The 57,671-nt window shown below is 42.6% G+C and carries 46 protein-coding genes, 2 tRNA genes, 1 pseudogene and 1 riboswitch (1 of these 50 running past the window's edge); of the genes and pseudogenes, 38 read left to right on the top strand and 11 right to left on the bottom strand.

Features of this window, described 5'->3' with window-relative positions:
- A protein-coding gene (locus tag K5677_RS06160) for a bifunctional diguanylate cyclase/phosphodiesterase (RefSeq protein ID WP_296725875.1) crosses the window boundary here: on the bottom strand, positions 1–90 show its 5' end (the start). 1,623 nt of this gene lie to the left of the window's left edge; only the first 90 of its 1,713 coding nucleotides appear in the window; it begins with the start codon at positions 88–90; the stop codon falls past the left edge of the window.
- A gap of 493 nt (positions 91–583) precedes the next feature.
- Between K5677_RS06160 and K5677_RS06155 the strand changes: the two genes are divergently transcribed.
- The 5 genes from K5677_RS06155 (at position 584) to K5677_RS06135 (ending at position 8,968) form a co-directional block, all read left to right on the top strand.
- A complete protein-coding gene (locus K5677_RS06155) occupies positions 584–931 on the top strand; it encodes a hypothetical protein (RefSeq protein ID WP_296725872.1) in 348 nt (115 codons plus the stop codon).
- A gap of 24 nt (positions 932–955) precedes the next feature.
- Positions 956–1,549: a signal peptidase I gene (gene lepB, locus K5677_RS06150; protein ID WP_296725869.1), complete on the top strand. Its 594-nt coding sequence runs from the start codon at positions 956–958 to the stop codon at positions 1,547–1,549.
- A 5-nt stretch (positions 1,550–1,554) separates the two neighbouring features.
- Positions 1,555–6,162 carry a carbohydrate binding domain-containing protein gene (locus K5677_RS06145; protein WP_296725866.1) on the top strand — a complete coding sequence of 1,536 codons (4,608 nt, stop codon included), beginning with the start codon at positions 1,555–1,557 and terminating at the stop codon, positions 6,160–6,162.
- A 61-nt stretch (positions 6,163–6,223) separates the two neighbouring features.
- Positions 6,224–8,065 carry an isopeptide-forming domain-containing fimbrial protein gene (locus K5677_RS06140; RefSeq protein ID WP_296725863.1) on the top strand — a complete coding sequence of 614 codons (1,842 nt, stop codon included), beginning with the start codon at positions 6,224–6,226 and terminating at the stop codon, positions 8,063–8,065.
- 90 nt (positions 8,066–8,155) lie between these two features.
- On the top strand, positions 8,156–8,968 hold the full coding sequence (locus K5677_RS06135; RefSeq protein WP_296725861.1) for a class C sortase: 813 nt from the start codon (positions 8,156–8,158) through the stop codon (positions 8,966–8,968).
- Positions 8,969–9,020: 52 nt separating this feature from the next.
- Here the strand turns inward: K5677_RS06135 and K5677_RS06130 are convergent, their stop codons facing one another.
- On the bottom strand, positions 9,021–9,983 hold the full coding sequence (locus tag K5677_RS06130; protein ID WP_296725859.1) for a hypothetical protein: 963 nt from the start codon (positions 9,981–9,983) through the stop codon (positions 9,021–9,023).
- Complete coding sequence (locus K5677_RS06125; protein WP_296725857.1) at positions 9,970–10,524, bottom strand: RNA polymerase sigma factor; 555 nt, start codon at positions 10,522–10,524, stop codon at positions 9,970–9,972. Before K5677_RS06125 ends, K5677_RS06130 begins: the two co-directional genes overlap by 14 nt.
- A gap of 237 nt (positions 10,525–10,761) precedes the next feature.
- Here K5677_RS06125 and K5677_RS06120 point away from each other — a divergent pair, with 237 nt between their 5' ends.
- From K5677_RS06120 to K5677_RS06085, 8 genes are all read left to right on the top strand, one after another.
- Positions 10,762–13,770, top strand: coding sequence for a dockerin type I repeat-containing protein (locus tag K5677_RS06120; RefSeq protein ID WP_296725855.1), 3,009 nt, complete (start codon positions 10,762–10,764; stop codon positions 13,768–13,770).
- A 237-nt stretch (positions 13,771–14,007) separates the two neighbouring features.
- Positions 14,008–14,559, top strand: a complete 552-nt coding sequence (locus tag K5677_RS06115; protein WP_296725853.1) for an RNA polymerase sigma factor — start codon at positions 14,008–14,010, stop codon at positions 14,557–14,559.
- On the top strand, positions 14,549–16,192 hold the full coding sequence (locus K5677_RS06110) for a dockerin type I domain-containing protein (RefSeq protein ID WP_296725852.1): 1,644 nt from the start codon (positions 14,549–14,551) through the stop codon (positions 16,190–16,192). The genes K5677_RS06115 and K5677_RS06110 overlap by 11 nt, the downstream gene beginning before the upstream one ends.
- A gap of 203 nt (positions 16,193–16,395) precedes the next feature.
- The gene (locus K5677_RS06105; RefSeq protein ID WP_296725850.1) at positions 16,396–16,950 is read left to right on the top strand and encodes an RNA polymerase sigma factor; all 555 of its coding nucleotides are present in this window, start codon (positions 16,396–16,398) and stop codon (positions 16,948–16,950) included.
- On the top strand, positions 16,937–17,851 hold the full coding sequence (locus K5677_RS06100) for a hypothetical protein (RefSeq protein ID WP_296725849.1): 915 nt from the start codon (positions 16,937–16,939) through the stop codon (positions 17,849–17,851). The genes K5677_RS06105 and K5677_RS06100 overlap by 14 nt, the downstream gene beginning before the upstream one ends.
- A gap of 24 nt (positions 17,852–17,875) precedes the next feature.
- The gene (locus K5677_RS06095; RefSeq protein ID WP_296725847.1) at positions 17,876–19,930 is read left to right on the top strand and encodes a dockerin type I repeat-containing protein; all 2,055 of its coding nucleotides are present in this window, start codon (positions 17,876–17,878) and stop codon (positions 19,928–19,930) included.
- A 194-nt stretch (positions 19,931–20,124) separates the two neighbouring features.
- On the top strand, positions 20,125–20,835 hold the full coding sequence (locus K5677_RS06090; protein WP_296725845.1) for a response regulator transcription factor: 711 nt from the start codon (positions 20,125–20,127) through the stop codon (positions 20,833–20,835).
- Between the two features lie 11 nt (positions 20,836–20,846).
- The gene (locus tag K5677_RS06085) at positions 20,847–23,339 is read left to right on the top strand and encodes a HAMP domain-containing sensor histidine kinase (RefSeq protein ID WP_296725844.1); all 2,493 of its coding nucleotides are present in this window, start codon (positions 20,847–20,849) and stop codon (positions 23,337–23,339) included.
- 74 nt (positions 23,340–23,413) lie between these two features.
- Here the strand turns inward: K5677_RS06085 and K5677_RS06080 are convergent, their stop codons facing one another.
- Together K5677_RS06080 and K5677_RS06075 are read right to left on the bottom strand one after the other, a co-directional pair.
- The gene (locus K5677_RS06080) at positions 23,414–24,238 is read right to left on the bottom strand and encodes a hypothetical protein (RefSeq protein ID WP_296725841.1); all 825 of its coding nucleotides are present in this window, start codon (positions 24,236–24,238) and stop codon (positions 23,414–23,416) included.
- Complete coding sequence (locus K5677_RS06075) at positions 24,231–24,785, bottom strand: sigma-70 family RNA polymerase sigma factor (RefSeq protein WP_296725838.1); 555 nt, start codon at positions 24,783–24,785, stop codon at positions 24,231–24,233. The genes K5677_RS06080 and K5677_RS06075 overlap by 8 nt, the downstream gene beginning before the upstream one ends.
- Before the next feature lie 228 nt (positions 24,786–25,013).
- Between K5677_RS06075 and K5677_RS06070 the strand changes: the two genes are divergently transcribed.
- The 7 genes from K5677_RS06070 (at position 25,014) to thiE (ending at position 30,235) form a co-directional block, all read left to right on the top strand.
- A complete protein-coding gene (locus K5677_RS06070; protein WP_296725836.1) occupies positions 25,014–25,874 on the top strand; it encodes a radical SAM protein in 861 nt (286 codons plus the stop codon).
- A 65-nt stretch (positions 25,875–25,939) separates the two neighbouring features.
- Positions 25,940–26,046: riboswitch (TPP riboswitch) on the top strand.
- 51 nt (positions 26,047–26,097) lie between these two features.
- Positions 26,098–26,292, top strand: a complete 195-nt coding sequence (gene thiS / locus K5677_RS06065; RefSeq protein WP_296725833.1) for a sulfur carrier protein ThiS — start codon at positions 26,098–26,100, stop codon at positions 26,290–26,292.
- 4 nt (positions 26,293–26,296) lie between these two features.
- Complete coding sequence (thiF, locus tag K5677_RS06060) at positions 26,297–26,932, top strand: sulfur carrier protein ThiS adenylyltransferase ThiF (protein WP_296725831.1); 636 nt, start codon at positions 26,297–26,299, stop codon at positions 26,930–26,932.
- Between the two features lie 13 nt (positions 26,933–26,945).
- Positions 26,946–27,716, top strand: a complete 771-nt coding sequence (locus tag K5677_RS06055; protein ID WP_296725829.1) for a thiazole synthase — start codon at positions 26,946–26,948, stop codon at positions 27,714–27,716.
- A 36-nt stretch (positions 27,717–27,752) separates the two neighbouring features.
- Positions 27,753–29,006 (top strand): 2-iminoacetate synthase ThiH, encoded by a 1,254-nt coding sequence (gene thiH / locus K5677_RS06050; protein WP_296725828.1) that lies wholly within the window; start codon positions 27,753–27,755, stop codon positions 29,004–29,006.
- Positions 28,999–29,595, top strand: coding sequence for a thiamine phosphate synthase (locus K5677_RS06045; protein WP_296725826.1), 597 nt, complete (start codon positions 28,999–29,001; stop codon positions 29,593–29,595). Before thiH ends, K5677_RS06045 begins: the two co-directional genes overlap by 8 nt.
- Positions 29,596–29,599: 4 nt before the next feature.
- Positions 29,600–30,235 carry a thiamine phosphate synthase gene (gene thiE / locus K5677_RS06040; protein WP_296725824.1) on the top strand — a complete coding sequence of 212 codons (636 nt, stop codon included), beginning with the start codon at positions 29,600–29,602 and terminating at the stop codon, positions 30,233–30,235.
- Positions 30,236–30,449: 214 nt separating this feature from the next.
- Here thiE and K5677_RS06035 read toward each other — a convergent pair whose 3' ends face one another.
- Positions 30,450–30,923 (bottom strand): TspO/MBR family protein, encoded by a 474-nt coding sequence (locus K5677_RS06035; RefSeq protein WP_296725820.1) that lies wholly within the window; start codon positions 30,921–30,923, stop codon positions 30,450–30,452.
- A 57-nt stretch (positions 30,924–30,980) separates the two neighbouring features.
- Positions 30,981–31,643 carry a metallophosphoesterase gene (locus K5677_RS06030; RefSeq protein ID WP_296725818.1) on the bottom strand — a complete coding sequence of 221 codons (663 nt, stop codon included), beginning with the start codon at positions 31,641–31,643 and terminating at the stop codon, positions 30,981–30,983.
- A 240-nt stretch (positions 31,644–31,883) separates the two neighbouring features.
- Between K5677_RS06030 and K5677_RS06025 the strand changes: the two genes are divergently transcribed.
- Positions 31,884–33,302, top strand: coding sequence for a D-alanyl-D-alanine carboxypeptidase (locus tag K5677_RS06025; RefSeq protein ID WP_296725816.1), 1,419 nt, complete (start codon positions 31,884–31,886; stop codon positions 33,300–33,302).
- Positions 33,303–33,339: 37 nt separating this feature from the next.
- On the opposite strand, the gene K5677_RS06020 is transcribed toward K5677_RS06025, so the two are convergent.
- Positions 33,340–34,077 (bottom strand): SH3 domain-containing protein, encoded by a 738-nt coding sequence (locus tag K5677_RS06020; RefSeq protein WP_296725814.1) that lies wholly within the window; start codon positions 34,075–34,077, stop codon positions 33,340–33,342.
- Between the two features lie 138 nt (positions 34,078–34,215).
- Here K5677_RS06020 and K5677_RS06015 point away from each other — a divergent pair, with 138 nt between their 5' ends.
- Positions 34,216–35,067, top strand: coding sequence for a prephenate dehydrogenase (locus tag K5677_RS06015; RefSeq protein WP_296725813.1), 852 nt, complete (start codon positions 34,216–34,218; stop codon positions 35,065–35,067).
- Here the strand turns inward: K5677_RS06015 and K5677_RS06010 are convergent.
- Positions 35,060–36,010, bottom strand: coding sequence for an RluA family pseudouridine synthase (locus tag K5677_RS06010; RefSeq protein ID WP_296725811.1), 951 nt, complete (start codon positions 36,008–36,010; stop codon positions 35,060–35,062). The genes K5677_RS06015 and K5677_RS06010 overlap by 8 nt on opposite strands.
- A 207-nt stretch (positions 36,011–36,217) precedes the next feature.
- Between K5677_RS06010 and K5677_RS06005 the strand changes: the two genes are divergently transcribed.
- The 14 genes from K5677_RS06005 (at position 36,218) to K5677_RS05940 (ending at position 55,934) form a co-directional block, all read left to right on the top strand.
- Positions 36,218–37,810: a glycoside hydrolase family 25 protein gene (locus K5677_RS06005; RefSeq protein WP_296725809.1), complete on the top strand. Its 1,593-nt coding sequence runs from the start codon at positions 36,218–36,220 to the stop codon at positions 37,808–37,810.
- A 98-nt stretch (positions 37,811–37,908) separates the two neighbouring features.
- A complete protein-coding gene (locus K5677_RS06000; RefSeq protein ID WP_296725806.1) occupies positions 37,909–41,244 on the top strand; it encodes a PD-(D/E)XK nuclease family protein in 3,336 nt (1,111 codons plus the stop codon).
- A gap of 1 nt (position 41,245) precedes the next feature.
- Positions 41,246–44,887 (top strand): helicase-exonuclease AddAB subunit AddA, encoded by a 3,642-nt coding sequence (gene addA / locus K5677_RS05995; protein ID WP_296725803.1) that lies wholly within the window; start codon positions 41,246–41,248, stop codon positions 44,885–44,887.
- A 554-nt stretch (positions 44,888–45,441) separates the two neighbouring features.
- Positions 45,442–46,422 carry a M15 family metallopeptidase gene (locus tag K5677_RS05990; protein WP_296725800.1) on the top strand — a complete coding sequence of 327 codons (981 nt, stop codon included), beginning with the start codon at positions 45,442–45,444 and terminating at the stop codon, positions 46,420–46,422.
- Positions 46,423–46,503: 81 nt separating this feature from the next.
- Positions 46,504–47,643, top strand: a complete 1,140-nt coding sequence (locus K5677_RS05985) for a serine hydrolase (protein WP_296725799.1) — start codon at positions 46,504–46,506, stop codon at positions 47,641–47,643.
- Positions 47,644–47,777: 134 nt separating this feature from the next.
- Positions 47,778–49,112 carry a glucose-6-phosphate isomerase gene (locus tag K5677_RS05980; RefSeq protein ID WP_296725797.1) on the top strand — a complete coding sequence of 445 codons (1,335 nt, stop codon included), beginning with the start codon at positions 47,778–47,780 and terminating at the stop codon, positions 49,110–49,112.
- Between the two features lie 70 nt (positions 49,113–49,182).
- Positions 49,183–49,590 (top strand): hypothetical protein, encoded by a 408-nt coding sequence (locus K5677_RS05975; RefSeq protein ID WP_296725795.1) that lies wholly within the window; start codon positions 49,183–49,185, stop codon positions 49,588–49,590.
- A gap of 95 nt (positions 49,591–49,685) precedes the next feature.
- Entirely contained in the window at positions 49,686–50,135 is a 450-nt protein-coding gene (locus K5677_RS05970) for a DUF177 domain-containing protein (protein WP_296725793.1), read from the top strand.
- A gap of 34 nt (positions 50,136–50,169) precedes the next feature.
- Positions 50,170–50,355 carry a 50S ribosomal protein L32 gene (gene rpmF / locus K5677_RS05965; RefSeq protein ID WP_019678749.1) on the top strand — a complete coding sequence of 62 codons (186 nt, stop codon included), beginning with the start codon at positions 50,170–50,172 and terminating at the stop codon, positions 50,353–50,355.
- Between the two features lie 383 nt (positions 50,356–50,738).
- A complete protein-coding gene (locus K5677_RS05960; RefSeq protein WP_296726091.1) occupies positions 50,739–51,323 on the top strand; it encodes a TraX family protein in 585 nt (194 codons plus the stop codon).
- Positions 51,324–51,345: 22 nt separating this feature from the next.
- Positions 51,346–52,674 (top strand): ribosome biogenesis GTPase Der, encoded by a 1,329-nt coding sequence (gene der / locus K5677_RS05955; RefSeq protein WP_296725792.1) that lies wholly within the window; start codon positions 51,346–51,348, stop codon positions 52,672–52,674.
- Positions 52,674–53,354, top strand: a complete 681-nt coding sequence (gene plsY / locus K5677_RS05950; RefSeq protein WP_296725790.1) for a glycerol-3-phosphate 1-O-acyltransferase PlsY — start codon at positions 52,674–52,676, stop codon at positions 53,352–53,354. Before der ends, plsY begins: the two co-directional genes overlap by 1 nt.
- Positions 53,355–53,376: 22 nt before the next feature.
- Positions 53,377–54,369: an NAD(P)H-dependent glycerol-3-phosphate dehydrogenase gene (locus tag K5677_RS05945; protein WP_296725789.1), complete on the top strand. Its 993-nt coding sequence runs from the start codon at positions 53,377–53,379 to the stop codon at positions 54,367–54,369.
- A 26-nt stretch (positions 54,370–54,395) separates the two neighbouring features.
- Positions 54,396–55,934 carry an asparagine synthase-related protein gene (locus K5677_RS05940; protein WP_296725787.1) on the top strand — a complete coding sequence of 513 codons (1,539 nt, stop codon included), beginning with the start codon at positions 54,396–54,398 and terminating at the stop codon, positions 55,932–55,934.
- 85 nt (positions 55,935–56,019) lie between these two features.
- Here the strand turns inward: K5677_RS05940 and spo0A are convergent, their stop codons facing one another.
- Positions 56,020–56,766 carry a sporulation transcription factor Spo0A gene (gene spo0A, locus K5677_RS05935; protein WP_296725784.1) on the bottom strand — a complete coding sequence of 249 codons (747 nt, stop codon included), beginning with the start codon at positions 56,764–56,766 and terminating at the stop codon, positions 56,020–56,022.
- 252 nt (positions 56,767–57,018) lie between these two features.
- On the opposite strand from spo0A, the gene K5677_RS05930 reads away from it, so the two are divergent.
- Together K5677_RS05930 and K5677_RS05925 are read left to right on the top strand one after the other, a co-directional pair.
- Positions 57,019–57,103 (top strand) — tRNA-Leu (locus tag K5677_RS05930).
- Positions 57,104–57,109: 6 nt separating this feature from the next.
- Positions 57,110–57,198, top strand: a tRNA-Ser gene (locus tag K5677_RS05925).
- A gap of 347 nt (positions 57,199–57,545) precedes the next feature.
- Here the strand turns inward: K5677_RS05925 and K5677_RS05920 are convergent.
- Positions 57,546–57,671, bottom strand: a pseudogene (locus K5677_RS05920) (IS30 family transposase); the annotation flags it as partial.

Here is a 57,671-nt window from a genome sequence, read left to right as displayed (position 1 = left end):
TTTTCCGAGTATCTCTCTTGCGATATAGTCATCATCAACGATCAATATGCTTCTGCGAAGTCCTTTTTTACGTTCAAGCAATTCCTTCATATGTGCCCTCCTTAAATAATCCAACAAATAATAAGGTGGATTCTATTCAGATTAACATTAAATGTGCAATACAGACAGAATATATAATTATTTATATAAATTTTACCACAAAGCCTAAACAAAGTTCAGTATATTATGTAAACTTTTTTTGTTATGTGTTATAGTGCTGCAATGGATATTGGACAAAAGTGAAAAAAGAATAGAGATACAGACTTGAATCTATAAGAAAAAGCAGCTCGATATGGCAGATTTAGTATTTATTATAAATATATTTGTACTAATTGTATATTGTGACAGAGATTTTGTAAATGGTATACTTTACTTAAAGTCTCGAATTTGTAGGATACAACAAATATACAGCTGCTATATTGTTTGTGCTGTATAAAAATATTTGAATTTGTGTTAATAATGTGTTAAGGTTGTTGACTGCTATTAAAACAAATGGTATAATATGCATAATAAGTAAGAAATATTAAAGTTTATGGAGAATATTATGACTGATAAAGAATTTAAACACCTTAAAAGAAGTGATTTGATTTATATTATATATGAATATCAGAAAAAGCAGGAGGAGCTTATCAAGGAAAATGAGGAGCTTCGTGAAAAGCTTAAAGAAAAGGAGCTTAAAATCAGTAATTCAGGTTCTCTTGCCGAAATATCGGCAAAGTTGAATGGACTGTTTGAAGCTGCTCAGCAGACTGCTGATGATTATATCAGAGGTGTTGAGAATTCAGCTGTGGAAACAGCTGAAAAAAAGGCTCAGAAACTGATCAGAGATGCACAGGAAAAAGCGCAAATGATCATTTCAGAGGCAGAATACAATGTCAAAAGTAAAGAATAGCTATGATAAAAAGGAAAGTTGATCATGACAGAAAAGAAAAAGACGCCTGAGTCTATGCCGTCGGTTGAACAGGTTGAGACTGAGCTAAAAAACATTAAATACAGAAAAAAATTCAGAAGTACACTTTTCAGCACTGTGTCCATTCTTATTGTTGTAGCAGCTGCTGCGGTCCTTGTGTCAACTCTGTTTTTCCCTGTTGTACAGGTCGTCGGAAACAGCATGGAGCCTACTCTGAATTCAGGTGATGTTCTGGTTCTTGTAAAGACGGACAACATTAATAAAGGCGGGCTTTGCTGTTTTTCTTGGCAGAATAAAACATTACTGAAGCGAGTTATAGGCCATTCAGGGGATATGATCGATATGGATTCTGATGGAAATGTCTATGTGAACGGAGAACTTCTTGATGAGCCGTATGTTGAAAAAAAGGAGCTTGGAAAATGTGAGATCGAATTCCCATATCAGGTTCCTGATAATAAGGTCTTTATTCTTGGCGATCAGCGTGAGACTTCTGTGGACAGCAGAAGCTCTGCTATCGGCTGTATAGGAAAGGATCAGATCATTGGCAAGGTTCTGTTTAAAGTATGGTCTGATGATAAATCTCAGAAAGGAGAACGTTGAAATAGATGAAAAAATATTTTGACAGTTTTTATGAGATCATTCATAAAAACAGTGTTAAGCGGCGGCGCATGGTATCACTGCTGCTTGTATTATCTGTATTTGTTTCATCGGGAGTCCTTTGGGAGCTGAGGGATACAGTTATTACAATGGTCAATGAACCTCTATGTGGATTTGAAGAGCATAATCATACCGATGAATGCTATGAAAAGGTGCTCATATGCGGTGCTGAAGAAAGTGAAGAACATACTCACACAGACGAGTGCTATGAGAAGGTTCTGATATGCGGCCATGAAGAACATAACCACATTCCGCTGTGCTATACAGATGACGTTGAAGAAGCTTCTGAGGCTTTCAAGCTTTCTGAAGAAGCGGAAAGTGATTTATTATCTATAGAAGTTCCTGAGGAAGAATTACAGTCAGCTGAGTTTGATGCAGAAGCCATGACAAGCTTTCAGTTCGGCGATCAGAGCATGACTTCTTTAGCAGGCGAAACACTTGATCCGAGTAAGCCTGAACTATTACCTGATACAATTGATAATATTTCTAAAGGTATCAAGTTTACGCTGTTTGACTTCAATGACGAAGATAGAATTCTTGAAGGTGAGCCAAATAATTATGGTATCAGATGGAAAGAAGACAGTAATAGTCCTGATCATGGATATTGGGAGCATCCTTATGTAAAAGAAATTGGAATAAACTCCGAAAAAAATCCTGCCCAGGATATCATGTTCTTTGCTTATGGTACACCTGCCTTTACAGGAACCTTAAGAGATGATGATGATCCTAATAATCCACAGAATGTATATACAAGAGTTGATCCTGATAAGAATAACTATTCTGGTGATTACAATACTTTTGGAACGACGTACCCTTCTCCTATGTCCGGAAACAGACCTGTTCAGGGCATAGTAAATAGAAAACTTGAAAATGGTTTCCCTGTAGTGAGTGGTTCGGGTCATAGTCTTGATTATCTGTTTAAAACAGATGTTTCTGAAAGTGAAAAGGCATATAAGACGGTCTATCCCGATGTAAATCATCTGCTCAGAGAAAATGATGTAAAACATCTTTATTTCAACAGCGATGATAATTATGCATACTTTGATCAAGATACATCTGATTTTAAAGTGTATGACAGGACTTTTGAGATCGTAAACGATAATCATCATTATGGTACAGATATTGATCCTAAGACAGGAGAAACGTATAATAGCGCGATCACTACAGATACTGATAATGAAAAACGCGGCGATGTCGATCCTGGCTTTAAGATAGGATTCTTCCCGTTTGATGATTATAATTATAGCAAAAAAGATCCTAACTACAATACTGTAAATGCTACTTATAATCATCACTTCGGTATGACTATGGAAGCACAGTTTAAAAATGTTTTAGTTGGTAATGATCCTGTTGTTTTCAAGTATAGCGGCGACGATGATATGTGGATCTTTGTTGATGATGTTCTTGTACTTGATATTGGTGGTATCCATGAACCTGCCGGCGGTATGATCGACTTTACCAATGGTATCGTATGGGTTCAGGATAATGCTTACGGTTATGAACTGGAGACAGGCAATAATAGTATAAAAAGCCAGCTGGAAACAAAAGGTTTTACCTGGACTAAAATTCCAAAGCCAACTAAGATAGGTGCTAATACTGCAACCTCTACTGTCGGAGAAGGCACTAAATGGAAAGTATCTTATCTGGAAGATTATTATAAAGATGGGGAAAAAACGTGCACTGCCAACGATAATCAAGAACATACTATAAAAATGTTTTATCTTGAGCGAGGCGGCTGTTATTCAAACCTTGCAATGGAAATAAATCTTCCTACGGTCAAGCCTTTGTCTGTTATCAAGAATGTGGATAAGGGAAAATACCCTGAGAATTATTATGACAACAAATATTATAATTTCTGCCTTTATGTACTTGATGAAGGAACCGGTCAATATGTGCCTGCAACTGACAGAACAGACTATGAATTTACATTAAAGGCAGGAGATAGAAAAGATTTTGACGGACTTGATGCTACAAAAAAGTATAAAGTAGTTGAGCAAGGCGTTGATCCTAATATCTTTTCTGAAGTTATTATTAACGGTACGAGACATACACTAAATTCTTCACAAAATGTCGATATCTCAACCGGTGAAATAGACTTGAATGTTGTTAACTCCTATACGTTTACCAATAAGATGCACTCAGAAGATATCCCTCTAAAAATTAACAAAAAGTGGATAAATTCAGAAGGTGTTGATGTAACAAGTTCACATAGTGATTATAACGTCAAGTTCAAGATATATCGAAAAGATACGACTAACGGTGAAGTAACCCCAGTAGCTATCAATGGAAAGCGAACATTTGCACTTTCTAAAAACACAAACTGGAATTGGGATTCCGAAACAATTATCCCGGATTCTCCTGTAAAATTCCCGACAAGGATCGGTGACCGTATCTATACATATAATATAGTGGAGCAGAATATTCCTACTGGATACAAGGCTTCTTATACATATGCCGGAGGCGGTAATGTTACTATCACTAACACTGATACAAGCAAAACCGATATATTTGTAAAAAAAGTATGGGAGAATAAACCTGATGATACACCTGTTAAGCTGACGTTGAAGCGAAGAAAAGTCGGCTATGACGAAAGCAAGCAGACTGATCTTCTTATAAAGCTTCTCGATGAAAAAGGATATCTCATAAGAGATGTTTATAGAAACGATGTATATGCAGGCGGAAGTGTTGAGTTTACGCTTGATCTTCCTGACGGAGTTGCGATCTTCAGAGATCAGAATAATGAATACCCTAAAGTTGAAACAGGCGATGCAAAAGTTGATTTTTCAGGAAATTTCTTTGAAGTATCAAATCTTTCTGCTAAACCTGACGGATCATCGGGAAATGCGAATGTAGTTGAAATAAAGCTCACAAGCGGAAACGTCAGAGATGGACTTTTGCTTCTGCATCATTCGTTTACAAATGATACAAGCGGTTGGATATCAAACGCTGGTCACATTGTAACACTAAGTGGAACAAATCCATACGCCAAAGGTAATGATCTTTTGATAAAAGACAGGACAGCTGCTTGGCAAGGTGCAAAGCTTGTTCTTGATCCTGATGTATTCAAGCCTAATAAAACATATACGTTCAGCACATATGTCTATTATGATGACAGATGGCTTGGTGAAGGAAAAGATCCTGAGCGTAATCCCGATAGTATTACATTTGCCATGACGTATAATGATGGACTTGAAAACGGTAATGACAGTTTCCATCAGATTTCAGCGGTTTCTGTTGATAGAGGGTCAAATAATAATGGCTGGATTCAGCTGCAGGGTTCGGTAACATTCCCTGCAAATGTCAATCCTTATGGAATGTTTATTATTGTTGAGACAAGAAATCCGGCTGGCTGGCAAGAAGGAGATGCATTTGGTGGACCATTTTCATTCCGCATGGACGAATTTGTTGCGGTTGAAGGAATTAATCCGATATCTGTTTCTCAAGGAGATGGTAAAGTTACTGTTGGTGCGGATAATTCACAAAATGGGCAAGTTTATGAAATTAATTTTACAAATGGGTATAACGGTTTAGCATCTGATCCATTATATGGTGAATTAAATGGAAGTGGTTGGTCGCTCAGGAAAGGAAACGATAATAGTACTGTTACTGCTGGTCCAACTAATGACAGTGGAGCTATTCTTATATCCAATAGACAGAATTCTGGTGATGGAATTCAACTTGATACTACAAACTATCTTGTAGCTGGACGAAAATACAAGTTTGATATCTATACACAGCGTCATGGTGCTGATGGAGCTGATAGTGTTATTCTGACTTTACATGAAAGAGTAAACAATAAAGCTCAATATAGATGGATCAAAAATATTAGTCTTGTTGGAGGAGATCATGATTGGCATCATGATTCCGCTGATATCACTATTTCATTAAATGCAGATGGCAAAACTATATACTTCGAAACCCAAAGCGGTTCAAAACCTTTCAGAGTCAGAGGTGTCAGAATCACTGATATAACCGGTGCAACGGAAAGTAAACCAGGTTATAATATAGTTAATGGTCAATACGTAATGGATTACACTAACTATAACGTTAATATTGATGTTGACTCTATTACAAATCCGCTTCATATGCAAGGTACATACACCGATGATACAGACTGGAATAACCTAAATCATTCTATCACTCTTCCAAGAGATTCAAATGTCGAAGGTGAGTCAATGATGTATCATTGGGGCAAAAGTATGCTTGAGGAAGAAAACGGATTCCTTTATCAGTATTATGTAGAGGAAACTGAGATCTATCCTGATGGTTTGGGCAATCCGATAGAAATCATTCAGAACATGGATGCTTCATCTCAACCGACTTATGACGGTGGTCATGATTCTGATGATAGCTACATTGCAACATACAGTAATTATGATGTAGCAACGAATACTCAAGAAACTCCTATACTTGTCACAAATGAGTATATCTGGTACAAGCTTCCTGCTACAGGCGGAAGCGGTACAGGACGAATATACTTCTTAGGATGTATGTTCACAGCAATAGGAATAATAAGCGGTTCCGCCTTGTACAGGCGTAAAAGGAGGCGAGTGTGAAATGTCTTCCTGATGATATACGTAGGCGGAAATAATATTTATGAAAACGGAGGTTAATTATATGAAAAACAGTAAAAGATTATTAGCGATGATGACAGCAGGCTTTTTAGCTATCACACCTATGGCAGCAACAGGCCTGACAGTATTCGCAGCGCCGACATCAGGCACTTCAACCCTTTCAATTACAGATTCTGATACAACCGCACATACATATAAAGCTTATCAGATCATAACTGGTGAAAAAGAAGGAGATGTGCTTAAAAATTTAGCGTGGGGTTCTGCAATACCAGAGGCAAATCGAGCAGCTCTTATAACTGGTCTTAATACATTAATGGGGTTAACTGGCTCTTCTGCTATCTCGACTTCTGCTTCTGTGCAAACTGTTGCAGAGGCATTATCAAAAATAACTGATGCTGATCAAAAAGTTGCGCTTGCAAAATTAATTGCGCAGTATGTAGATAAGACGAATGAAAATATTCCAATGACTCAGTCGGGTAGTACTTATTCAGCAGGTTCATTAGCCGACGGTTGGTATCTCATACTTGATGAAAGTACACCTCTTGTAAGTGGAGATACTGCAGGTGTAAAGGTCAGAAGTGCAAATATCCTTAAAGTAATAGGAGACACTAATGTAAATTCAAAGCACTCACTTCCAACACTGCAAAAGAAGATAGTTGAAAACAATACTGAGAAAGATGCTAATACAGCAGCTATCGGTGATACTATTACATATCGCATCAAAACTAAAGTACCTGATACAACAGGATATAACAAATATTTCTTTATAGTAGAGGATACATTATCTGCTGGTCTGACCTATAATGAAAGCAGCATATCTGTCAAAGTATATGATAAGGATGATGATAGTTTAAGAGCCACATTATCTAAGGATGAAGATACTGATTATACTAATTATGCGTCAGACCATGCAGCTTATTATGTAAAGACATCAGGTACAACATCCATAACTGTGGTATTTGAAGATGTTATCAATACTTTTGCTTCATATGATGCAGGTGATGATATTTTTATAGAATATACTGCAACACTTAATGAGAATGCAGTAATTGACCCAAATGAAGGAAACCCGAATACAGCTAAGCTGAAATACTCCAACGATCCAAACGTAACCAATAATGGAACACCAGCAACAACTCCTGATGAGCCTAAGCCGCCTGAGGGAGGAAATCCGGGTGATGTAGTCGGCGAAACACCATGGGATAAGGTAAATACTTATACAACTGCTATCAAGATCAAGAAGGTAGATCAGGACGGCAATCCTCTTAAGGGAGCTTCATTTACCCTTTATGGTGACAATTTAAATAAAGTTAAGGTTGCAACAGGAGCAACATTTACGGAGAGTGCTTCCGGAACATATTGGAAATTAAAGAATGGTTCTTATACAACAACTGATCCAACAGGATTGACTGACGAGCAAAAGGCAAAATATGATAATCTTTCAACGAAATATGCCAAAACACCTGCAACTGCTAATTCATCAGCGACTGCAACAACAGTTGGAATAACAGAAAAGTATCAGGTTACAGCAACTGTTGATGATGACGGATATCTCACATTCACAGGTCTAAATGCAGGTAACTACAGGCTTTCTGAAACAGGTGTTCCTGAGAGTTATAACAAGGCTGAAGATATTAGCTTTACAATAAATGCATCATCTATAGATGAGAATTCAGTAACATGGGGAATTTCAAACACAACTGATTTTTCTTCTTTGGATTCTGATAATATGTTCCCGACAACTATAATAAACAGAAAGGGTGCAATCCTCCCGTCAACAGGTGGCATGGGTACAAGAATGTTCTACATTATCGGCGGACTGCTCGTAGCCGGTTCACTTGTTCTTCTCGTAACAAAGAAGAGAATGTCTTCAAAGGAAAACTGAGCTGCTGCAAATACACAGCAATAATATGAGATTTTCGTGCAGCGGAGGAAAAAACTCCGCTGCACACATTATTAATGCAAGGAGCTTTTGATGAAGCGTATCATTATTAGGGCATTGCCGTTCGCTGCGCTGTTTACCGGAATATTTCTTCTTTTATATCCTACTGTCAGCGAGCACATCAATGCTCTGCACCAATCCAGAGCGATACAGGTCTACAACGACATTGCAGACTCTATGAGTACTGAACAGCGTGACAGGCTGATAGAAGCGGCAAACGATTACAATAGGGAACTCGCCAAAGCTGAAAAACCGATACTTCACCCTGAAAGTGTTTCGGGCTATGACAGTACCCTTAATATTACAAAGACGGGTATAATGGGCTATCTTACTATTGATAAGATAAAGGTTGAGCTTCCCATATATCACAGTGTTGATGACGATGTTCTTCAAATTGCCGTTGGACATCTTCCCGGAACAAGCCTTCCTGTTGGCGGCAAAGGAACTCACTCTGTTATGTCCGGACACAGGGGACTTCCCAGTGCAAGGCTTTTTACTGATCTTGACAGGCTTGAAGAGGGAGATATATTCCGTATTACGATCATGTCAGAGGTTCTGACTTATCAGGTAGATCAGATAAAAACTGTCAAGCCTTATGAGATAGACGATCTTGCTGTCAATCCAAATCAGGACTACTGTACATTGTTTACCTGTACTCCATATGGTATAAATTCCCATAGACTGCTTGTCAGGGGAGTAAGAGTAGAAACTAAAGAAGAATACAAGGTATATGTTTCAAATGATGCGCTGTTTGTCTCGCCATATATTGTTGCGACAATAATCGCAGCTCCGATATTGCTTGTGCTTTTGATATTGCTTATGGTTAAAGGAAGAAAAAAGAAATAATGAAAAAACGGTCTCACATATTCGTGAGACCGGATTTTTTAGATAGATGCTCTCAGGAAGGCGCATCTTTTTTATAGCTTGGATTTCTGAACAAATAGTACTCGTCTGTATCATTGAGCCTAACAGCGACAGCTTCTTCTGTATCAACGTCCTTTATCATGTAGGATTTCATAACAGCCTTGATATTTTTATGCATATACACGATATGCAGATCAACTCTGCGGAAATACTCGCCTACACTTTCCTCGGCGACCATAGCCTGCTTTTCATAGTACGCGCCGTCCATGTTAAAATAGGACGGATTTGCGCGGAAAGAGTCCTGCAAGCTTGTTGTGGTAACAGGCATATAGCCGCCGTTCCCCATTGACGGGCTTTCCTGCACTGTCGTGGTAATATCATGAGCTGTTTCACTAATGATAGTAGTTGTTATTCCGCTATATGGATCTGTATGTGAGATTTGAGCAGATTCCCCGCTGTTGGCGGTGTTCCCTTCTTCGCCTATGCCTGTGGTTGTTACAGGGAGCGGAGAATATGTTGTGGCAGTAGTTTCGGGAGGTTCGGGAACAGACGGAATGACCGAAGTTTCCATAACAGGACTTTCCGAATCGGTTGCGGATAGGGTAGTTGTTTTGACAGAAGCTGTCTGGATGGGTGAGGTGCTTATTGCAGCTTTAGTTTCAGAAGTCACAGCTGCCGCAGCTGTAGTAGTGCTTATCCTATCTTCAGCAGCCTTTTCTGTTGTTATGGCAGCAGCCGTTGTAATCAAGGCAGAGTCTGTAGTGCTTTCAGAAGAAGCCTCGGTAGCTGTTACTATTCCCGGGCTTTTGAAGTCCTCATCAGGCTTTTTCATATTCGAGGCTATATGCCATACGCCTATGCCTGCTATAGCAGCAGCACACATACCCGAAACTGCATATGAGGTATGTTTTATCCTTGCGGCTCTGACTTTTCTCTCCTCTATGAGCTTGTCGCCGCGCTCCATTATTCTTTTTGAAATATCTTCATAGCTCCTCATACTCAAAGCCCTCCTTCTCAAGAATTTTCTTCAGCGCCGCTTTTGCACGGTAAAGAAGATTATATATCTGCCGTTGATTTTTATGCATTATCTCAGCCGTTTCGGCAACTCCGAAATTCTCAAAGTATACAAGATACAAGACCTGTCTGTAATCGCTGCTGAGTCCGTCCATAGCGTCATACAGGAGCTTCTTGTTCTCATCAAGTATATGATTTTGTTCTATATCCTGCCTGTCCGAGACCTCATAAAAGCCGTCAAGGGACGTTTCATGGTGCTTTCGCCGTTTTCTGAGCATATTCAGCACAGTATTCCGTCCTATAGCGAAAAGCCAAGTTTTGAACGTACTGTTTCCAGAAAAAGTCGGTTTGTCCGCATAAAGCTTCAGAAAGACCTCCTCGGCAGCTTCCTCGGCTTCGGTAATGCTGTCGGTAAAGCCTGTAAGATATAGTGTAAGACCGTCCCAGTAATCCGTGACCAGTTCGGTAAAAGAATTTCTGTCACCGTCAAGGAAACGGCAGTAGCTGCTTGCACCGTTATCCATAGACAGCTCCTTTCGTGGTAAAAAATATCCTTCTATAATATTAGTACCATTTTTTCTTGATTTTTCTCACCTTGATTATAAAGTGTTTTCAGAAATTTGTCAATTCTGGATTTTCAGTATAATATTGATTAACATAAAAAATTTTTGAACCCGGTGAGAAATATCCCGGAAAAATGTGTCTAATATAGTGAAAGGTAAAAATTATCCGTCCTTATTATTACAAAAGGAGCTGATATTATGAAAAAACTCATAAGTATATTACTTACCGTTTCTATGCTGTCAGGCAGTGCTGCAATGCCGTTTACAGCTATAGCTGCCGGTACCTCGGCTGAGACGGTCATAAGCGGCGATACCAAAGAGCTGCACGTAAAGAAAATGGAGCTCTCTGAGCTCTATAATATTGCTGATAAACCGTATTCTGTGCCTGTTGAATGCTTTGAGGTCATGTCTGCTGACGAGGTATTCACAAAGCTCTGCGGCGGCGAATACGCGGGAGCAGGCAGCTACGATACAGGCTATTTCATGCATACAGGCTCAAATACGAGAATTCTCATGGATAAAAACGGCAGGCTGCACAAATTTGAAGTTATATATCCCGAGGTCGTGGTTCGTATGAAAGAGGGCGTGAAGCTGCCTATAGACAAGATAAGCAATACTCTTGCCGACAAGGGATATAAAGCGCCAAAACTGGCAAACGAGGGGGATATCTACCGTTTATTCGGCAGCATGACCTATGAGCAGTTCAATACTCTGCTGGAAATGCTGCAAAAGCTTCCCGACGCTGTCTCAGTTGCAGGACATCTGGCTGTATACGAGGATACCGCAAATTCTATATCAGGCGGCTACAGTATACGCATCGGTCTTCCTTATGAAATGGACAAAAACAACGAAAACTACAAGGAGCTCATGAAAGTTGCTTCTTCGGTGGGATATAAGGAAAGTGATTATGAAAGCAGCGCATTAATAGGCGATTTTCAGCTTTTTCTCTGTCAAGATGATGCTGAAAACAGAACAAATCCCTACAAGCTTTTCAAATACCTTGAGGACAACGGCTATTTATACTCAACAAGTATTACTTCGACCGAGCTTGCGCTTATAAATCCTACAGTTTACTTCTGCAATATCCCTTATCCAATGAATAACGAGCCCCCTGCTGACTTAGGCGATGAAACGTTTAATAAGCTGAGAGATCTTAACGCTGATACATTCAAGAATGTTTTCAGGCTGTATAATACGCCTGTTCGCTTTGTATTCTCGGAATACAGCAATATCGACAAAGCTTTTGACAGCAAATATATGAACATATGCTACTACGTAGTGGAGCATACCGACGGCTGGTTCTCATTCTATAATGAGGAGCTTAAGGAATATAAGTCAGCAAGGTATACTATCAGGGACGGCAAGGAAGTAAAGCTGCCTTACGGAGAAGTGGAGCAGAGATCCTATGAAGTATATCTGGACAGTGATATCGTCAAAGAACGTATCTCTCCCGATGTTGTTATCAAGGAAAAATATTTCCTCTCGGGCGAGTCGAATCATATGGGAACTGCCGTATATTTCAAGACCAGCGCAGGAGACTATGTATACTACAGAAATTACGATGTTGGCGAGGTTTTTATGCCTGTTGCTGAGTTCTGTAAGCTGCAAAAGGCTATCAGGGAAGAACTTTCCAAGTATCCCGACGATAACGGCGGCGGTGCTGTAGATATTACAGACGTTTACGATATAGCGCCCTACAAGCTGAATTCTGACAGACAGCCGGATGATGATATTGACTTTACACATGGCACAAAGACCATGACTCTTGATGACGTCAAGGCTATTGCCAAGAAAAAGATGAGCATAACATGGGCGGATCTTGCTGATTTTAAATGTGAATGGGTAGGTATCGGTATGTATACCCATTATGGAAGATTTGATCTTGAGGACGGTTATTATCTTATTGTCGAGGGGAATCCTCCTCAAAAGCCAGATGTTATCAGACTTTACCACAAAGATGACGTCGATTTCATTGACCTGCGCTATCATGATGCAGATAAGTTCATCAGCGGCAATTTCTTTAAGGACTTCTGCAATATGACCGAAGCCGAAACAAAGGCTTACTTCGCTGAAAGAGGCATGACCGAGGAAAAGGGTTACAGGGTATGGACTAAGGAATCAGCAGCAAGGACTGCTGAGAATTACTTTGTTTCATTCCTTGTGAAGCTGCCTGCAAGCTTCACAGATAAAAATGGCAACAATATAATCAACGAGACTGCTGACGTCACCGATCTTCCCAAGATGATGACCGACAACAGCTATATACAGCAATTTAACAGCTTCCTCAGCAGCTTTGACGTGAATCTGACTGAAGTCTGCAACATAGGCAGCAGTCATTTAGCTTATCGCACTGAGGGAACTGGCGAAGAAAAGCTCCACAGAAGATACCTGCAAATAGATGCCTACGCTATGAGCAGTTATCTTTACACTAAAGATGAAGCAGATGAGATGTACGCAGACGCTCTCAATTATATCCAGCTGAATCCTCAGTTTGCAGGCTTTGTTCTGGAAAGCAGGATACCTCTCTACGGCTCAGAGGATAATGGAAAACTGAAAGGTGACGCAAACAACGACGATCAGGTGGATATGGCAGATGTTGTTCTCATAATGCAGTGCCTTGCAAATCCTGATAATTACAGTCTCTCAGAGACTGGCAGGGCAAATGCAGATATAGACGGCGACGGTGTAACAGTCGGCGACGCACAGACGATACAGAAACGCCTTCTTGGTATCATCGACTATATCTCAAATGCGGATATAGTAAGGAAAATGACTTTGGATTACTGTGCAGAACAGAATGTAAATTATACTATAATCCAGAAAGAGAAAATGCCCGAGAAGTTTGCGGATAAGTATGTATTCTACAAGACGAACAGTTCGGATATCAACGACTATACAAGCATTGAGCAGTTCATTAAAAAGAACTATATCCAGCGCGGCATTATGCGAGAGATACCTTATAATACAGATGACGATTCTGAGCTCAACCTCATAAGAGAAAAGCTGTTCTGTTTTATGCTCGAAAATGATATAAGGTCTCTTGGAATAAATAATACCGATAAGGAACAGGACGCAATAAATAAGAAGGTCATTGTCGAATATGATTGGAACGATCCTAAGGAGGATATACAGAAGCTCCGTGATTTCGTTGAAAACAGTGATTTTGACTCAGACCGTGTAGAGTTCAGACAGTCGGGACTTGAATAATAGAATTGCATACATGGGAGAGCTAAGTATTTGCAGAGCTTCCAATATGTAAAAAAAGAATACGGGAAAGCTCCGCTTTGGCGGAGCTTTTTTATGCAGGTGCGGAGCTGTTGAAATATTGATCAGATTGCAGTATAATAGTTAAAAATAAAAAATATCTGTAAGTGCTTAGAGTTTAGCTGAAAAAAAGCTACTAATAAGTGAAGGGATAAATGATCCCTGAGAGGAGGTACCCACATGGATAACGGTGCCCGTAGCTACCGCCGTTTTCTTGCGGGCGACAGGGAAGGACTGCGCGAGATCATATGTGAATACCGCGTGGGCTTGATGCTGTATTTGAACAGCTTTGTACAGAATATTCATACTGCCGAAGACCTGACAGAGGAGACTTTTACCAGGCTTGCCATTAAAAAGCCGAAATTCTCTGACAGATCATCTTTCAAAACATGGCTTTATGCTATAGGCAGGAATACTTGTGTTACATATCTTCGTAAAAATACAAAGCTTGATGTCGTACCGCTGGAATCACAGGATTTTTTTGCTGACGAAAAGAATATCGAAGCTGAATACCTGAAAAGTGAGCAGAAACTGGCTTTGCATAAGGCTCTGCATGACCTGAAGACGGAGTACAGGCAGGTGCTGTATCTCACATATTTTGAGGGCTTCAGCAATGGAGAAGCTGCTTTAATTATGAAAAAGTCTCGAAGGCAGATCGAAAATCTTCTTTATAATGCCAAGACTTCATTAAAAACTGAGCTGGAAAGGAGGGGCTTTGAATATGAAGGATAATGACGAGATGTATCAAAGTGTCCTCTCAAAATTAGACGCTCATTTAGAGCGAAAGGAGCGGAAAAGACGTTATCTGAAACGAATCGCTCCTGCGGCTCTGAGCTTATGTGCCGGCTTTATAGTATTATTTGCGGCAGTAAAAAACAAAAAGCCTGTAGATTTCCCGAATAACGATAATGTTATCGTTAATACAACGACATCGGCAAGCGTAACGACTCTGGCGAAGACCTCCACAGAGACGGCAGTGACCGCGGTATCATCGACTGCGGCTGAAAAGTCGGAGAACACCGCAAAGGCTCAGACCACCACAGCCGTCAGAACAAACAGCACCCGCACAGAAAGGACAACAGGGCAGGCGAGAACAACAGTCAAGCCGCCTATCACTACTGCGGCTGTGACGACAACAACCATTTATGAAGAAGTAGAAGGGAGTGTTACTATGAAAAAAATGATAGCTTTTTTATCCGCTATGGGAATAGCAGCAACAGCGAGTCCTACAGGCGTAAATGCTGCATACTCGAGCAGGTGGGAACGAATATTTACGGAGATGTACTATTATAGTTTTTGGCAGGAAGAAGGGTGGTATTATGATTTTAATGATGACGGCGAATTTGATGTAAAGGACGTATTTGAAATTGAGCTTTACGCGGAGCATATGGAAGAATGCAGTGAAAAATACGGCAAAGACACATCAAAATATAAAGAAATGTATGAGCTTTATGATGGAGAAGCAGCCAAGAATATAAAAATCGGTATTGCGATCAATCCATATGAGCAACAGAGTTTGCGTAAAAAGAAAGTTGAAGAGATAGATTATCTTTTTGTAAATGTTGGTATTGGAGGCGCAAAAGATGTAGCAAGGTATTATCTCTATTTGCATGGCGAATATCCCACAAATGATGAGATAAGAGAAGTGTTAAGAGATTATGACTTTATAACGGTTGACGGACCAGACCATATTGACAAGTTTATCGAATATATGGAAGAGCTGAGAAGTGAGATCGACACACGTACAGATGATGAATATACAGAAGAACAGCTTGACTGTTTCAGACGTCTTGAAAGCGGCGAAGCTGAAAAGGATCTGAACGGTGACGGCAAGTTCGATTATTATGACAGCTATGACCTTTTGTATTACATTGTTTATCAAGAAGAAACAGCTAATGGAATTGAAGATGCCGTGGACATACTGCCTGCTGAGGTGAGGAAAAGAATAAGTCAGTACGGCGATATCGACCTTAACGGCAAGGTAGATGAAGATGATTATTTAAATCAGCTGCTTTACCTTGATAAGAAAGGTCTTATACCAGTAAGTTATCATCAATATTATTATAAAAAAGTAAGAACAACACTTGAAGGAAAAAAGAAATACGCTACAGATGAAAATCTCCTCGGTGACGTTGACAACAGCGGCTCAGTAAATGCCATAGATGCTTCTGTGGTTCTTGACTATTATTCCAAGACCTCCACAGGTCAGAGCACAGGTTTTGACGATACGCAGAAAAAGGCAGCCGATGTAAACAAAGACGGCAGCATAAATGCTGTTGACGCGTCACAGATACTTTCCTACTATGCATACACTGCAACGGCAAATGGCAGCGTCATGACCTTAGAAGAATACATAAACAGCTGACAGAACAGCCGTGCACTACGCACGGCTGTTTTCACTTGCTTCAAAAAATTAATAATAAATCTATTGACAATAGCTATCTGAGATGATAGATTAAAGTTGATAGAAATTTTTTTATTTTAACTTAGAATATACTTAGTATTTTATAATGAAAATTACGTCTAATAAGTAAGAACACAGGATCATGTGCGAAAGGAGTCTGAATAATGGGCAACGGTGAAAGTAGCTACCGCCGTTTCCTTGCAGGCGATGACAGCGGTATGGCAGAGCTGGTGCGTGAGTTCAGAGACGGACTTATGCTGTATCTGCAAAGCTATACCCATAATATCAGCGACGCAGAGGACTGCGTACAGGATACATTTATCAGACTTGCAGTAAAGAAACCAAAATTCAGCGGAAAAAGCTCCTTCAAGACATGGCTTTATACAATAGGAAGAAATATTGCAGCAGATCACCGCAGACGTGACAAGCGAAACAGGAACGTTCCGCTGGACGAGCAGGCTGCTATAGCTGATGAAGCCGATCTTGAAAGAACATATCTGATAAGCGAACAGAAGATCAATCTTCGTCATACAATCGGAAAACTCAAAGAGGAATATCAGCAGGTGCTTTACCTGACCTATTTTGAGGGATTCAGCAACGAGGAAACTGCAAGGATAATTGGCAAGTCAAGGAAACAGACAGAAAATCTCCTGTACAATGCAAGGAAGGCGCTTAGAACAGAACTCGAAAAGGGGGGCTTCAGCTATGAAAACTTATGATGAAATGACAAAATACGTACTTGAAGTCCGCGATGAACACGAGAAGAAAAGAAAGAGAAGAATATATATTGCGAAAAGAGCAGTACCTGCTGCGGCTGGAATACTGGGAGCTTTTGTCATAGGCTTAGGAGTGTGGAGAAACTACAAAAGACCTGATACGTTCCCGACTCCCGGCACTGTTGTTGAAAGCCAAACTGAGACTACAGCTGTAACTGCTCAGACTACGCAAAAAGCAGTGACAACTAAGGTGACAACATCGGCTGTGATCTCAAGTGCTGAGGCAAATACAACGGCAACGACAACAGCTGCTGCTCCGGCTGCTGAAACTGCCTTAACGGCTAAGGCTGTGACTACAGCGAAAAAGCTGGAAACAGCGCCTCCGCAGACTACATCGGATAATGCCGCAGAGACTACTGCGTCAGCTACAGGCCGAGTAACAACAACGACTGTTATACAGACGGCAACAAGAACTACCACTGAGCCGGAAATTACAGGAAATCCTCCTGCAAAATCAAGTGATCCCCCGGGTGGTTACACACCTCCCGGCGGCGGTACTCAGCCAAGTACGCATGATCCTTGGTACGATATGACTATTTACAGACAATATTATAACGCTTTTCTCGATGGATATGTAGCTGTTCTGAAGCCTATATATCGCGGCGGATATCCTATATCCTCCGAGCTGATAGGAAAACATATTAGCAGCGCAGATATGAAAAGTCAGTATTATGTTGACGGAGAGGTAAAGAGCTGCAAAGCAGAGGCGTATTTTATAAACGGATTCAGCGATGATGATATTGTGGCGATCAAATTCGACGGACATGATGAATATTATCTGTATCACACAGATAAAACTGATTTGTACAGTTTAATGAAGCAGATCCCACCTCTTGAAACCTGATTTTATTATGAAAGGATGGTCTTTATGAAAAAAACTAAAAAATATTTAGCTGCTTTAACAGCGGCAGTAATGACAGCGGCTTTGACAGCAGTAATGCCTGCTGTGGCAGAGGACGGAAGCAGAGATAAGGTCTATGATTCATCGCTGATCCTTGACGAGAATATAGTTTTTACTATCCGCTCTCTTGACAAGTATCTGAAAGATAACGGCATAAGAGCTGTCACTGCACTTGGCAGCGGCAAAAAGGTACAGGTGCATGCAGAAAGCCTTGATACTCTTGAGCCTGTGAAAGCTTTTGTAAAGGAATCAGGGCTTGACGCGGATATTATTGAATATGGCGTTGAAAGATTCGAGCTTACAGGCGGTTCGTCAGACAGCATTGCGGAACTGCCCTCAAACATGAGTACACAGGAAGATGCACTGCGTTACAGACTTGATAAGTATATAAACGACAATAATATCGACGCATGGATATATGATAAAGAGTCCTCGCCTGACGGTATTATATTCATAGGGTATTATCGCAAAAACGAGAATATCCCCCTCGAGATCATAGCTCAGGTTGAAAAAAATGGATTTGATCCCCATTTGGTCAATTTTGTACAGGAGGATCATGAAAAGGACGGACTTATCGAAGATATCGACGTGATAAAAAGGCTTATCAACTGGTATATCTTCGAGAACAAACTGAATGCAGGGATAGTTCCCGAATTTGAGCTGATTGACAGCCTTGACAGCAATGTTCTGTACGTTGAGTACACTGCGGAAAAGACTGATATTCCTGAGAAGCTTGCGGCATACATTGAGGACAGAAAAATAGATCCGGAGCTTGTAAAAACAGGCGTTTCGGGCAGCTTTTCAAAGCAGAACGAATCCACTGTGGGAATCAGCTTTGAAGAATTCAGCAAGCTCACAGAAGATGAAGTAAAGGTTATGTTCGAGGAAAAAGGACTAACAGATTCAATGCACTACAGGCTGTGGACAGAGGAAAAACTCAGGAATGAGCTTGTATGCGGAGAAGTATGGGCATTGCTTAAACCCAATCCGTTTCCAGTATCAAATCCTGAATTAGCAGATGATTATAAGGTTTACTGGGAGGACGACAGATTTGCTTCTGCACTGGAGCTTCCCGAGGAATCATTCACCTTCAAGCAGAATTCCACTGTTCGTGTAGCTTTTGGCGATGAGAACGGTTCTGACAATAATGAATACTGCTCATGCTATATCAATCCTAAAACTGCCAATAATGCCGAAGCTGTAAAGCTTTTGACAGTAGCTCTGAATTACGTTCAGCTCAGTCCATATTTTGTTGGCTTCTATTACAATTATTGGGGCACGGCGGTCAATCCCATAGGCAATATACCTGATAAGACAATTTCAAATTATTCTTTTGAAGAGTTATTGGCAATGTCTGATGAAGAATTAGGTTCTTTCAATGATAAAATAGAAGGAGTCGAAAATGTCGCTACATTTGGAGAGTTATACAGCAAGAAAATAAAAGAAGCTGGAAATGATTATTTTAACAGTTACACCAATAGAGGAATCCTAAAAGTTAGTGTCGAAGTTGATAACATTGACATACTAAAAGACCTTATGGAAACAAAAATGGTGGAAAACTCAGACGGAAAACTTGTTGAAATAGAAATGGTTTCTAACTCTAAAGTCGCTTACCTTCTGAATATTCCAGCTGAATCAATTGCAAAAGCAAAGATTTATGAGAGTACTCCAATACTTGATCTTGATATCAATGTTAATAAGCATAGTGATAAAATAAAGGCTCTTGTATTATATGAAATAGTATTCGAACCAAGTATTAATAAATTAATTAAAAATTATCATATTGAAATGCCGGCAAAAAGTGATATAATTAACGGTGATGCAAACTGTGATGGTACAACTGATATGTCAGATGTAGTTCTTATCATGCAGGCTCTTGCAAATCCAAATAAATACGGTGAAAATGGTACAGCAGAAGTTCATCTTACAGCTCAGGGCAAAGCTAACGCAGACATGGACGGCAATGGCCTTACAGTCGGCGATGCACAGACAATACAGACAATGCTCCTTGGAATTGAATGAGTATAGGTATATTTGGCAGAAAAGCTCCGCTTCGGCGGAGCTTTTTCTTTTCTTAATGATAATATTAAGAAAAATTTAAGGTTTTTGGCAGGGTAAAAATAAGAATAGCCATTTATAATATTGACAGAAGAACAGCAGAGCGGTAAAATTATATAAGAACAATTACATTTTTTATCGCCGAAAGGACTTTTATCATGATAAATATCGAAAATTCTTCAATACTTGTGGTGGACGATGACCATGACATCGTAAACGCCATTGCGGCGCTTCTTTCCCGTGAAGGCTACACTATCTACAAGGCGTACAACGGGCTTGAAGCAATAGACTCTCTCATGCAGAACGACATACAGCTCATACTTATCGATGTTATGATGCCTAAGCTGGACGGTCTGTCGGCTATGATGAAGATACGCGCTGTAAAGAATATACCAATAATAGTTCTCTCTGCAAAATCCGAGGACAGTGACAAGATACTGGGACTTTCAATGGGGGCTGATGATTATATCACAAAGCCGTATAATCCTATGGAGCTTGTGGCACGAGTAAATTCAAATCTGCGCCGATATCTTAGTCTCGGTGCGGCAGACAGTGTTCAAAAGGCGAATGTGGTTCGTATAGGAGGCCTTGTTCTTGATAAGGATGCAAAGCAGCTGTCAGTGGACGGCTCTCCCGTGAAGCTGACTGCTACAGAGTACAAGATTACGGAGCTTCTTATGACTAATGCAGGGCGAATATTCTCCGCAGAGGAGATATACTCCCGTGTCTGGAACGAGGACTCATATTCCATTGAGAACACCGTAATGGTACATATCCGCCATATCAGAGAAAAAATAGAGATAAATCCCAGTGAACCGCGCTATCTAAAGGTAGTTTGGGGCATTGGATATAAAGTGGAGAAACAATAGGAGTGATATAAATGATCCTTAAAAAGAGGCTGACGCGAATAATCGCTTTCATAATATCCTGCACACTTGTGGGAATATGTGCTTTTCAATGCGTATTCATTGTAAATGAGAACATGAAGCAGGTAGATTCACGCAGTAACCGCGATGATGTTATGGAAAGTCACGATTATACCCATGATATTAATCATCTGTTTGACCAGCTCTGGGCGGTAAGCAGCATATATTTGCGAAATACCGATAAGAACAGCAGATACACCTGCTCGAAGGAGTACGAAAAGTCAATAAAACAGGCAATGCAGGAGCTTGAGCTTATGGACATAAGCGGAAAGCTGACCATTGAAAATCCTCGTGATTTTGAATATTATGCAAGCTGCGGAGACAGAGTCCTCACCAATACTACAAAATCGGCAGAGGAGCTTAAAAGTGACTACAGTATAGAATATATCAAGGGACAAACCAACTTTTTTCCTAAGGGAATGAACTGGTATCATCAGGGCGAAAAGCGCTGGTATACTACAAATTATGGGCTGACTTACTATTTGATGTACGGCTCGCTGCCCAAGCAGGCAGTCGCACTGTATGACCTTGATACTACAGACTTAGAAAGCTATACCGACGACTTTGGGGCAGTTTTATATTATAAGACAGACGGAACTATGCCTGTTCCCGAGAATAATTACAGAAATAACGAAGAACTTGAATTCGAGCCTGCAAACAGAGAAGCATTCGAGCAGTTTGAACACGACGAGGAAAATGTATATTATGCACTTCCCGATGAAAGAAACGGATTTGAACCTAATGAAAGAGACATATGGTCAGAGGGGAAAAATGTGGAAAGTGTCGGAGATATGTCCGAGGTCACTGATACTGATATGTATATGTTCTTTGATGAGAACAGCCGAAACTGGATCAAAGTAAGCAAGGATAAATTTCAGAAATATGACGAAAAAAACAGCGATATAACAATTTATATCAAGCCTTCCGAAGCTCTTATCTCCGAGTATGAGCAGTATCAGACGATGCGCGGTAATATCGAGCAGGACTCTGTCCACAAGGCGATGCCGCTTATTCCCGTTGGCATTGCAGGCGCTATAATCGCGCTGCTTCTCCTTATTGCCTGCGGATATGACGCTGAGAAAAAGAAATTCGTCCTTTCAATGCCTGACCGTATATTCGCAGAACTGCCTGTAGTATTCATCGCAGGGGCGGCAGCAGGCGTTTTTGCACTGCTTTATGGCATGGACGAGATCAGGACTGTCCTCGCGGAGTATTACACAAACGTGGATATGGGCGGGATAATCACAGGAAGTGCCTTAACAGCCTGTTATGCAATAGCACTTGGCTCACTGATAACACTTTCCACACGGCTTAAATGCGGAAGTGTCTTTAAAACTTCTCTCACAGGACGCATACTGGTTTTTGTATGGAAATACTTAAAAAAGCTTTGCTCTTTTATCCGTAAAAAGCTTGATCTTCGCAGTATAAGGCATATCGAGAAAAAAGCGCTGAAAAATGACCTATTTATGCGCAGGTTCCTTATGCGTACAGCAATAGCCGCTGCGGCAGAATTCTTTGTTTTTATCGCAACTATCCCTTCAAGAGAGCTCGAAGCGTTCCTTGTTTGCTCTGTATTTTTGCTTGTGCTGTATGTTATATTCAGTTTCCGCGATCATGCTGAGATAGCAGCAGTAGCAAAGCAGATAGCGGATATGAACGGCGGAGACTATTCACCGAGGCTTGTTCCCGAGAAGTCCCCTGCATACGGTATGACGAACAATCTCAACAATATCTCTGACGGCATACGCCATGCAGTTGATAAGCAGGTGCAGTCCGAGCGTATGAAGATAGAGCTTGTAACAAATGTATCACATGATCTTAAAACTCCGCTCACGTCTATAATCAGCTATATTGACCTGCTTTCTGCGGAGGAGATGAGCCCTGCGGCAAGGGATTATGTAAATATTATCAGCCAGAAGTCCGACAGACTGAAAGCAATGGTGTCTGATCTCTTTGACCTTGCAAAGGCAACAAGCAACACTGATGTCAATAACGAACAGATAGATGCCGTGATCCTGACTCGGCAGGTAATAGGTGATATGACGGACAAAATAGCTCAATCGGGCATGGAGGTGCGCACGGATATCAAGGTGCAGACTGCTCCTATTATGGCTGAGGGCAAAAAGCTCTACCGCGTATTGCAGAACCTTATTGACAATGCGCTGAAATACTCGCTGACAGGCACAAGAATATACATAAATCTTGACAGCGATGAGAAGCTTACATATATTTCCGTTAAAAATATCTCTGCTGAGGAAATGAATTTCACTCCGGAGGAGATAACAGAGCGCTTCACTCGCGGCGATAAATCGAGAACTACCGAGGGCAACGGACTCGGACTCTCCATAGCGAAGAGCTTTACCGAAGCCTGCGGCGGAAAATTTGAGGTAGTTATCGACGGCGATATGTTTACCGCAAATGTTATACTTCCGAATATAGAAAAATAATTTAATGCTCGAAGTGCATCAGAGCATAAAATGATAATACCTCTTGGTTTTATCCCAAGAGGTATTATTTTTGATTATCTGCCGTAGTGCTCTTCATGCATACCTACCTCAGCTCCGTGACGGAGCAGATAGCAGGTCTGCTGCTTTGTGAGATAGCCCTCCTCTGGTTCCTGTGTACTTGGCATATCAGGTGTTTTTCGCCATACCCAGCCGGAGCTGAGATTTATGTGGTATCTTGTGCCGTCCGGCGCATAGAGAACATACTCGGGTATTCCGTCACAGGTGTAGGGGATATAGCTCAGGCTTGCAAGGCTCTGGAATATATCAAAATCCTCGTCAAAGCTTTCATTTTCACCGTATACTTGCTTTAAGCATTTTTCAGCTGTGGACGTCGGCGGTGCAGTTATATTTGACTCAGCGGCAGATATATCTGTCTGCAATGGCGCTTCGGTGTGATTTTTCGTCTCATTTGGACCGGTTTCTGACTGTTCTGAGACAGTAATAGTATTAGAACTTTCCTTTGTTTGTGATAGCTTTGCGGTGGTCTCCGCAAGCTTTTTCTTTATATTCTCTTTCATTGTCAAAGTTTCCGTGCATGGAGCTGTTTCTTCTTCCGTGGGCTCAGTCTGTGTTGAAGTCTCTGTGCTTGCTGTTATGACTGACTCATCATCGGGTACAGTTTTACCGCGGCTGCTCAGATATGATGCGCCTGCCGCACCTACTCCTGCCACAAGCAGCAATGAAGCCGCAAGGGTAACAGCCCACTGCCATACAGGTATGCGATAGGGCTCGGCTCCCGATACTGTCGTTTCTTGCTCACTATGTAAAGAAGCTTCGGAATCGCGCATCAGGTCGTCGTCTATCATTGTCATAGCCTTCATAAAATCGTTCTTATTCATAGTCATATCCTTCTTTCCTGAGATATTCCTTTAACTTTTTCCTTGTTCTGAACAGATAAGTTGCAACTGTTTTCTCATTTAATGAAAAGCGCTCTGCAATATCGGATATTGAGTCTCCGAAGCTGTAGCGGCGGATAAAGACCTTGCGGTGCTTATCGTCCTGCGTACGGAGGAATCGGCTTATAGTTCCTGCAAGCTCTTTAAGACGTATATCTTCGTCAGGTGTGGCAGGCACGCAATCCGATATTTCTTCAATTGAGACGGTATATCGACTGTCACGCTTGGCAGCCGAGTTGTATTCAAGCCTGTTTATAGCGATATTTCTGACTATGCGGCATAGATAGTTCTTTATATCATCAGGACTTGCAGGAGGGATACTTTTCCAGACCTCGTAATAGGCTGAGTTTACACATTCCTCGATGTCTTCGGGCTGTGAAAGTACATTTCCTGCAATATAAATACAAAGCTTTTCGTATTTGAGCCTTAGCTCGTCTATTGCAGACTGGTTCCTCTGGCGAAAAAGCTCGATTATTGACGAATCGTCCATATTATCAGCCTCCTTTCATGAGGCGTTGAGGTCCTCTGTATATATAGACAGGATTTTTGTGCGAAATATTTCACATTTGCGGAAAAAAATTCATAAGATCGCGTTGGATTTGATCTGAGCAGATATACCGTGGAAAAGCTGTATTTGAGCACGGGATTCAGATGAAAAGCTTGATTTTTTAGTATTGATATATTATAATATACTAAAAATATCAAGGAGCACTGAACTATGCATTTTGTGGAAGCAAAAGGGATACTTTCCTCAAAAAACGGAATGAATATCTATCGCGGCTGCACTCACGGCTGTATATACTGCGACAGCCGCAGTCTGTGCTATAATATGACTCATGCCTTTGAGGATATTGAAGTAAAATGCAATGCACCGCAGCTTCTGGAAAAGGCTCTGCGCTCAAAGCGGAAAAGGTGCATGATAGGTACAGGGTCAATGTGTGACCCGTATCTTCCCATAGAGGGTGAGCTGAAGCTCACAAGACGCTGTATGGAGCTTATTGAGCAGTATCAGTTCGGGGTGTCGGTGCTTACAAAGTCAGACCTTATAGTGCGTGATATAGAGCTTCTTGATTCTATAAATCAGCAGGCGAAGGCTGTTGTACAGATGACTATGACTACCTGCGGCGAGAAACTATGCAGTATCATCGAACCTGATGTATGCGGTACAAGAAGGCGATTTGAGGTGCTTATGGAGATGAAACGCTGCAATATACCCACAGTTGTCTGGCTGACGCCCTTTCTGCCGTATATTAATGATACCGAGGAGAATCTTCGGGGACTTCTTGATTATTGCGGAGAAGCAGGCGTAAAAGGCGTTATCTGCTTCGGGATAGGTCTTACACTGCGTGACGGCAGCAGAGAGTACTTCTATTCGGCATTGGACAGACATTTTAAAGGGCTTTCAGACAGATACCGCAGAGAGTTCGGACTGTCCTATGAAATAGTCAGCGCGAAACATGACAGACTTATGCGGATTTTAGATGATTTCTGCTATAAATACGGAATTATGCAGAACAGGGAGTGCTTTGCGTATCTCAGCGAGCTTCCCGAAAAGTACCAACAGCTCACACTTTTCTGATAAAGATGTGTGCAAAACGGCAAAATGGAAAATAAGACTTGATTTTCAAAAAATATGGTGATATAATAAGTTTACAGGGGAGCTTGTGGAACAGGCTGAGAGGAAGGTGATACCTTCGACCCTTCGACCTGATTTGGTTAATGCCAGCGTAGGGAGTATGCTTTATGAAATGCATTCGGGGAACTGCGTTTGGCGGTTTCCCGATTTTTGTTAGGAGGTAGCTATGGTAAAGATAAACGGAGAGCTTTTCGACAAAGACGGTAAAACTGTTGCCGAAATGCTTGCTGACATGGATATAAGCGTTCAGCGCGTAGCCGTAGAGCTCAACGAGGAGATAGTCCCGAAGGCTAAGTACGGCGAGATTGTACTCAAAGACGGCGACAAGGTAGAGGTCGTGCGCTTTGTGGGAGGCGGCTGATACTGTGATACCCACAAGAGAAGAAATGTACAAGGCGCTTGAAGAGCGCCACGGTGCGGAGCTCCAAAGAAAGCTCAGTGCCGCTTCCGTAGCTGTATGCGGTCTGGGAGGTCTCGGCTCGAATATCGCGATCGCACTTGCAAGGGCAGGGGTAGGAAAGCTCCACATCATCGATTTTGACAGGGTAGACATCTCAAATCTCAACAGGCAGCAGTATTTTCCGGAGCAGCTTGGACAGTTCAAGGCAGATGCCATGTACGATAACTTGAAACGCATAGCGCCTTACTGCGAAATTGTCAGGGAGCAGGTAAAGCTTGACGAGAAAAATATCCCGAAGCTTCTTGCAGAGGACGACATTATCGTTGAAGCCTTTGACAAGGCAGACCAGAAGGCAATGCTGGTGAACTGTGTGCTGGAGTATCTGCCTGAGAAATATCTTGTATCGGGCTCGGGAATGGCAGGCATAGCACCCTCGAATATGATAACTACAAAGCGCATGATGAAGCGCTTTTACCTTTGCGGTGACGGAGTCAGTGACGTCGAAAACGGTATGGGACTTGTTGCTTCAAGGGTACTTATCTGCGCAGGACATCAGGCTAATGCTGTTATCAGGATCATTGCAGGAGAATATGATATATAAGGAGTAATAAATTATGAAAGATGATAAGCTTGTTATTGGAGGACATGAGTTCTCCTCACGTTTTATACTCGGCTCGGGAAAGTATTCCCTCAGCCTTATCGAAGCTGCTGTAAAGTACGCAGGCGCTGAGATAATCACCCTTGCGGTTCGCCGCACAAACTCCAAGGAGCACGAGAATATCCTTGACTATATCCCAAAGAATGTAACTCTTCTGCCAAATACTTCGGGTGCAAGAAATGCCGATGAGGCTGTCCGTATCGCAAGACTCGCCCGTGAGCTCGGCTGCGGAGATTTCGTAAAAATAGAGATAATGCGCGATACAAAGTACCTCCTCCCCGATAATCAGGAGACAGTCCGCGCTACTGAGATACTTGCAAATGAAGGCTTCATTGTAATGCCATATATGTATCCCGACCTTAATACTGCCCGTGACCTTGTTAATGCAGGTGCAGCTTCTGTAATGCCTCTTGCTTCACCTATAGGCTCAAACAAGGGACTTGCTACAAAGGACTTCATACAGATACTCATTGACGAGATAGACCTGCCTATAATCGTTGACGCAGGCATCGGCAGACCTTCACAGGCTTGCGAGGCTATGGAAATGGGTGCAGCTGCTGTTATGTCAAATACAGCTCTTGCAACAGCGGGCGACCTTCCTGTAATGGCAGAAGCTTTCAAGCAGGCTATCGAAGCAGGCAGAAAGGCTTATTTAGCAGGTCTCGGACGTGTCCTCACAAGAGGAGCTTCTCCGTCTGATACACTTACAGGCTTCCTGCATGACTGAGCTGTATCTGAAAATTAACTGAAAGAAGATTTTTTAATGGATAATAATTATTTTGTAGACTCAGATAAGCTTTCTGAGGCTGCACTGAAGAAAAAACATATGCTTGAAACTGATCCGTCCTCACGTACAAATCATATGGAGTACATGGAGGGAATGGAGCGTATCAAGTCTGACATTATGGAAAAGGTAATGACTGAGATGAAGAATTATGATTATTCTCAGTATACTGCCCGTGATGTCAATGCAGCCCTCAACCATGACGTATGCTCTGTTGAGGACTTCAAGGCACTTCTTTCTCCTGCCGCAGAGCCGTTCCTTGAAAAAATGGCTGCAAAGGCAAGGCTTGAGACACAGAAGCACTTCGGCAATACGGTATATCTGTTCACTCCGCTGTATATTGCGAATTACTGCGAGAATTACTGCGTTTACTGCGGCTTCAACTGCTACAATGACATCAAGCGCATGAAGCTTAATATGGAACAGATAGAGCATGAGATGAAGGTAATTGCCGACAGCGGCATGGAGGAGATACTTATCCTCACAGGCGAAAGCCGTTCACAGAGCAGTGTTGAGTATATCGGCGAAGCCTGCAAGCTTGCACGAAAGTACTTCCGCATGGTGGGCGTCGAGGTATATCCTCTTAATACCGATGAATACAAGTATCTCCATGAATGCGGTGTTGACTACGTTACCGTATTTCAGGAGACCTATAACAGCGACCGTTATGAACAGCTTCATCTGCTTGGTCACAAGAGAATTTTCCCGTACCGTTTCGAGGCTCAGGAGAGGGCTCTTATGGGCGGCATGAGAGGTATTGCCTGCTCAGCACTTCTGGGACTTTCTGATTTCAGAAAGGACGCCCTTGCAAGTGCCCTCCACGTTTACTATTTGCAGAGAAAGTACCCACAGGCTGAGATCTCACTTTCATGTCCGAGACTTCGTCCTATCATCAATAACGACGAGATAAATCCGCTTGATGTACATGAAAAGCAGCTCTGCCAGATACTCTGTGCATATAGGATTTTCCTGCCTTTCTGCGGTATTACAGTTTCCTCACGTGAGAGCGAGACCTTCCGAAACGGTATCGTAAAAATAGCCGCTACTAAGATCTCCGCAGGTGTTTCCACAGGTATTGGTGATCACGAGAGCAAGTATACTGGAAAGGAGAGCGATTCGGCAGAGGGCGATGAGCAGTTCGAGATAAATGACTGCCGCAGCTTCGATAAGATGTATAAGGATATGTCCTCTGAGGGACTCCAGCCTGTGCTGAACGACTATCTCTATGTCTGATATGATCTGTGTAACTGCCCGTAAGCTTTGCGGCGGTGATTTCATGGAACAGCTTGCAAAGATAGCAGAAGCTGATCCAAAGTATATCATTCTTCGTGAAAAAGACCTTGATGAAGCAGAATACCGCGTACTTGCACAGAAGGCTATGGAGATATGCTCACATAGTGATACAAAGCTTGTTCTGCATTACTTCTGGAAAACGGCTATTGAGCTTGGTGCTGACAGCGTGCATCTGCCTTTGCATATACTTCGTGAGCTTTCAGCTGAGGAAAAGTGCTGTTTCAGACTTATCGGAGCTTCCTGCCATTCTGTGGAAGACGCTGTGGATGCTGAAAAGCTGGGGGCAAGCTATATTACCGCAGGTCACGTCTTTGCCACGGACTGTAAAAAGGGACTTCCACCCCGAGGGCTTGGTTTTCTTCGTGAGGTCTGTCAAAGCGTTGGTATACCTGTATATGCTATCGGCGGCATTTCGCCTGAAAACTTTTCTGAGGCGATAGAAACAGGTGCTTCGGGCGCTTGTGTTATGAGCGGCTTTATGAGAAGTTCTGATCCCAAAGCGCTTATGAATAAATTTAATAGGAAGTGAATATATGAAGTTTGATAAAAAGCAGCTTCTGCTCTATGCAGTTACGGAAAGAAGCTGTCTCCGCGGAATAAGCCTTGAAGAAGCTGTTGAGCAGGCTATTCTCGGAGGTGCTGGCTGTGTACAGCTCCGCGAAAAGAATATCAGTCAGGACAAACTTATTGCAGAAGCTAAAAAGCTGCTGGCGATCTGCCATAAATACAATGTTCCGCTTATTATCAACGATGACTATGAAGCAGCGCTGAAAAGCGGTGCAGACGGAGTACACGTAGGTATTGAAGACGCTCCTGTTGCAGATATACGTAAAAAAGCAGGTGAAAGCTTCATTATCGGAGCTACAGCAAAGACAGTTGATCAGGCAAAGCTTGCAGAAAGCTCTGGGGCTGATTATCTTGGAGTGGGAGCAGTATTCCCGTCACCTACAAAAACAAATGCTATAAGGATAACTCCGCAGCAGCTTGCTGAGATATGCGGTTCGGTAAGTCTGCCGGCTGTTGCTATCGGAGGCATAACAGCTGAAAATGTACATGAGATAAAGGGCTGCGGTCACAGCGGCATAGCAGTGGTTTCGGCTTTATTCGGAGCTGAGGACGTAAAGTCTGCTGCACAGGCGCTGTGTGCGGCTGTAAAGGAAACATTATAACAGAAAAAGCTGCGTCGGGATCAGTCCTAACGCAGCTTTTCTCATGTGTTATTTGCAGCAGATACCGAACATATCACAGAGTATCTTCCAGATGTTGCACATAATAATATCCCTCCGTATGTATTCACCCTTTCGGTGTGATCTTATTATAGCATGAGAGGGGGCATTTATTCAATGCAAAAATAATGGCAGAATCAATGGTATTAATTACGTTTTAGTTCAGTAGATAAATGGCGATTGCAAGATAGGACGCAAAGCCCAGCCATACCAGATAGGGGATATTGAGCTTTGCGGCAAGAGGAGAGATTTTTTTGAAAGAAAGTATCATGGCTCCCACAAGCAAAAACAGTATAACTGCCGTAGCAGCTGCCAAAGCAAAGGCACGGAAGCGGAAGAATATGATGCTCCATGAAAAGTTTACTGCAAGCTGGATGTAATACAGACGCAGAGCATTTGAACGGCGTATCTCGTTTTTTCTGTTGTTCCATATCATATAGGCGGATATACCCATGAGTGCATAGAGTATCGCCCATACAACAGGGAACAGCCATGCAGGAGGAGAAAGCGGAGGTCTGATGACTTCTGCGTAAAATGATGTGAAATCTCCTGCAAAAAGAGCGGATAAAGCTCCCGCAAGTTCTGCTGTGACAATAAAAATAAGCAGATCCGTTAATTTGAATTTCTTCATAGTATTACCTCTTTTGATTTGATAGTAAATACTATGTCGGACCTGCTTATAATATGTCTATTTCAGCGGATAGAGGCAGTCGTAAACTGCATAGAATTTCAGCGGTATATGCTTATCAATGTGGCATTTCCCGAAAAACCATTTTTTGTAGGTACAGTTCTTGATGATGTCCTCAAAAAAAGCGTGTACCTCAAGGTGTTCAAGAACATCAACTCCGAGACATTCCTTGAGAGAAGCAGGGGGCTCATGCGTGATTATGTAGTCAACCTTGTAATTATGCTCCTTTAGATTTGCAATACCCTCAAGTATCTCCTGATGAGTAGGCTGCTCGCGCTCCCACCAGTCGATGTTTCTGCGGAAGTCTATATCCTGACTGTGACCGCCGCCGAAAGCAAATATTTTTTTCTTTTCGATGGTGTAGACCTGCCCTCTTATGAGATGAAATATATTCTTCTCAATAAGATGGATCTTTCCGCCGTTCCATTTTTCGACGGGGTATTTTTCCAGCAGATCGTAGTTTTCGTGACAACCGTCTACAAAAGCTATCCTGAAATTTTTCTCGGCGAGCCTTTTAAGTGCGGCTTTCTCCTGTTTTGAATTATTCCAGATGAAGCCGAAATCACCTGTTATGATAAGGGTATCGCCTCGGGCTAATTTTTTCATTTCAGAGCTTTTAAAACGTGTGATGTCTCCGTGGGTGTCTCCTGTTACGTAGATCACATTAAAACCTCCGTTCTTTTGTTCTTTTATAGCAGCTTTTTATATCTGTACTGCATTTTGTGATTATTATTGTAGCATATTTTTTTATAAACGTAAAGAGGGGAAAGGAAAATTTCAGAAAATTTTAATAAAATTTCAAAAACCTCTTTTAAAACAGACAGAAATCTGATATAATATAATTCAGTATCGTTTATTGATATGAAATATAGCGAAAATTTCGCTTGATATAAAGGAGAATATATGAAGAAGCTCTTATCCTTACTTGCTGCGGTCGTAATGGTGCTTCCATTTGTAAGTTCAGCCAAAGCTGCGGCAGTGAATTTTCCGCTGAACGAGCCTATACAGAGCGAATCGGCGGTGCTTATAAATCTTGATTCAAACATGGTCATACACGAAAAGAATGCCGACGCAAAGCAGATGCCGGGGCCGCTTGTAAATATAATGACAGCTGTTGTCTGTCTTGAAAACTGCCCTGATCTTGATGAAAAGGTGACTATTGACGAGTCAATATACGAATACCTATATAATTATGAATATCCCGATGACCTGAGATTTGCAGAGATTGAAGACGGCGATGTCCTTACCATGAATGATCTTCTCTATGCGATGATGCTCACTTCTTCTGTTGAAGCCTGCGAGACTATTGCTTATAAGATAGGAAAAGGCGATACAGCTCGTTTTGTGGATATGATGAATGAAAAAGCAGCGGAGCTCGGCTTGTTCGATACTCATTTTACCAATGCAACAGGCTTGTATGATCCTAATCAGTATACCACTGCAAATGATATGACAAAGCTAACGATGTATGCTCTCGATGTTCCGATGTTTGAGACTATAGCAACGACCTTCAGCTATACTCCGTCGATACCTAACCCGGAGCACCATGAGAATCCTGAGGAATGGATATGGACTCATTCAAATGTTATGATGGATTCCGACGGTGACTACGCCTACAGCGGTACAAAGGGCATAAAGACTGCAAATCTTGATATGGCAGGCAGAAATATCATCACTATGGCAAGCCGTGACGGAAACAAGTACCTTGCAGTTCTTCTGAAGTCTCCGCTGAAATCATCGAGCGGTGATATAGCGTATTTCCATATAGTTGATGCAATGTCACTTTTTGATTGGGCATTCGAGCATTTTTTCTATCAGACTATCCTTGCTGATACAGCAGAGGTGGGAGAGCTTCCCGTTGAGCTTGCAGAGGGCAATGACTATGTTCTTGCAAAGCCTAAGGAGGAGTTTACCCGTATATGGTATGACGAGATAGATATATCGACTATAAGCCGTGACAAGGTGGAATGGTACAAAAATTCCTTACAGGCTCCTGTGGCAAAGGGAGAGCCCCTCGGCAGGGTTACTCTTGAATATTCCGGCGAGGAGCTGGGGACTGTGGAAATAGTTGCGGTAAGCAATGTTGAGCGTTCGGTATCCAAGTATAATATCTATGTTGCCAAAATGTTCCGCAAGTCAAGATGGTTCAACAGAGCGCTGATGATTTCCTTCCTGTTATGTGCGATTTATATTCTGGTCTGCATTTACGCATATGTGGTGTTCAAGAGCAAATCAAAGCCTATGAAGCCGATTTATGCAGTTCCGAAGGTAAATAAGAATGACAGACGCAGACGCCGCTCACAGGACGACGATGAAGAATAATGAAAATACCGTACAGTTAAGCTGTACGGTATTTCTTTTATAGTGTTATATATTCACTGCTGGAATAGCCGTTAATGCCGTTATAGCTTACCACATACCAGCCGTTTGTCTCGCCGTTTATCATTACGGAGGCTCCGTCTGGCATAGAGCCGATAATATTTCCCGATAACGATGGATAGCTTCGAATATTGAGATTACTTCCGTCTGTGGTAACAGTTCCCCAACGGACAGCGCCTGCATTTACAAATGGTATACCAAAGTAATCACAGAGAGAGTTTGCTATATTTTTTGCTATGGCCTCGAGATTGTTCTTCAGCCATGCTTCATCTGCGTAATTATCGTGATAGCCCAGCTCACATAGTACCGCCACCGCCTTAGTGCGCAGCACCTCTCCCAGTGAATAGGTGGGAACAGCTCTGACCTTGTCCGGGAGAGGATATATCGATTTAAGGTTATTGGCAATTATATTTGCAAGCTTTTCGCTGTAGCTGCTTTTAGGTGCAAAATAAATATCTATTCCTCTCAGCCTGCCTGCGAGGTTTTCGGGACCGGCATTTGAATGGAGAGCGAGATGAACGTCGTAGCTGCCTGCATTGGAGTCTGCGATAGCTCCCGTAACGTTTCTGACGGGATCGTTGCGGACAAAGGTTATGCCGCATGAGCGGAGATAGGGCTCCATGCGGTCAGCAAGGAGATTCATATAAAGCTCCTCATTGCCCTCAGTGGCATATTGGTTCCATTCCTGAGTGGAAGGACTTAAAAATACCTTTGGCATAAAAACATTCCTTTCAATAGATTGAGAAAGCTCTCTTTATATTTTATGCAGATGAGAGAAAAATGTTTTTAAAGCTATTGACTTTTACTGTTTAAAGTGTTATACTTTAAATGATAAAAGATACTGGAGGAGATTTTTATGAATATTCTTGTTGTCGGACTTGGTCTTATCGGCGGTTCTATCTGTAAGGCGCTGAAAAAGTACACATATCATACAGTGACAGGCTGTGACCTGAATCATGATATTGAAAATGCTGCACTGCGCGATGTAGCTCTTGATAATGTATTTGACGGAAGCTTTGAAAGCTATGACCTTATCATAATAGCACTTTTCCCGCAGGGTTCTGAGCAGTTTTTCAAAGAAAATGCTTCAAAAATAAGCAAAAAAACTCTTATAACCGATGTATGCGGCATAAAGGGAGAGTTTTCCGAAAGAATGAAGGCTATAGCCGAGGCAAACGGACTAAGATATATCGGTATCCACCCAATGGCAGGCAAGGAGTTTGGCGGATATTACAACAGTACAGCCGACCTGTTCGTAAAGGCAAATTTCATTATCGCTCCTTTTAAGGACAGTGATGAAAAGGATACAGAGCTGCTGAAAAGCTTAGCTTCCGAGATAGGCGCAGGCAAGATAGTTGTGACAAGTCCTGAAAATCACGATAAAATGATCGCATACACCTCACAGCTGGCACATATAGTTTCCAGCGCATATGTAAAGAGCCCTGAGCTTGGCTTGGAATGTGGATTCAGCGGAGGCAGCTTTCAGGATATGACACGTATCGCTACTATGAATGAAAAGATGTGGACTGACCTTTTCATGCAGAACAGGGAGAATCTTCAGTACGAGCTCGATACTCTTATCGCCAATCTTAATAAGTACAGCGAGGCGCTAAAAAGTGGGGATAAGGATAAAATGAGAGCCCTCATTGCTGAGGGCAGAGAGCTCAAGGAGGAGAATCTTCGTCACAGAGTCGGTCAGCCTAACTAAAGAATCTGATTTCAAATTCTGGCTTTGGGGCTGTTATATCCAGCTTGTTGAGATAGCTTACAGCTGACTCCGCGGGGAGCTCGAAGCTCAGCTTATAGGCGCACAGTGCCTGACGGAATACGCCGTATCTTTTGTTTACAGCTGTATTACCGTATTTTCCGTCACCGAGGATAGGAGCACCTATGTGAGCAAGGTGAGCACGTATCTGATGAGTTCGCCCCGTGTAGAGAGTTACCTCCACAAGGGATAGGGGAGCTTTTTTGGCAAGGACACGGTATCCCGTCTTAATAGGCTTAAATCCTTCACATGGCGAGTCCAGAAGCTTTACAAGGTTTCTTGACTCGTCTTTCTGATGATATGCGGTGATTATATCCTCTGACCTCGGGAGAGGAGCTGTAGTAACACAGCGGTATATCTTATGAACGTTTCCGTTTCTTATGGCTTCGTTGATGTCACGCAGAGCAGATGCAGTCTTTGCGGCTGTCACAAGTCCGCAGGTGTTCCTGTCAAGGCGGCTGCACAGGGCGGGCGCAAAAGAGCTCTCATCTTCGGGGACGTATTCTTTTTTATTATAGAGATAGTGTTTTATCCTGTCGATAAGAGTATCTGTCATGGGACTTCCGTTTGAATGTGAGTCAAGTCCGACAGGCTTATTGACGATGAGTACGTTTTCGTCTTCATAGACTATATCAAGGTCGGCAGAGCAGTTAAGAAAGCTCAGGTCATGCTGTTTTCCTCCGGCAACATCATCTTTGACGTAAACAGTGACTATATCGCCTGTACTGAGCCGTGAACCTATATCACAGCGCTTGCCGTTAATTTTTATATCTTTTTTGCGTATCAGACGATACATCATGCTCTTTGGCATATCTGGAAGAGCTTTTGTTACAAATTTATCTACTCTTTGACCACTGTCATTGTCATTTATTACAAATTTTTTCATTTTTTATCTCCTGATTATTACACAAAAGTATCTATTAGTTACAAAAACATTTCTAAAATTTCTTCAAACCATACAAAATTGTGCTTCTTTTTATATTTTTTGGACTGTAACGGTTGAAATAAATTGAGAAGTATGTTATAATTTACAAAAAGCTATGAAACAGTTATTACTTTTTTGTAACGTCAACGAAAGGGAGTTTGATCAGATATGAGGATATATAAGAGACTGCTTTCTGCACTGATGGCTTTTTCATTCATCGGTTCAAGCGCAGCATTATCCCCTTCAGAAGCTTTCGCCGAAAACAATATAAGCTGCAATATATATGATACCACAATTGATCTTGAAAGTAAAGAGGCTTCGGGCAGTATCTCACAGAATACCGCAGACAGCGGTACTGTAGAGGCTACGGATCTGACAGAAACACCGTTTAATGTTTTTGATATCTATAATGCTCATCAGACCTACGTAAAGATGCATTCGGGCGACAAGAGCCTGATGTATAAAAAGGCTGATGGCATAGATGTTTCCTATGCTCAGGGAAAGATAGACTGGAAGGCTGTAAAGGACAGCGGAATAGACTTTGCTATTATCAGAGCCGGTTTCGGCAACGCTGATAAGTATCCGTATCAGAAGGATACATGGTTCCAGTACAATATCGATGAGGCGCAGAAGGTCGGCATGGATATCGGTATCTACTGGTACAGCTATGCTTACAGTCCGGAAGAAGCACGCGAAGAAGCTATATCCTGCTATAATATCATAAAGGATTATAACTTTAAATATCCTGTTTACTTTGATATTGAGGAGGAGGGACAGAAAAAGCTTCCTATTTCAGAAATATCTGCAATTATCGACGTTTTCTGTTCTACGATAGAGTCAAAGGGGTATACCGCAGGCGTATACAGCTTCTCAAGCCTGCTTACATCAAAGGTATATCAGCAGGTGCTTGATAAATATGCTGTATGGGTCGCTCACTGGGACGTTGCAGCTCCCGGATATACAGGCAATTACGGTATGTGGCAGCACAGCGACAAGGGCAGAGTAAACGGTATTGATACAGTTGTGGATCTGGATCACTGCTATGTGAATTATCCATACCTTATATCCCCCGATACATATGAGCCTGACGGCACAGAGACCGATGCAAGCGTTCCTATCCGTCCGGTAAGTGTAAATAAGGGCGTTGCAAGCGGTATCGATGTTTCGGTATGGCAGGGCAAAATGGACTGGGATAAGGTCAAGGCAGCCGGTATCAATTATGCAATGATACGCGCCGGATATGGTAATCTTGCGGCACAGACCGATAAGTACTTTGAAGCTAATATTGAGGGTGCTGAAAAAGCAGGCATCGATTGCGGTGCATACTGGTACAGCTACGCTGAATCTCCCGAGGACGCGGTTCTTGAAGCAGAGGCCTGCTTAGAGGTCATTAAGGGACACAAGTTTGCATATCCTATATACTACTGTGTAGAGGATCAGTGCTTTGCTGCAAAGACAAACAAGGAAATTTCCGATATTATAAAGGCGTTCTGCTCAACTCTTGAGAAAAAAGGCTATTATGTAGGCGTAAAGAGCTATGCAAACTTCCTCAATTCAAGAGTGGACGAGTCTGTATTTGCTGATTACGATGTCTGGGTGGCTCATTATGGAGTTTCAAAGCCTGAGTTCAGCAAGAATTATAATATGTGGCAGTATACAAACGACGGAAAGGTCAACGGTCTCGGCGGCAGCTTTAACCTTGATTATGCTTATCTCAAGTTCCCTGAGATAATGAAAAAGAACCATTTGAACGGTTTCTGATAACAAAAGTCAATATGCATACCGCTTTGCTGCGGTATGCATATTTTATGTATTATTGATCCTGTATTATTGCGGAGATCGGTGTAAAGAGGATAATTATGGTCGAATTTATAACAGGTGCGGCAGGCTGTGGAAAAACTACAAGAATGTTCGCAAAGATACAGAAAAAATGCAGTTCGGCTGAAAAGCTCTGCATTATAGTTCCCGAGCAGTTTTCTCAGGATTTCGATAAAAAGCTCTATTTCTATCTCGGTGCTGAGAATTTCAACGAGCTGTTCTCACTGAGCTTTACAGGTCTGGCAAGACAGCTTTTTCAGCTATACGGCGATCCCTGCCGAAAAGGTGAATTTGCTGATGATATGGCAAAGATGATACTCATTTATCAGGCTGTAAATGCCGCATTGTCACGTCCCGAGTCTCTCAGCAGCTTCCGCAGACAGAGTCTGCAAAACGGCTTTGCCGAGGAGATAATGACGCTTATCCGGGATATTAAACGCTCGGGTATTACTCCGGAGGAGCTTGTACAGCGTTCACGTTCTCTTGATAAGAGGCTTATGGACAAGACAGAAGATGTGGCAGCTATCTTCCTTGAATATCAGCGCCTTATGGAGGAATACGGCTTCAAGGACGCGCTGGATAATATCCGGGAGGCTGCAAAAATTGCAAATCTTTATGAGTATTTCAAGGGAAAGACAGTATTTCTTGACGAATTTGAAAGCTTTACCGCCGATCAGTACGAAATGCTCCGTGTCATGATCTCTTCCGCGGAAAATGTTTGTATAGCCCTCAGAACAGACGATGTCAATGCAGGTGCTTACACTCTTTTTGAGACCGTAAACGACACCTACAGGAAGATAATGAATATCTGCCGCGAGACAGGCATTGAGTCCTCAATAGAAAAATGCGGTGAATGCCATAGATTCAAAACTCCAGATCTTGAATATGTCAGCAAAAGAGCTCTTGTTAATCTGAAAAACGAAGCTGATAAAGCACCAAAGCCCGAGAATGTGCATATTTTCGAGGCACGGGATATGTATGACGAGGCGGAATATGTATGTGCGGCTATCAAGCACCTTGTTTATGATGACAGGTCTCTGATGTACAAGGATATTGCTATAATCTCAAATGATATCGCAGTTTACTCCGATGTGCTCAAGGCTTCCTTCAAGAGATATGATATCCCGTATTTTCTAAGTATTGAAAAGGACGCTGCACACACCTCAGTAATGGTTTTCTTTACTTCTATGCTGGATATTCTGTCAAGCAGGCGGATACGTTCTGAGCAGGTATTCCGTTTCATAAAAAGCGGGCTTCTTGACGTTACGCTTACGGAGGTATCTCTTCTGGAGAATTACTGCTACAAATGGGACGTTGACGGGGACAGCTGGCTGGAGGAGTTCGCTGCCGAAGACGAACAGCTTGAACTGCTTGAAAATATCCGGAAAAAGACAGTCGTTCCGCTGATAAAGCTGAAAAAGAAGCTCAATAGCAGGAATACTGCAAAAAATCTGTGTGTATTGCTTTACGATCATATCGTTTACTGCAATGCTGAGAAAAATACCGCAAAGCTCATGGGGCGGCTCATAAAGCAGGACAAGGATTATGAAGCGGCTGAGCTTAAACGCTTATGGGGCTGCCTTATGGATATACTTGACAGCCTTTGTGATACTCTCGGCGATAAGGAGATAGGATTTTCTGAGCTTACGCGCATTATCCGCTCTATGATAGGACGTATAAAGTATTCCGTCCCCCCTCAGACTCTTGATGCGGTCACAGCAGCCTCTGCGAGAATGGCTCGTCTTGATTCTCCGAGAGTGGTATTCATTATGGGAGCTAATGACGGGGATTTCCCTAATCAGATAAGCGTTCACGGACTTTTCTCCGAGGCTGAGAAGTCAAAGCTATCCGAGAACGGGATAGAGCTTTCAACACCTCTTGCGGAGCTTATAGCCTCAGAGCGGCTTGTAGTTTATAAGGCTATATCGGCGGCTTCTGAAAAGCTATACATGACCTATCCGCTGTCTGACTTGTCAGGGCAGGCGAAATACCCTGCACAGATAGTTGACAGGATAATCGCTATGTTCGGCGATAATAGCATACACGTTACAAGCAGCAGCATTTCAGTGGATTACTATGCGGCGACGCTTCATTCCGCATTTTACCATTATATGCAGGAGCGCAAGAGTAATAACGCAGCAGTTGCTTCCGTTAAGGAGCTGCTTATGGGAGCTCCCGACTACAGGCGCAGGCTGTCCTATGTCATGAGCAGAGGCTATCACACTCAGAGCTTCGGCATAGACAGGGATATAATGGAAAAGCTTCAAAGCTTTGAGCCGCTGAGGCTTTCATCGTCGGGACTTGAAGAGTATAACCTATGTCACTTCAAATATTTCTGTGATAAGTGTCTGAGACTTCACCTGAATGAAAAGGTGGAGCTTGACGCGCGTATAGCAGGTGAACTGACACACAGGTGCTTTTACGGTATTCTCGGTAAGTACAGCAAGTCAGAGTTTGTAAATCTCTCCTGCGATGCCGTAAAAACCGAGATCAGCACCTGCGCTGAGAACTACCGCAGAGAGGCTCTTGCAGGTGATTTCGGCAAGGACGCAAAGTTTGATCTTATATTCAATAAGCTCACAGAGCGTATGTCTGAGGTCTTTATGTACACCCAGCAGGCACTTATGGCTTCGGATTTTGTGCCGCATAAGTTCGAGCTTGACCTCCGTGACAGCCATTCTGTGGTGCTGCCCTTCGGTGACGGCAGACAGCTCAGCTTCGGCGGTATAGTAGACAGAGCTGATGTCTGCGATATAGAGGGTGAAAAATATCTTCGCATAATCGACTACAAGAGCAGCCGCAAGGACATAACTGCGGAAACTCTTGCCTGCGGTATCAATATGCAGATGCTGCTTTATCTATTTGCTTCCACGGACAAGGGCGGGATTTATGAAGGCTATTCACCTGCCGGAGTTCTATATTCTCCTGTAAGGATATCGGAGGTACATCTTGAATCTCATAAGGTGGATTCAAAGAATACGGGAGCTGTCAGCTCTGCGCTGAAAACAAGCGGACTTGTTCTTGGTGACAGGGATATTCTTGAAGCTATGGAGAAAAATGTCCGAGGTGAATTTATCCCAGTAAAGCTTGATAAGAACGGAGTTCCCGATAAGAATTCCGCTTGTATCTCGGCTGAGGGCATGACTTTATTGAGAAACTATACCTACGGAAAGCTGAAAAGCATGGCAGAGTCACTGCTTGCAGGTGATGCCGAGGCTGTCCCTCTGCTTATGGGGAACAAGCTGCCGTGTACCTATTGTGAATATATGAATATATGCGATAATTCCGAGCTTGAACGGCAGAGGACTCCCGACGAGGGCGATATTGCCGAGGTTCAGGAAATACTTGGAAAAAAATTCAGGGGAGAGGAGGAGTAATATGGGCTGGACACAACAGCAGCAGAATGCTATCGACGCAAGAGATACGTCCCTTATCGTATCAGCAGCAGCAGGAAGCGGCAAGACAGCAGTGCTTACCGAGAGGCTTGTTCAGCTTATTGCCGATAAGGATTCTGGAGTACGTGCAGACAGAATGGTAGTTGTTACATTTACCAATGACGCCGCAGCAGAGCTGAAAAAGCGCCTTGACAGCAAGCTCCGCGCCCTTATAAATGAACGTCCTGACGACAGGCATCTTTTGAAGCAGCAGATACTTTTGCAAAGTGCAAGAATATCCACTATAAACTCATTCTGCTTCGACCTTATAAGGGATAATATCGTTGAAAACGGCATAACTTCGGGATTCAGCGTACTTGATGACACCGATAACAAGGTTCTGAGAGCACGGGCTCTTGAGGAGCTGATAAATTATTACAGTGCAAATGAGTACGGCAAAATATCCTTTATGTACGACCGTTTCTGCATAAAGGACGAAAAAAGACTCCTTGAAGTCATCGAAAGAGCCGATAATTTTCTTTCTTCTGTGGCAATGGCGGATAAGTGGCTTGAAAAAGCTGTGCAAAATTACAACACTGAATTTGAGAGTTCAGTCTATTGCCGTAAGCTCATTGAAACTCTTACCCGTCAGCTTGAATCGGCACTTAAAGCGGCTGACGATAATATGGGCATGATAAGCCGTATTTTCCCCGATATGGCGGCTGCGGCGGCAGTGAAGTCCTATGAGCAGGCTGAAAACGACTTTGATAATGTATCAGATTTGCTGGGCGTTTTCAGAAGCGGACGAATCCCCACAGCAGAGGAATGTGCGAAGGCTGAGGAGTTTGCCGACCTTGTAAGAGTGGGAAAGACTTCCCATGATAAGGCTCTGAGAGAAATATTCAAGAAAAAGCGCGATATAATAAAAAAGACCATAGCAAAGGTAGTTAGCAGCATAACGTCTGTGGATAGCGATTTTGCCGAGAGCGGTGAAGTGACGGCTGTTCTTGCGGATATGCTGAGAAAGTACCATGAGATACTATGGGAGAAAAAGTGCGAAAAAAACGCTCTCAGCTTTGATGACGGCGAGCGCCTTGCGCTTGATATACTTGCTGACGAGGACGAAAACGGCAGAGTTATACAGTCCGAAGCTGCTGAGAAGATAGCGGATTATTATGACATCATAATGATAGACGAGTATCAGGACTCAAATAACAAGCAAGACCTGATATTCAAGCTTATTTCAAAGAATTATAAGCTCGGCGAAAACGGCGAGCCTCTCTATGGCGACAATGTTTTTCTTGTAGGTGATGTAAAGCAGTCTATCTATCGTTTCAGACTTGCAAATCCGCGCAACTTTATAAATACCCTGAAAGGTGCGGATAGGTATTCCTCAGACAGTGACAGCAGGAATCAGTATATCACTCTCAACAAGAATTTCCGAAGCTCACCTCAGGTTATTGATTTCGTAAACTATGTTTTCGGGCAGATAATGAGCGAAAGCTGCGGTGATATAGATTATAACAGCGACGAAATGCTGTATTTCGGGGCAGAGCACTTTGGCGAGAGCGGCGGAAGACAGCGTGTTGCTCACATATCATTTATAAATGACGAGCCCTGCGAGGATGGCGAAGATGATATTGTCGATCAAAAGACAGACTGCGAGGCTGTTTTTACGGCTCAGAAAATAGCGGATATGCTCAAAAATGGCGTACCTGTGACCGATAAGGACGGTGTACAGCGTCCGTGCAGACCGTCGGATTTCTGTATACTCGTCAGAAACAACTCGTATATCAATGTATATGCCGATGAACTGAACAGGATAGGTGTGCCAGCCAAAGGAAATGAGGAGGCAGGATACCTTAGGTCACGTGAGATAGCTGTGCTTATAGACCTGCTGAGGGTTATCAGCAATCCCTTGCAGGATATTCCTATGGCTGCTGTTATGACCTCGCCGATGTATATGTTCAGTATATCTGACCTTGCGGTGATAAAGTCTCTTGATAAGCACAGGGCGCTTTTTGCGATAATACGCGGTCTGGCTGACGGTGAGTACGAGGAATGCACAGATATGTTTCTGCGTGAACACTGTATGGAATTCCTTGAATCTCTTGACGAGTTCAGACTCGACTCCGTGACAATGACTCTGGGGGAGCTTATCGGCGAGATATATGATACCACAGATTTTATTTCAGTTATGCAGATGTACAGTGACGGCGACCAGAAACGTGCAAATCTTCGTGCCCTTATCCAGTATGCTCAGAATTATGAGAGCTCAGCCGCCTTTGACGGTACAGGCGGACTTAACGGTTTTCTGCGCCACCTTGACAGAGTTATGGAGAACGGCGATTATTCACAGGGCAAAATATCTGCTTCTTCGGGCGAATATGTCAACGTGCTGACTCTCCACCGTTCAAAGGGGCTGGAATTTCCGTTTGTGTTCATAGCTGAGACATCGGTGAACTTTAAATTTGACTCTAAAGCTGTAATGTGCAGTGACGACGGCAGAATAGGCTATGTGCTGTATGAGCCGACTCTTTTCAGAAAGTACAGGACCTTCCAGCAGACCATGCTGGCTGCCGAGGAGGAAAGAGCCACACGAAGCGAGGAAATGCGTTTGCTTTACGTAGGGCTTACAAGAGCGCAGCAGCAGCTTTTTATTAACCTGAAATGCAGTGAAAAGGCGCTTAAACGCGTAAATGCCCTTATTGAAAGCTGTATTCTGCACAGCAACGACATAACTGAATGGGTGTCGGAGGCTAAGAGCTTTGCTGACTGGCTGTGGGCGGCTATCGTTCGCAGTACAGAGTTTGAGGACATCGCACAGCAGCTTGGTATCGATACAGGCGGGCTCGGAGCAGGCAGTGCAGCCGGTGAGCTATTTGAATACAAGATAGCGGAGACTGCTGTAACTGATGCGGAGGACATCAAAGACGAGGCGGAAGATGCTTCCGCAGATGAAATGCTTATCGCTAAGATGAAGGATATTATAGACTTTCAGTACAACAGGACTCTTTCCGAGACACCAGCAAAGCTTAGTGTGACACAGATAACAAGGAAACTGAAGGAAAATGATGACAGCTTCGATTTCAGACTGAAGCGTCCGAGATTCAAGTCAGAGGGTTCAAGTTTGACCGGTGCAGAGCGCGGAACGGCGATACACACATTCTTTCAGTACTGCGATTTTGACAGAGCAATAAATGCTCCCGAGGCTGAGATAGACAGTGTTTCTCAAAAAGGGTATATCAGCTCTGCCGAGGCTGAGTCAATAAGCGTTGAGAATGTTTCGGCGTTTTTCAAAAGCAGTCTTTTTGACAGGATAAAAAGTTCCCTGCGTTATGTGAGGGAAAAGAAATTCATGGTGGCTGTCTCACAGCTCAATATTGAGAATGAAACTCTCGACAGGCTGAAAAAGTCCGACGGCATGATAAAAGGGATAATCGACCTTATGTTTGAAGAGCCTGACGGTATAGTCATTGTGGACTACAAGTCAGACAGGGGAGTGTCACTTACAGCACTGAAAGAGCGTTACGCTATGCAGCTCAGGCTTTATAAGGCAGCAATAGAGCTGACTACAGGAAAAAAGGTCAAGGAAACTCTTCTTTATTCCTTTGAGCTGAAAGACAGTATTACAGTTGAACTTTGATGAACAGGCTCTCTGAACGGAGAGCCTGTTGTGCTGTATGTATAAGATAGAACATAGTTTTTGTCTAATTCGCAGAATATGAAAAAAAAGTTGACAAGGTAATTTTTCTGTACTATAATAGAAAATACAGAGATATATAATATTATGGTGTAGAATGAACAAAAGAAGGAAACAAATTTCGCAATGCTAAAAAAACATACAGGCACGGCGGTTTTCCTTTAATAGTTCTAATATTTTTCGGAGTCGGCAGCTCAGGCTGACTATAGGTATTTGCAGACGTACTGATTCTGCATACCTTTATGTCGGATAAAGCTGGCGTAAAAGGTGTCGCACCTTTGTATCCGGGTCACTACAGAACAGGCAGGGAAACAGCAGTGTCTTTTTTATTTTCCCTTTCGGCGGACAAGTCGGGGGAAGCAGGATCAAAGACAAATTGGCTGGAATGCTATTCTGATTATAAATAATACTCGGGCATTTGCCTGAAAAACGATAGAATAATAAAGAAAAAGAACCAAAGTATTATTTTTTGATGTAGAACAAAACAATCGGAGGATATGGTCAAAATGCAGGAGCCAAAGAGAAAAAAGCTCAAGCTCAGCAGAGTTCTGCTGGCTATGGGCGCTATTGTAATAACACTTTCGGGTGCTGATACGCTCAGAAGAAGTCTGGCAAGTCAGCAACCTTTAAATCTTACCATAAACGGCGACTTCCGTAATGCCGAAACTCAGGAGCAAGCAACCACAGGCAGCAGCCTTTCGCTGGGGACAACCGACGAGAGCACAACTGCTTTTGAGGGAGTAAAGTATCTGGGATTTTCGGAATATGAGTTATCGGAAAATGAACTTGCAGAGGGTATACTTGCAATATATACCGAGAGCGCTCCCGCAAAAGAGGATTACAGTAAGGCTATGGTAGATCTGTCGGAGGAGAAGAACGAATTCTATACCCTTGTTGACGAGAAGGTTGAACTCAACGAGGACGCGGCAGAGGCGCTTAATACCATGATGGAGGATTATGCCAACCAGACAGCTTTAGCTGATTTTATCGTATACGGAACTACCGATACATATACAGGTGAAGATTCATATTGTCCAAAGGCTTTCAGCGAGTCCAAGGCAGGATACTGCGTAGACCTCGCACTTAATGCTTATGGCTCTGTGCTGTCATACGACGGATATGATACAGAGGGCTGGATAGTTGAGAACTGCTGGAAGTATGGATTTATAGTGAGGTATCCGCAGAATAAAAAGGATAAGACAGGCAATGAATACTGTCCGTGGCATCTCAGATACGTGGGTGAGATACACGCGGCAATAATGACAAAAAAGGATATGTGCCTTGAAGAATACGTTGATTTCCTTAAACAGTACACCTTTGATGAGCCTTATACCTTTACATTCAACGATATGGGATACCAGATATACTCAGTTACCGAAAACGATGAGCAGTACAAAACGAGAGTACCGATATCGGGTAATTATGAGATTACAGGCGATAATAAGGACGCTTTTATTATCATCGCTTTAAAAAAATGATTTATATTAAGGAGCAGTTCTATGCTGCTCCTTTTTCATTTTTTTACAGAAAAATGCATATTATCCTTTGAGGTGATGAATATGCTGAAAAAACTGAGGATTTTGCCGTTCTTATTCATTATAGCAATGTTTTCGGCTCTTGTTATCGGAGCTGATGTCAAGGAGGCTCCCGAACCTGCGGCATACGTGCTGATGGAGGCTGAGACTCGCACAGTATTGAACGAAATGAACTCCAATAAGCACCTTAATGCAGGTTATCTTGCAAAGCTTATGGGGATCCTTCTTGTTGCTGAGGATATACAGGACGGAGAGTACTCCTTTGACGACGAGATCACTGCCTCAGAAAGCGTAACAAATACCAAAGGCGCAGTGATATGGCTTGAAAGCGGTGATAAAATGACTGTGGAAGAGCTGCTGAAAAGTGTTATCATCGGAAACGCAAATGACGCTATGACTGTTCTTGCTGAGAGATCATCGGGGAGCGTTGAAAGCTTTGTCATGGATATGAACGCAAAGGCTTTTGATCTTGGGCTCAGAGATACAAGGTTTGCTTCTCCGTATGGCTATTATTCGGCAGAGGAATATACTACAGCCCATGATATGGCTGTTATCTGCTGTGAACTTGCAGAATATGACTTTCTTGTTCCGATGTTCTCAACATGGCGTGATTTCGTTAAGGGTGGGAAGACAGAGCTTGTCAGTGAAAATACACTTACCCGTACTTATGACCGACATATCGGTTTCAAAGCTTGTCACTCAGACGAGGCTGGCTATTGTATTGCAGAGGGCGGACGCAATGAAAGCGGCAGTACCTTTATTTCTGTAGTTCTCGGCGCTGAGAACGAGGAGATATCTCTTGGTACTGCGAAAAGACTGGTTCGCATGGGCTTCAGCGGCTATAAGGTCACATTTACAATGTTTCCTGATGAAATGCTTGCTCCTGTAAAGGTAAAAAACGGTACCGCCTACGCTGTGGAGATTTATCTGGATCAACAGGGGAAAGCCGTCGTTCCGAGGGGCTCCGGCGAGCTTCGTACACGTGTAGTCATACCTGAATACCTGACAGCCCCCATCAGAATTGGTCAGCCAATCGGCACTGCAGCCTTTTATAATGATGATACGCTGGTATATGAAAGTGAACTGCTTGCAAAAAATGCTGTTTCTAAACTTAGCTATAGATTTATTTTATATAAGCTGCTGGATAAAATGATGGAAAAGTGAGTGTATAATTGTTATAAATATACAAATGTTGAAATTGTTACGTAAAGGACTTGAAAAAAATCCAAAAATATAGTATCATAAAGATGGTAAATTATATTTGTATGGCTTACCATACATATTGGAGGTAAATTCTAATGTCTTTAAAACTCAACACCAAATACTTGAAGGATTTCGTCAACGCTGACGAAATGGCTGGTATCAAGGCTCAGGTAGAGGCTGCTGCTCAGTCACTTCACAGTAAGTCAGGTCTCGGCAATGATTTTTTAGGCTGGGTAGAACTCCCTACAGCCTATGATAAGGAAGAATTCGCACGTATCAAGGCAGCTGCCGAGAGAATAAAGAAGAATTCTGATATCCTTATCGTTATCGGTATCGGCGGTTCATATCTCGGTGCAAGAGCAGCTATCGAGCTTCTCAAGTCGCCTCTTTATAATAACATGAAGAAGGACACACCTGATATCTACTATGTTGGAAACAGCATCAACCCTGCTTATCTCAACGAGATCATTGCTCTTTGTGACGGCAAGGACTTCTCTGTGAATGTAATCTCCAAGTCGGGTACAACTACAGAGCCTGCTCTTGCATTCAGGATCTTCAAGAAGATGGTTGAGGATAAATACGGTAAGGAAGAGGCAAAGAACCGTATATTTGCTACTACAGACAAGGCAAGAGGAACTCTCAAGAACCTCTCAGACGCTGAGGGCTATGAGACATTCGTTATCCCTGATGACGTAGGAGGTCGTTTCTCTGTTCTTACAGCTGTTGGTCTTCTTCCTATTGCAGTTGCCGGCTGTGACATTGACGCACTTATGAAGGGTGCTGCTAAGGCACAGGCTGACTTCTGCGCTGATTTCGATAGCAATGATTGCTATAAGTATGCTGCACTCAGAAATATCCTTTACAGAAAGGGCAAGTCTGTTGAAATGCTCGTTTCCTATGATCCAAGCTTCGTAATGATGTCAGAGTGGTATAAGCAGCTTTTCGGCGAGAGCGAAGGCAAGGATAATAAGGGCATTTTCCCGTCAGCAGCTGTATTCTCAACAGACCTTCACTCAATGGGACAGTATATCCAGGACGGTGCAAGAATACTCTTTGAGACTGTTGTTGATATCAAGAAGCCAAAGACTGATCTTTTCCTTGAACCCGATGCAGAGAATCTTGACGGTCTTAACTTCCTCACAAACCAGAATATGTCAGTAGTAAACAGAAAGGCTTTCGAGGGTACTGTTCTCGCTCATACAGAGGGCGGAGTTCCTAATATCATTCTTGAGCTTGATGATACTACAGAGGAAAATGTAGGCTACATGATCTATTTCTTCGAGAAGGCTTGTGCTATCTCAGGCTATGTTCTCGGTGTAAATCCTTTCAACCAGCCAGGTGTTGAAAGCTATAAGTCCAATATGTTCGCTCTTCTCGGCAAGCCCGGATATGAGGGCGCAAAGGCTGCTCTTGAAGCTAAGCTCGGCTGATAACTGCGTTTAGCTCACAATACAAAATATAATACGTCACAAATGCCGCAAGGCACGGAAGGAGTAAATTATGATTAAACTTATTACAGGAAAAAAAGGCACAGGTAAGACAAAGATACTTATCGACCAGATCAATGATGCTGTAAAGTCAACAAACGGCAACCTCGTTTGCATCGAAAAGGGCGATAATATCAGACGTTCTATCAGCTTCAGAGTTAGATGGTGCGATACAGAGAGCTTTGCTATCGAGGGTACAGATGCATTCTACGGTTTCGTAGCAGGTATGCTCGCAGGCAACTACGATATAAAGGACGTTTTCGTTGACGGTATCCTCAAGATCGTAGGCAGAGATTACGATGCTCTCGGAAATCTCTTTGAGAAGCTCGACAAGCTCACAGGTGAAGAGGCTACTATCGTATTCACAGTTTCAGCTGACGATTCTGAGCTTCCTGAGAGCGTAAAGCAGTTCATTAAGTAATTCTGCGGAAAAATTTGAAATTTTTACACTGAACTATTGACAGATAAAGTCAATTAGTGTATAATATATCTTATAGTGCTCTGAAGGATTGTTGTATGAAGATCAATTTAAAGCAGATATTCAATATTGTCGGAGAGAAAAAGGATTTCTCCTATGAGATAGCTTCTGATGAATTAGATTGTATCAAAGGATTTTCATTTGGTTCTGATGTAAGTCTCAGCGGAAAATTCTATAACAGGGCAGGTATAGTCTATCTTGACTATACTGCTGTATTCAAGCTTCTTCACACCTGTGACAGGTGCCTGAAAGAGTTTTCTAAGGATTATGACCTTTCCTTTGACCATATTGTTGTTCCTTCCGTCAGCAACGACGATAACGATGATTATATCGTAGCAGACGGCGAGAGCATTGATTTGAATGAAGTTGCACTGAATGATATTCTCCTCAGTATGCCGACTAAGGTACTTTGCAGGGAAGACTGCAAGGGGCTTTGTATGGTCTGCGGCTGTGACCTGAATGAGACTCAGTGTGATCATCTAAATTAATATGAGCCGTGAGGCTCTGTAAGGAGGTGCCACAATGGCTGTACCAAAGAGAAAAACTTCTAAGGCAAGACGCGATAAGAGACGCAGTGCTGTCTGGAAGCTCGAAGCTCCTGCAATGTCCAAGTGTGACAACTGCGGCGCATATAAGGCTCCACATAAGGTCTGCAAAAACTGCGGATTCTATAAGGGCGTTGAGGTCCTTAAGATAGACGCTGAATAATCGGCTTGATCCGATAAAAGAGAAGGAGAGGAGGAGTGGATCTTTCTCTCCTTTTTAAGTATCTGAATCATGAAAAAATATACCGCTTTGTTCACTTTATATAAAAGACTTTTCCAAAGTTTTGCAGTATGTTTTTGTGAAAATACAGTATTTGAGCGTAATATAAGGTTTATCTGACATCAAGGCAGGGGATAATATGGAAAAGAGCAGATTTAAGGTAATAAATCGTGATGTTATAAAATATATCATTATATTTTTTATGTTCTGGGGACATCTTTTCGCTTGGCTGAGTGTCGGTGATACGCCCCCCTTATGGTCTGTTTGAGGATTGTCCCTTATGGCAGAGGATATTCATTGAGCTGAGCCTGCTTACTCCGCCTGTTATGTTCTTTTTCATAGCCGATGGCTACAAGTACACACGCTCTGTAAACAAATACGCACAAAGGCTTTTTATTTTTGCCTGTATAACACAGGTTCCCTTCACTATTCTGTGGGGACCTATAATCGGCTGGTGGGGGGCAAACATTATGTTCACCCTGTTTTTCAGTCTGCTTACTCTTTGCGTGTGGGATAGTCGCTTCAGGCTCTGGCAGCGTATCGCGCTTATAGTGCTGATATGCGGAGCAACGGCTGCTCTTGTATCAGAGTGGTTCATATTCGGACCTTTAACGGTGCTTGGACTGCATATCTTCCGCGAAAGGCCGAAGGCAAGGCTTATATGGTATGCTTCGGTCTGGGGCTGCTATATGCTTATAAGCTTTATACCTTATTGCAGTGAAGGGCTTAGTCCTATTGAAGCAGAAGTATCAGCTGTGCATCTTTTTGACTTTACAGCGGCTTATGCCTTGATGACATTTTTCTACAACGGCAAAAAGGGAAGATTTCCTAAGTTTTCAAAGTGGTTTTTCTATATATTCTATCCTGCCCATTTATGGCTGGCAGTGATACTCAGACTTGTTTTGAAGTAAAGAGAGAAAGGAGAGCAATACAATGTCATTACCGATAGTTGCAGTTGTTGGACGTCCTAATGTAGGTAAGTCCACACTTTTTAACAAGCTTATCGGACAGCGGTTGTCTATCGTAGAGGATACACCGGGCGTTACACGCGATCGTATCTATTCTAAGTGCGAGTGGCGCGGCAAGGAATTCATGGTAGTCGATACAGGCGGTATCGAACCTGACAGCAGCGACGTTATCCTTGCGCAGATGAGAAGACAGTCAGAGCTCGCTATTGAAAAGGCTGACGTTATCGTATTTGTTACGGATATAAAATGCGGCGTTACCGCTGACGATTACGCAGTGGCACAAATGCTCCTTAAAAGCGGTAAGCCGATAGTTCTTGCCGTAAATAAAGTCGATAATCTCGGTGATCCTCCTCTGGAGCTCTACGAGTTTTATAATCTGGGACTTGGCGATCCATACCCGATCTCCTCAGTTCACGGTCACGGTACAGGCGATATGCTTGACAAGGTATATGAGAGCCTGCCTGACGGTGAAGAAGCTGAATACGGTGAGGATCACATCAAAGTAGCCGTCATCGGTAAGCCTAATGCAGGCAAGTCCTCGCTCATCAACAAGATCGCAGGTGAGGAGCGCGTTATAGTTTCTGATATTGCAGGAACTACCCGTGATTCTACGGATACTGTCATAAATAATGAATACGGTAATTTTGTATTCATAGATACTGCAGGTATACGCAAAAAGTCAAAGGTTACCGAAAAGGTCGAGCATTACAGCGTACTTCGAGCTTATATGGCTGTTGATCGTGCAGATGTCTGCGTTATCATGCTGGACGCAGCCGAGGGCTTTACAGAGCAGGATTCCAAGGTCGCAGGCTATGCTCATGAGCAGGGAAAAGCCTGTGTCGTAGCTGTAAACAAGTGGGACCTTATCGAAAAGGACGACAAGACCATGCAGGAGTACAGAACAAAGCTTGAAAATGACTTCAGCTTTATGTCGTATGTACCCTTTGTGTTTATTTCTGCTAAGACCGGACAGCGTATCAGTAAGCTATATGAGCTTATCAAGTACGTTTATGAGCAGAACAGCATGAGAATATCCACAGGTATGCTCAATGATGTCCTTGCATATGCTACTACAAGAGTTCAGCCACCGTCGGACAAGGGCAGAAGACTAAAGATATATTATATGACACAGCCTTCTACAAAGCCTCCGACATTTGTTACATTTGTAAACAGGGCAGACCTCTTTCATTTCTCATACAGAAGATATATTGAAAATCAAATACGCTCAACATTCGGACTTGAGGGAACTCCTGTTCGCTTTATCGTCCGTGAGCGGGGAGGAAATGATAAATAATGAAGGTGTTTTTCTCAATTATCGTCGCCGCAGGTCTTGGCTATTTCCTCGGCAGTATAAATTTCTCTATTATTGTTGTCAGAATGATGACAGGCAGAGATATCCGCGATATGGGCAGCAAAAATGCAGGTCTGACCAATACTCTCAGATGCGCAGGTAAACCCAGTGCCCTTCTTACTCTCATAGGCGACCTTCTCAAGGGAGTTATCGCTGTATTTCTTGCAAGAGGCTTCTGTCATCTGCTCCATGCAGGTATGCTGCCCGGCAATGACACTCACTATATCGGCTATGTAGCAGGATTATTTGCAATATTAGGTCATGTTTTCCCTATCTATTACGGCTTCAAGGGCGGAAAGGGCGTACTTGTCGGTGCAGCTTCGTTTTTGGCTGTTGATTACAAGGTCTTCCTTGCTCTTTTAGCTATTTTTGCTGTAATACTTGCACTCTCTAAGTACGTTTCACTTGCTTCAATTATTTCAACAGCATACTGCCCTCTGGCAACACTGCTGATGTCATGGATAGTTGACGGCTATTCCTTCGGCAGAAGCTGTCTGTATATGCTTCTGTCACTGCCAATGGCGGCAATGGTCATATTCATGCACCGTTCAAATATACAGAGACTTATTGACGGAAATGAGAATAAATTTACATTCAACACCATAGATATAGGCAAAGAATGATTTATCGTAAGGAGTGACTTCTATGGCAAAAATAGTTATACTCGGTTCGGGCGGTTTCGGTCTTGCACTGGCAATAATGGCTGAACACTGTGGCAAACACGATGTTACAGTATGGTCGAAATTCCAGTCGGAAATAGATGATATACGTTCTCACGGCGAACATCTTCAGAAGCTACCAGGAGTGCCGATCTCGGAAAGCATTGCACTCACAAGCGACATATCCTGTATCAAGGGCTGTGATATACTTGTTTTCGGTATCCCGTCTTCGTTTGTGCGCAGTGTAGCTAAGGAGGCAGCGCCCTACTGCGACCATCATATGGTCATTGTCAATACAGGCAAGGGACTTGAGGAGGACAGTCTGAAAACTCTCAGCGAGGTTATTCGTGAGGAGATAAATACGGAGAAAATGGTAGTTCTCTCAGGTCCCTCTCATGCAGAGGAGGTCGCAAGATGTGTACCTACCACTGTTGTTGCTGCTTCTGCGAATCATGATGCTGCCGAATATGTACAGCGTGAATTCGGCAACAATTTTATGAGGATATATCTCAATGACGATGTAAAGGGCTGCGAGATAGGCGGAGCATTGAAGAATATCATCGCCCTCTGCGTTGGTATCTGTGACGGTCTGGGCTACGGTGACAATACTAAGGCTGCACTCATGACCAGAGGAATTCATGAGATAGCACGTCTTGGAAAGACAGCAGGAGCTGATCCGATAACATTCAGCGGACTTACGGGTATAGGTGATCTTATCGTTACCTGCACAAGTATGCACAGCCGTAACAGGCGGGCAGGTATTCTTATCGGGCAAGGAGTATCTCCTGAGGAAGCTGTTGAGCGTGTTGGCACTGTTGAAGGCTATTTCTGCTGCAAGGCTGCATATGATCTTTCAAGACGTCTTGGAGTGGAAATGCCTATTACAGAGCAGCTCAATGAGGTGCTTTTCAACGGCGGAGATGTCAGACACGCGCTGGGCGCTCTCATGAATCGTCCGCTTATATATGAAGAAATATGATACACACTATTACGAGGTGAATTAAATTGATTAATATCTGCGATTACAGAGGTCATATCAGAAACTGGAAAGAACTTTGCAAGGAACTTAGTATTGACAGCACTCTTTCCCGTGAAGAACGCGAAAAGGCTATCATAGTCGGGGCTTATGAGAAATGGGGCAGGGAAATGGCTGACCATTTCTATGGAATGTTCGCATTTGCGCTTTATGATACAGAGAAAGATAAGTATTTCTGTCTGAGAGACCATTTCGGCACTAAGCCTTTCTATTACTATATAACAGCCGATAACAAGCTTCTTTGCGGAACAAATATCAGTAAAATAATAGGTCAGGAGGGCTTTGTCAAGGAGCTGAATGCAGATATGCTCCAGATATACATGACACTGACCTATGTTGCAGGTGAGGACACGTTCTTTAAAGGCGTAAAGAAGCTTATGCCCGGACACTGGCTGGAATTTGAGGGCGGAAAGCTTACAGTCCAGCGCTACTGGACTCCCACATTCAAGCCTGACGATAGCAAGTCGCTTGATGACTGGGCAAACGAGATACACGACACTCTGACTAATATCTTCCCAGAGGTCAAGGATGATAATGAGGTCGCTGAATCCTTCCTCTCAGGCGGTGTTGATTCATCTTATGTGCTTGCTATGAGTGATGCCAAGAGAGCTGACTCATGCGGATATGACGAGGAGAGATTCGACGAATCACGTGTTGCAGCCAAGACTGCGGAGCTGCTGAATGTTGAGCACTGTGTTGCAAATATCCAGCCAAAGGACTTCTTTGATATAGTTCCATTCGTAATGTACAATATGGAACAGCCTTTAGGCGATGCTTCTGCAATAGTATTTACTCTTGGCTGTAAGGCAACAGCCGAGCATACCAAGCTTTGCTATTCAGGCGAAGGGGCAGACGAGTTCTTCGGCGGATACAATATGTACCGCAACGCCGAGCGCTACGGTGATAATCTGAAGACCTTCTATGTCGGAAATACCAACATCATGAAGGAAGAGGAAAAGCAGAAGATACTCAAGCACTATGATCCAAATGTACTTCCCATAAATCTTGTGAAATATATCTACGACGAGACAGAGGGACTTGATCCTCTTACAAAAATGTCAGATGTGGATATTCAGATATGGCTTGAGGGAGATATATACCTCAATGTTGACAAGATGAGTACAGCCTGCGGTCTTGAGATACGTATGCCTCTCACAGACAGAAGAATATTCGATATCGCTTCACGTATGCCTTCTAAGTATAAAGTGAACGAGGAGCAGAATAAAGTCGCTTTCAGAACAGCTGCTGCAAAGGTCCTTCCCGATGAGATAGCCTTCAGAAAGAAGCTTGGATTTATCGTACCGATAAGGATTTGGCTTGCCGACGAGCGATACAATGCAGATGTACGCGCTAAGTTCAACAGCGATATGGCAGCGCAGTTCTTTGATATTGATGAGATAAATGCGATTTATAAAGATTATGTAGGAGGAAACTCCGATAACTGGCGTAAAGTATGGACTATCTATACATTCCTTGTATGGTATGAGGAGTATTTCGTAAAGAGATAATGAAAAGCCCTCTGTGAAAAATCACAGAGGGCTTCCTATGGATAATAAATGCTGAAGCAGTGAAGTTAGTTGGGCTGAATTGATGTCAGGCTAATTTTAGCTGAAGCCTTATTTTGTCCGTAACAAGAGCTATAAATTCAGAATTAGTGGGACGTCCGCGATAGTTGTCTATGGTATAGCCGAAAAAGCTGTTTATTACTTCGGTATCGCCTCTGTCCCATGCTATTTCAATAGCATGGCGGATAGCTCGTTCAACTCGTGACGAAGTGGTATCGTACTTCTGTGCAACACAAGGATAAAGAAGCTTCGTTACACATTCCATGAGCCTGCTGTCCTCTATTGCGCTGAGTATAGCTGTACGCAGATAATGATAGCCTTTTATGTGAGCGGGTACGCCAAGCTTCTGTATAACCTCAGTGACCATTATCTCTGTATCGTTACAGCTGCTTGTAAAGGGAGCAGTGCATATTGATTTGATAATGGACGGCAGACTATGTACATCATAGGGCCTTGTAAGATAGTAAGAAGCTCCGTTTTCCAGTATCTGCCGCTCGATAAAGCTGTTTTGGATGTCTGATACGACGATGAACGCCGGTATCTTTACAAGCGTTTCCTTTACACGCTCCATAAGGCGTATAGCGTCTGTATCCTGTAGTGTCAGATCGAGAATGACAGCATCAGGGGCATCATTGATTATGGAATCAAGTATCGCTCTGCTGTTTTTCTTGCGGGTAAACGCTGTAATATCGTTTTCCCTCAGCGTTGCTGCTGCTTTTACTCCGTTTGATGCTGAATCGTCACCGATCAATACTTTGATTCGTTTGTTTTCCATGATTTAGGTTTAACTCCTTTTCTTTTAATCTACAAACACATTGTACACCACATTGGTATGATTTTCAAGGGGTATTTTTAGCGTAAAATGTCGAAAATCAGGAAAAATTATGAACGATTCTTTTAATTTATTCTTATTTGACTATATAGAATGCATTTTGTTATATGAAACGCTTGGTTTTGTAATATAATAAATATATATCTCAGACTATTGACTTTTCTTTTGATTTACTGTATAATATTAAAGTACTTTGCGAGTGTGCTGGAATAGGCAGACAGGCACGTTTGAGGGGCGTGTGTCGAGAGACGTATGGGTTCAAGTCCCATTACTCGCACCAAAGTATGGACAGATGGCTGAGCTGGTCTAAGGCGCACGACTGGAACTCGTGTATACGTTAATAGCGTATCGAGGGTTCGAATCCCTCTCTGTCCGCTCTTTTAAGAAGCCTGTATTTAGCAGAAAACGCTAAATACAGGCTTTTCTGCTGTCTATGCAAATGCAGTTAAAACTGCGTGTGTGACATTGAAACTGCATGAAATCACACGAAAATGCAGGGTCAGTCACACGAAAAATCACACGAATCACACTGAAAGGCTGTTCTAATTCTATGCAAAGCTCGTCTATCTACGACGAGCTTTTGCTTATATAAATGACGAAAGGCAGTATAATGATACAAAGAAGCCAGCTCCCGTGAGGGAGCTGCAGAGTGTCGAAAAACTATAAAATAAAATGATAACAATAATAATGGGATTCCAAAGGGGTTATGGCAGATTGTCAAGTCAAGTGCAACAAAAAACTTCATAAGGAGTTTTATCACCAAGGCATTTTCTTGGGCGATTATTAATGAAAGCAACAGCACGATCTACTTCTTTCTGAGTAACAGAACTGAAATCAAAACCCTTTGG

It is taken from the genome of Ruminococcus sp. (genome assembly GCF_024684275.1).
This window is presented reverse-complemented; position numbering and strand designations above follow the sequence as displayed.

Excerpts from the sequence above, each read along its gene's own strand:
- K5677_RS06000 (WP_296725806.1), top strand. The coding sequence starts at position 37,909 with ATGGTCGAATTTATAACAGGTGCGGCAGGCTGTGGAAAAACTACAAGA.
- K5677_RS05980 (WP_296725797.1), top strand. The coding sequence starts at position 47,778 with ATGTCTTTAAAACTCAACACCAAATACTTGAAGGATTTCGTCAACGCT.
- K5677_RS06010 (WP_296725811.1), bottom strand. The coding sequence starts at position 36,010 with ATGAAAAAATTTGTAATAAATGACAATGACAGTGGTCAAAGAGTAGAT.
- K5677_RS06115 (WP_296725853.1), top strand. The coding sequence starts at position 14,008 with ATGGATAACGGTGCCCGTAGCTACCGCCGTTTTCTTGCGGGCGACAGG.
- K5677_RS06020 (WP_296725814.1), bottom strand. The coding sequence starts at position 34,077 with ATGCCAAAGGTATTTTTAAGTCCTTCCACTCAGGAATGGAACCAATAT.
- K5677_RS06145 (WP_296725866.1), top strand. The coding sequence starts at position 1,555 with ATGAAAAAATATTTTGACAGTTTTTATGAGATCATTCATAAAAACAGT.
- addA (WP_296725803.1), top strand. The coding sequence starts at position 41,246 with ATGGGCTGGACACAACAGCAGCAGAATGCTATCGACGCAAGAGATACG.
- K5677_RS06155 (WP_296725872.1), top strand. The coding sequence starts at position 584 with ATGACTGATAAAGAATTTAAACACCTTAAAAGAAGTGATTTGATTTAT.
- K5677_RS06140 (WP_296725863.1), top strand. The coding sequence starts at position 6,224 with ATGAAAAACAGTAAAAGATTATTAGCGATGATGACAGCAGGCTTTTTA.
- K5677_RS06100 (WP_296725849.1), top strand. The coding sequence starts at position 16,937 with ATGAAAACTTATGATGAAATGACAAAATACGTACTTGAAGTCCGCGAT.
- rpmF (WP_019678749.1), top strand. The coding sequence starts at position 50,170 with ATGGCTGTACCAAAGAGAAAAACTTCTAAGGCAAGACGCGATAAGAGA.
- K5677_RS06005 (WP_296725809.1), top strand. The coding sequence starts at position 36,218 with ATGAGGATATATAAGAGACTGCTTTCTGCACTGATGGCTTTTTCATTC.
- K5677_RS06110 (WP_296725852.1), top strand. The coding sequence starts at position 14,549 with ATGAAGGATAATGACGAGATGTATCAAAGTGTCCTCTCAAAATTAGAC.
- spo0A (WP_296725784.1), bottom strand. The coding sequence starts at position 56,766 with ATGGAAAACAAACGAATCAAAGTATTGATCGGTGACGATTCAGCATCA.
- K5677_RS05960 (WP_296726091.1), top strand. The coding sequence starts at position 50,739 with ATGTTCTTTTTCATAGCCGATGGCTACAAGTACACACGCTCTGTAAAC.
- K5677_RS06015 (WP_296725813.1), top strand. The coding sequence starts at position 34,216 with ATGAATATTCTTGTTGTCGGACTTGGTCTTATCGGCGGTTCTATCTGT.
- K5677_RS05985 (WP_296725799.1), top strand. The coding sequence starts at position 46,504 with ATGCTGAAAAAACTGAGGATTTTGCCGTTCTTATTCATTATAGCAATG.
- K5677_RS06090 (WP_296725845.1), top strand. The coding sequence starts at position 20,125 with ATGATAAATATCGAAAATTCTTCAATACTTGTGGTGGACGATGACCAT.
- thiH (WP_296725828.1), top strand. The coding sequence starts at position 27,753 with ATGGATAATAATTATTTTGTAGACTCAGATAAGCTTTCTGAGGCTGCA.
- K5677_RS06085 (WP_296725844.1), top strand. The coding sequence starts at position 20,847 with ATGATCCTTAAAAAGAGGCTGACGCGAATAATCGCTTTCATAATATCC.
- K5677_RS06125 (WP_296725857.1), bottom strand. The coding sequence starts at position 10,524 with ATGGATAACGGTGCAAGCAGCTACTGCCGTTTCCTTGACGGTGACAGA.
- plsY (WP_296725790.1), top strand. The coding sequence starts at position 52,674 with ATGAAGGTGTTTTTCTCAATTATCGTCGCCGCAGGTCTTGGCTATTTC.
- K5677_RS06120 (WP_296725855.1), top strand. The coding sequence starts at position 10,762 with ATGAAAAAACTCATAAGTATATTACTTACCGTTTCTATGCTGTCAGGC.
- K5677_RS06045 (WP_296725826.1), top strand. The coding sequence starts at position 28,999 with ATGTCTGATATGATCTGTGTAACTGCCCGTAAGCTTTGCGGCGGTGAT.
- K5677_RS06105 (WP_296725850.1), top strand. The coding sequence starts at position 16,396 with ATGGGCAACGGTGAAAGTAGCTACCGCCGTTTCCTTGCAGGCGATGAC.
- K5677_RS06025 (WP_296725816.1), top strand. The coding sequence starts at position 31,884 with ATGAAGAAGCTCTTATCCTTACTTGCTGCGGTCGTAATGGTGCTTCCA.
- K5677_RS06130 (WP_296725859.1), bottom strand. The coding sequence starts at position 9,983 with ATGAGGAGCTATGAAGATATTTCAAAAAGAATAATGGAGCGCGGCGAC.
- thiE (WP_296725824.1), top strand. The coding sequence starts at position 29,600 with ATGAAGTTTGATAAAAAGCAGCTTCTGCTCTATGCAGTTACGGAAAGA.
- K5677_RS06080 (WP_296725841.1), bottom strand. The coding sequence starts at position 24,238 with ATGAATAAGAACGATTTTATGAAGGCTATGACAATGATAGACGACGAC.
- K5677_RS06035 (WP_296725820.1), bottom strand. The coding sequence starts at position 30,923 with ATGAAGAAATTCAAATTAACGGATCTGCTTATTTTTATTGTCACAGCA.
- thiS (WP_296725833.1), top strand. The coding sequence starts at position 26,098 with ATGGTAAAGATAAACGGAGAGCTTTTCGACAAAGACGGTAAAACTGTT.
- K5677_RS06070 (WP_296725836.1), top strand. The coding sequence starts at position 25,014 with ATGCATTTTGTGGAAGCAAAAGGGATACTTTCCTCAAAAAACGGAATG.
- K5677_RS05970 (WP_296725793.1), top strand. The coding sequence starts at position 49,686 with ATGAAGATCAATTTAAAGCAGATATTCAATATTGTCGGAGAGAAAAAG.
- K5677_RS05975 (WP_296725795.1), top strand. The coding sequence starts at position 49,183 with ATGATTAAACTTATTACAGGAAAAAAAGGCACAGGTAAGACAAAGATA.
- K5677_RS05990 (WP_296725800.1), top strand. The coding sequence starts at position 45,442 with ATGGTCAAAATGCAGGAGCCAAAGAGAAAAAAGCTCAAGCTCAGCAGA.
- der (WP_296725792.1), top strand. The coding sequence starts at position 51,346 with ATGTCATTACCGATAGTTGCAGTTGTTGGACGTCCTAATGTAGGTAAG.
- K5677_RS06055 (WP_296725829.1), top strand. The coding sequence starts at position 26,946 with ATGAAAGATGATAAGCTTGTTATTGGAGGACATGAGTTCTCCTCACGT.
- lepB (WP_296725869.1), top strand. The coding sequence starts at position 956 with ATGACAGAAAAGAAAAAGACGCCTGAGTCTATGCCGTCGGTTGAACAG.
- K5677_RS06095 (WP_296725847.1), top strand. The coding sequence starts at position 17,876 with ATGAAAAAAACTAAAAAATATTTAGCTGCTTTAACAGCGGCAGTAATG.
- K5677_RS06075 (WP_296725838.1), bottom strand. The coding sequence starts at position 24,785 with ATGGACGATTCGTCAATAATCGAGCTTTTTCGCCAGAGGAACCAGTCT.
- K5677_RS05945 (WP_296725789.1), top strand. The coding sequence starts at position 53,377 with ATGGCAAAAATAGTTATACTCGGTTCGGGCGGTTTCGGTCTTGCACTG.
- K5677_RS06135 (WP_296725861.1), top strand. The coding sequence starts at position 8,156 with ATGAAGCGTATCATTATTAGGGCATTGCCGTTCGCTGCGCTGTTTACC.